This is a genomic window from Mycobacterium sp. NGS56 (assembly GCF_059812425.1).
The window spans coordinates 1-55,405 of the sequence record NZ_JCALCQ010000009.1; the positions used below are offsets into that span (position 1 = coordinate 1).

Consider the following 55,405-nt stretch of genomic DNA (forward strand, 5'->3'; position numbering starts at 1 on the left):
GGTGTCTGAGTTCACGACATAGGTGACAGATGAGTCGGGTCATGGGTGACATCTGTGTCGATGCCTGATGAGTCGCGTCATAGGTGACAGTCATGGATGTCCAAAGCTCGCGTGGTCGTCCTGGAAGTCACTAGTGGTCGTCTCACGGTCACGAAGGCGGGTCAGGTCTATGGGCTGTCTCGCCAACACATCTACCGGCTGCTTGCCCGCTACCGCCAAGGCGGTCTTGAAGCCGTTGATCCCCGCTCACGACGGCCTGCCAGCAACCCTCGCGCCGTCAGCGATGAGGTGATCGTCGCGGTCGTGCTGACGCGTAAACAACTCGTGGACGACGGTCTCGATGCCGGCCCGGTGACCTTGCAATGGCATTTGGCTCACCAGGGGCTGCCGGTGCCATCGACCTCGACGATCCGGCGCATCCTGGACCATCACGGCCTGGTCACCGCCCAACCACGCAAACGGCCCAAAAGCTCATTTATCCGTTTCGAGGCGTCCCAACCTAACGAATGCTGGCAATCAGACTTCACCCACTGGACTTTGGCCGATGGCAGCGATTTCGAGATCCTCAACTGGCTCGATGACCACTCCCGATACCTGCTTTACTGCACCGCCCTGCCCCGCGTGACCGGCCCCGACGTGGTAGCCAGCTTCACCGCCATCACCGCCGAATTCGGCCTGCCCGCCTCCACGCTGACCGACAACGGCGCCGTCTACACCTCACGATTCACCCACGGCCACAACGACTTCGAACGCCTCTTGGCCAGCCTGGGCATCACCCAAAAAAACGGCCACCCCGGCCACCCGCAAACCCAAGGAAAAATCGAACGCTTTCACCAAACCCTCAAACACTGGCTGACCCCACGCCCGCGACCCACCACCCTCACCGACGCCCAAACCCTGCTCGATAACTTCCGCGAGCTCTACAACACCGCCCGGCCCCACCGCGCCCTAACCCAACACCGCACACCCGCTCAGGCTTACACCGCACTACCCAAAGCCACACCCCACACCACAGCTCTCGAGCACTTCCGCATCCGCCACGACATCGTCGACCAATTCGGCAAACTCACCCTGCGCCACGGCAGCCGCCCACACCACCTCGGCATCGGAATCACCCACGCCCACACCCCCGTGCTGATCCTGGTAACCACCCACACGGTCACCGTGATCAGCAAAACCGGCTACCACGTCCTCAGCAGCCACATCATCGACGGGGAGAAAAACTACTGGCGCAACCAAAACAAAAACCCCGGCCGATGGCCGGGGAATCTGTAACCCATGACGCGACTCATCTGTCACCTATGACTCGACTCATCACAGTGGAGCCGCCTGGGGGAATCGAACCCCCGACCTATTCATTACGAGTGAATCGCTCTACCGACTGAGCTAAGGCGGCATACCCGCACGCCGGGCGGCACGAGTCTACGGCAGGCGGGCGGGCACCACGAAATTAGGATTGCCCGCTCTCCCCCTCGCCGCTTTGCGGCTGGGGAGACCCCACCTCACATGGCTACGCCCGTCTGCATCGCCGCCGGGCGATTAGTCGCGCAGTTCTTGGCCGATGGTGGCGACCATGGCATCGACGGCGAACTTGGGCTTGACATTGATCGCCAGTGCCTCGCGGCAGTCGAGCACCGCTTCGATGCAGCGCAGCAGCCGCGCGGGCGTGGCGTGGGCAGCCAGGGCCGCGACCCGCTCGGCCATGTCGGGGTGGTTGGCCCGCACCGCGGCGGCGTTGGCGGAGGTCATCAGCGCGTCCCGGAAATAGGTGGCCAGGTCGATCAGCGCGCGGTCCAGGGCATCGCGCGAGGCGCGGGTCTGACGCGACTTCTGCCGTCGCTCAAGGTCCTTCATCGCGCCGGCCGCGCCGCGCATCGCGCCCGCGGTGCCCTTGCCGGTGCCGCCGGCGCCCAAAGCCGTGCGCAGCTCCTCGGTCTCGGCCTCCGCGCGGTCCGCGGTCAGCACGATGGCCTCGGCTTCGGCGGCGGCCACCAGCTCTTCGGCGGCGGCATAGGCCCGCGACGGGGTGGCGGCGTCGCGCACCAGCGTCAGCGACCGCTCCCGGCGCGCCCGGGCCTCGGGGTCGGTGGCCAGCCGTCGCGCCCGGCCCACATGCCCACCGCTGACAGAGGCCGCCCAGCTCGCCGTGTCGGGCGTCAGGCCGTCGCTGTCGACCAGCACGTGCGCAATCGCCACGGTCGACGGCGTCACCAGCGCCACATGCCGGCACCGGGAACGCAACGTGATGGCGATGTCCTCGGGATCCACCGACGGCGCGCACAGCAGGAACACCGTCGACGGCGGCGGTTCCTCGACCACCTTCAGCAAGGCGTTGGCGGCGCCTTCGGTCAACCGATCGGCATCCTCGATCACCACGATCTGCCAGTGCCCGGTGGCCGGCCGCCGCGAAGCGATCTGCACGATCGAACGCATCTCGTCGACACCGATGGACAGGCCTTCTGGGACCACCCGCCGCACGTCGGCGTGGGTGCCGGCCATCGTCGTCGTGCACGCGTGGCAACGCCCGCAGCCCGGCTCGCCGTCCGACGTGCACTGCAGCGCCGCCGCGAAGCACAACGCCGCCACCGAGCGCCCGGAGCCCGGCGGCCCGGTGATCAGCCACGCATGTGTCATAGTCCCGACGGCCGCCCCGCTGTGGGCTGAGTCACCACGGGCGGAGTGAGCGGCGGCCAGCAACTGCGCCGTCACCGCATCCTGGCCTACCAGCCGCGTAAACACCCCGGACATCACAGGTAACACTAACGGCGCCGCCGACAGATACCGAACGGCCGCCGTACCGCGATCATTCCGTTATCTCCGGCATCGTCGTGACACCAGGGCGACCTGCCGACATCGGAATTAAGTTTCCGAAGGGTCGCCGGTGACCGATACGGTGGGTTCGTGACAACGGTGGCGGCACTACCGGGGCGGATCAGCGCATTCGTCCGCTGGGTGCTGCGCACGCCGTGGCCGCTGTTCTCACTGAGCATGCTGCAGGCCGACATCATCGGCGCCCTGTTCGTGCTCGGCTTCCTTCGCTACGCGCTACCGCCGGAAGATCGCATCCAGTTACAGGATCTGCCGGTCTTGAATGTCGCGATTTTCGCCACCGCACTGGTCGTCGTCTTCCTGACCGGTTTGGCCGTGACCTTGCGGTTGCTGATGCCGGTGTTCCGGTGGCAGCGCCGCGACAACATGCTGGCCGAGGCCGACCCGGCCGCCACCGAGCTGGCCCGCAGCCGGGCGCTGCGAATGCCGTTCTATCGCACCCTGATCAGCATCGTCGCGTGGGCCATCGGCAGCGTGGTGTTCATCATCGCCAGCTGGTCGGTGGCCCGATTTGCCGCGCCCGTGGTGGCGGTGGCCACCGGGCTCGGCGCCGCGGCCACCTCGATCATCGGCTACCTGCAGTCCGAACGGGTGCTGCGGCCGGTGGCGGTGGCCGCCCTGCGCAGCGGGGTGCCGGAGAACGTCAAGGCGCCCGGCGTCATCCTGCGGCAGATCCTGACCTGGATGCTGTCCACCGCCGTGCCGGTGCTGGCGATCGTGCTGGCGGTGGTGGCCGACAAGGTCTCGCTGCTGCATGCCACGCCGGAGAAGTTGTTCACGCCGATCTTGTTGCTGGCGCTGGCGGCGCTGGGCATCGGTTTGGTCAGCACGCTGCTGGTGGCCATGTCGATCGCCGACCCGCTGCGCCAGCTGCGCTGGGCGCTGTCGGAGGTGCAGCGCGGAAATTACAACGCGCACATGCAGATCTACGACGCCAGCGAGTTGGGCCTGCTGCAGGCGGGTTTCAACGACATGGTGCGCGACCTGTCCGAACGGCAACGACTGCGCGACCTCTTCGGCCGCTACGTCGGTGAAGACGTGGCCCGACGAGCGCTGGAGCGTGGCACCGAGCTCGGCGGCCAGGAGCGCGATGTCGCGGTGCTGTTCGTGGACCTGGTCGGTTCCACCCAGCTGGCCGCGACCCGCCCGCCCGCCGAGGTCGTCCACCTGCTCAACGAGTTTTTCCGGGTGGTCGTGGACACCGTTGGTAAGCACGGGGGTTTCGTCAACAAGTTCCAGGGTGACGCCGCGCTGGCCATCTTCGGCGCCCCGATCGAACACCCCGACTCACCAGGTGGAGCGCTCGCCGCGGCCCGGGAATTGCACGACGCGCTGCTGCCGGTGATCGGTTCGGCCGAGTTCGGTATCGGGGTGTCGTCCGGGCGGGCCATCGCCGGTCACATCGGCGCGCAGGCCCGCTTCGAGTACACCGTGATCGGCGACCCGGTCAACGAGGCCGCCCGGCTGACCGAGCTGGCCAAGTTGGAGCCCGGGCACGTTCTCGCATCGGCGATCGCGGTCAGCGGGGCGCTGGACGCAGAAGCCCTGTGCTGGGATGTCGGCGAAGTCGTCGAGCTGCGCGGCCGCCGGGCACCCACCCAGCTGGCGCGCCCCGTGCACTTGGCCGAAACGGACTCCGCGTCAACTCAGGCACGAGCCCAGGAGATGTCCGGCGAGACCATCGGCCCGGGCTACTGAGCCGGATTAACTGCGCTTGGCGGCCTTCTTGGCCGCGGCCTTCTTCGCCGGGGCCTTGCGGGTCGTCCGCTTGGCGGGACGCTTCGCCGGGCCACGCGCCCGGCGGTCGGCCAGCAGTTCGGCGGCGCGCTCGCCGGTGATCGAGGCGACGTCGTCGCCCTTGCGCAGGCTGGCGTTTGTCTCGCCATCGGTGACGTACGGTCCGAACCGGCCGTCCTTGATCACCATCGGCTTGCCCGTCGCCGGATCGGCGCCCAGCTCACGCAGCGGCGGCGCGGCGGCTCCTTGCCTACCACGACGTTTGGGCTCGGCATAGATCTTCAGCGCTTCCTCGAGGGTGATGTCGAACATCTGCTCCTCGGTCGCCAGCGAGCGAGAATCCGTGCCGCGCTTAAGGTATGGACCGTAACGACCGTTCTGTGCGGTGATCTCCTCGCCGGAGGCGGGGTCGACGCCGACCACCCGTGGCAGCGAAAGAAGCCGCAACGCGTCCTCGAGCGTGACCGTCTGCAAGTCCATGGTGCGCAGCAGCGAACCGGTGCGAGGCTTGGGACCGGTGGGCTTCTTGCCCTTCTTCGCGGGCGCGGCGCTCCCGTCGTCGTCGGGCGGTGGCTCGGGCAGGACCTCGGCAACGTATGGCCCGTATCGCCCGTCCTTGGCGACGATCTCGTGGCCGGTCGCCGGGTCGATCCCGAGCACGCGACCCTCTTGCGGCATGGCGAAAAGCTGCTCGGCCACTTCCAGCGTCAGCTCATCGGGGGTCAGCGAGTCGTTGAGGTTGGCCCGTTGCGGCTTGGGCTCGCCGTCCTCACCGGTCACCATGCGTTCCAGATACGGCCCGTTCTTGCCGACGCGCACATACACCGGTCGGCCCTGCTCGTCGTCAAAGAGCTTGATGGAGTTGACTTCTCGAGCGTCGATGCCTTCCAGGTTCACGCCGACAAGCTTCTTCAGGCCACCGGAGCGGGCCACCGAATCGGCCACCCCGTGCTCGCCGCCGAAGTAGAAGTTGTTGAGCCAGTCGGTGCGTCTTTCCTGTCCCGAAGCGATTGCGTCGAGCTCGTCTTCCATCGCGGCGGTGAAGTCGTAGTCGACCAGGCGGCCGAAATGCTGTTCCAGCAAACCGGTTACAGCGAACGCCACCCATGAGGGGACCAGCGCGCTGCCCTTCTTGTGCACGTAGCCGCGGTCCTGGATGGTCTTGATGATCGACGAGTACGTCGACGGACGGCCGATGCCCAGCTCTTCAAGGGCCTTGACCAACGACGCCTCGGTATAGCGCGCCGGAGGGTTGGTGGCGTGGCCATCGGGGGTGAGCTCGATGGCATCCAGCCGCTGGCCCTGGGTCAACTGCGGCAACCGGCTCTCGGCGTCGTCGGCCTCGCCGCCGGCCAATTCGTCCACCGTCTCCACGTAGGCCTTCAAAAAGCCTGCGAAGGTGATGGTGCGACCGCTGGCCGAGAACACCACTTGCCGTTCTCCGGCGGGACCACTCGCCGTGCCGTTGATCCGCAGGCTCAGCGTGGTGCCGCGCGCGTCGGCCATCTGCGAAGCCACCGTACGCTGCCAGATCAGCTCGTAAAGGCGGAATTCGTCGCCGTCGAGTTCGCGGCGCACCGCGTCGGGAGTCGCGAACGTCTCGCCCGCGGGCCGGATCGCCTCGTGTGCCTCCTGGGCGTTCTTGACCTTGCGCGTGTACTGGCGCGGCGACGGGGCCACGTATTCGGCGCCGTAGAGCTGGCGGGCCTGGGTGCGCGCGGCGTTGATCGCCGACTCCGACAGCGTCGTGGAGTCGGTACGCATGTAGGTGATGTAGCCGTTCTCGTAGAGCCGCTGGGCGATGCTCATCGTGCGCTCGGAGGAGAACCGCAGCTTGCGGCCGGCCTCCTGCTGCAGCGTCGAGGTCATGAAGGGCGCGTAGGGGCGCCTTGTGTACGGCTTCTCCTCCACCGACGCGACGTTGAGCTGGGTGCCGCGCAGACCCGCGGCCAGCTGCGTCGCGCTCGCCTCGTCGAGAATCGTCACTTCGTCGGCCCTGCGCAGCTGACCCAGCGAGTCGAAGTCCCGTCCGGCGGCCACGCGCAGGCCGTCGACGCTGGTCAAGCGGGCGGTGAAGGTGGGCGGCGACGCCAGCGGGTCGGACACGCTCGCATCGAGCTGGGCCACGATGTCCCAGTAGGACGCGCTGCGAAACGCCATGCGGTCGCGTTCGCGCTGCACGATGATCCGGGTGGCCACCGATTGGACCCGGCCCGCCGACAGCTTGGGCGCGACCTTCTTCCACAGCACGGGGCTGACCTCGTAGCCGTACAGGCGGTCCAGGATGCGCCGGGTTTCCTGCGCGTCGACCAGATCGATGTCCAGGTCTCGGGGATTTTCGGCGGCCTCCAAGATCGCCGGCTCGGTGATCTCGTGGAACACCATCCGCTTGACCGGAACGTTCGGCTTGAGGGTTTCCAGCAGATGCCAGGCGATGGCTTCGCCCTCGCGGTCACCATCCGTGGCCAGATAGAGCTCGTCGACATCCTTGAGCAGGCCCTTCAGCTCGGTGACCGTGCTCTTCTTCTCGGGACTGATGATGTAGAGCGGTTCGAAGTCCGCGTCGACGTTGACCCCGAGGCGGGCCCACGGCTCCGACTTGAATTTCGCCGGGACGTCGGCGGCGGCCCGGGGGAGGTCGCGGATGTGGCCGCGCGACGATTCGACGATGTACCTGGAGCCCAGGTAGCTGGCAAGTTTGCGCGCCTTAGTGGGCGACTCGACGATCACGAGCCGCCGACGGCCGCCATTCTGGCCGCTGCCGGTGTTCTTCAGTTTCGGGTCAGCCAACTGCCCTTACGCTCCATCCCTGATTGGTCCCCCCGCGAGACCGCCTGCAGGAAGAATGACAGGTCGGCATCGAAAATTCCGGTGAAATTCAGGTACGCGACCGTTCCTCCGCCCTGCGGCACCTGACAATTTCGCACCCTTGGGCGCGCCCGCGCAAACTGACATTCGCGACAACAACGCAAAGCCGACGCGATTTTGGCCGTTGTCTCCTGGCTAAACGCGCGGCCAGCGCGATACGGCCTCGGCGCCGGCTGGCGGCTCCCCCACGTTCTCTACCAGGCGCGACAGCCTGCGGCGCCCGCTGATCCGCAGCGCCGGGCGACCGCCGCGGGTGCCGATCAGGGTGGGCGCGATCCCGACGCGCATCAAAGCCGACGCCAGCGGCGAGTGCGTGTCCGGCGCGTGGGGATCCAATGCCAGCAGGTAATGCTCGCCCTCCGGGTTGCCGGCGGCCAGCGTCCACGCCCGCAGTTCGCGCGGCCCCGGCAGCCAGCGCGGCGGCACGGTCTTGACCGCACCGCGCGTCCATTCGGTCGCCAGCGTGCTCAGTGAGGGGTCCACCGCCGTCCGCACCAGCGGGCTGTCCTCGTCGGTCCGGCTGATTTCGGCAACCAGGCCCGCCTCCCGGATCATCTCGGCCAGCGCCGACGCCCGCCAGGGCTGATCCACGACCACCGACAGCCGCGCACCCGAGACGGGATTCTCACCGGTGGCACCCACGGTGACGATCTGCCCGGACGCCGCCAGCACCCCGGAAAGATCGGCGACCGCGGGCGGCACCGACTCCGCAGTAAAGAAGGAAAGCTGGCTCACGCCACCGACAGTAGGCCAGCGCGCCCGTTCGCGTCTCGAGGCAACCGGCGCGGCGCCCGGTGTCAACGGTGATGCGCCCCTGGTCCGCTGCAGTAAAGCCGTAGTAAAGAGGAAAACCCCCCGGCTGGACCCGCGGGGCGGGTCTGCACGGGGGGCATCCGTTCAGGTCTGCTCTGTCTTTAGACGGAGCGGACTCCGGTGGCCTGGGGGCCCTTAGGGCTATGGCCGATCTCGAACTCGACCTTCTGGTTTTCTTCGAGGGTGCGGAAGCCCGAACCCTGGATCTCCGTGTAGTGGACAAACACATCGGCGGAACCGTCTTCTGGGGCAATGAACCCGAAGCCCTTCTCCGCGTTGAACCACTTCACAGTTCCCTGTGGCATCTCTCGATCTTTCCTTTTCTTCTGGGTGCGGGGCATCGCCTTTCGATGCCCCGGGCCTGGTACGACCGCCATACCTCGCTGAGTCGCCGGAACTTCACCCGACCGATTAACCTCGCAGGAACCGCGGCCGCAACGTCGATCCTGCGAAAGTTTGACACGAACACAGAAGCTGCGACCGCAAATAGTCAACCATGTTCATCGCGTCGGCGACAGACTTGTGTCTCCCGCCGATTCGAAGGCCGGCTGCAGGGCCGAATTCACAGCGAGCCACAGAAGGAGTGAGATGGCGAGTTTCGGCAGTGAGCTGCTTGCCGCCGCACTCGCCGCAACCTCGTCAGACGAGCATCCGCTGCGCCATGTCGCCGAACTGCCACCCCGCAGCGGCCGGCCGCGTGACTGGCCGACCTGGGCCGAGTCCGACGTGGTCGGCGCGTTCACCGAGCTGGGGATCAAATCACCCTGGTCGCATCAGTTCGCGGCCGCGGACCTGGCGTACGCGGGCCGCCACGTGGTGCTCAGCACCGGTACCGCATCGGGTAAGTCCCTCGCTTATCAGCTTCCGGTGCTCAACGCGTTAGCGACCGATCCGCGGGCCCGGGTGCTCTACCTGTCGCCGACCAAGGCGTTGGGCCATGACCAGTTGCGGGCCGCGCACGCGCTCACCGCGGCCGTTCCGCGGCTGCGTGACGTCGCGCCCACCGCCTATGACGGCGACAGCCCCACCGACGTCCGACGCTTCGCCCGGGAACGCTCGCGCTGGTTGTTCTCCAACCCCGACATGATCCATTTATCGATCTTGCGCAATCACGCCCGCTGGGCCGTCCTGCTGCGTGGTCTGCGATTCGTGGTCGTCGACGAATGTCATTATTACCGTGGAGTTTTCGGATCCAACGTGGCGATGGTGCTGCGCCGTCTGTTGCGGTTGTGCGCCCGCTATTCGTCCTCGCCGACCGTGATCTTCGCCAGTGCGACAACGGATTCGCCGGGCGCGACCGCCGCCGAGCTGATCGGGCTGCCGGTCGAGGAGGTCACCGAGGACGGTTCACCCCAGGGGGCCCGAACGGTGGCGTTGTGGGAGCCCGCGCTGCGCGGCGACCTCACCGGCGAGAACGGCGCGCCGGTGCGCCGCTCGGCAGGTGCCGAGGCGGGGCGAGTGATGGCCGACCTGATCGCCGAGGGCGCCCAGACACTCACATTCGTGCGGTCGCGCCGCGCAGCGGAATTGACCGCGCTGGGTGCCCAGGCGAGGCTGGACGACATCGCTCCGGAGCTGTCCCGAACGGTGGCGTCGTACCGGGCCGGCTACCTCGCCGAGGACCGCACCGCGCTGGAGCGCGCGCTGGCTGAGGGTCGGTTGCGGGGCCTGGCCACCACCAACGCGCTGGAGTTGGGCGTTGACATCGCCGGGCTCGACGCGGTGGTGCTCGCCGGATTCCCTGGCACGGTCGCCTCGTTCTGGCAGCAGGCCGGCCGGTCCGGGCGGCGCGGGCAAGGCGCGTTGGTGGTGCTGATCGCCCGGGACGATCCGCTGGATACCTATCTGGTGCACAATCCGGCCGCGCTGCTCGACAAGCCGGTCGAGCGGGTCGTGATCGACCCAGCGAACCCCTACATCCTGGGTCCGCAGCTGCTGTGCGCGGCAACCGAACTGCCGCTGGACGAGGCGGAGGTCCGCACTTTCGGCGCCACCGAGGTGGCCGACGGCCTGGTCGACGACGGGCTGCTACGGCGGCGCAGCGGCAAGTACTTTCCGGTACCCGGCCTGGAACCGCATGCCGCCGTGGACATCCGAGGCTCGGCGGGCGGTCAGGTCGTCATCGTCGAGGCCGATACCGGACGGCTGCTGGGCAGCGCCGGCGCCGGACAGGCGCCCGCCACCGTCCACCCCGGCGCGGTGTATCTGCATCAAGGTGACAGCTACGTGGTCGACTCACTAGACACCGAGGAAGGCATGGCCTTCGTGCACGCCGAGGACCCCGGCTACGCGACGTTCGCGCGCGAGATCACCGATATCGCCGTCACCGGCACGGGCGAGCGGTTGACGTTCGGGCCGGTCACCCTGGGTCTGGTGCCGGTCAGGGTCACCCATCAAGTGGTGGGTTATCTGCGTCGCAGGCTCTCCGGGGAGGTGATCGACTTCATCGAACTGGACATGCCGGAACACACCCTGGTCACCACGGCGGTGATGTACACCATCCCCGCAGATGCGCTGCAGCGCAAAGGGATTGACGACACACGGATCCCCGGAGCGTTGCACGCCGCCGAGCATGCGGCGATCGGCCTGCTGCCGTTGGTGGCCAGTTGCGATCGCGGGGACATTGGTGGTCTGTCGACCGCCGTCGGGCCCGATCCCCTTGGTCTGCCCAGCGTCTTCGTCTACGACGGCTATCCGGGCGGCGCAGGGTTCGCCGAACGGGGCTTTCGCCAGGCGCGCACCTGGTTGGGTGCGACAGCAGCCGCCATCGAAGCATGCGAGTGCTCCCGGGGGTGCCCGTCGTGCGTGCAATCCCCCAAGTGCGGCAACGGCAACGACCCGCTTGACAAGACGGGCGCGGTGCTGGTGCTGAAGCTGGTCCTCGCAGAATTAGCGCGGGGCCCACGGGAGAGTAAACCCGCGGATGACGACCGACCCCTCGACGGTCGACCCACTGGGTTTGCCTTGTGACGCCCACGCCTGGAACGCATTTCCTGCTGCTCAAGAAATGGCGGCGTGCTGTCGCACTGATCGGATTCGATTCGGTGTGCGCCGCACAATCCCGACGATGCGGGCGCAGCAGGAAAAGCTACCAAGGCCGCGACGGCATCGCAAGCACCGCTGATACCGGCCGACGTCGGTCGGTGTCTGGGCCTTCGGCGCCGGCGCACCCCCAGCGCCCCCTAGACCGGTCCGCCCACCGCTAAAATCGGCCGCATGGCCCACGACTGGTTGCTCGTGGAGACACTCGGGGGTGATCCCACCGTCGTGGCGCAGGGTCGCCAACTGAAAAATCTCGTCCCCATCACCACTTTCCTGCGCCGCAGCCCCTACCTTGCCGCGGTTCGCACGGCGATCGCCGAATCGGTGCAGACCGGCCAGGCCCTGACCAGCATCACGCCCAAGCGGGACCGCATCATTCGCACGGAGCCGGTCGTGATGTCCGACGGCTTCATCCACGGCGTGCATGTCTGGACCGGCCCCGCCGACGTCGAGCCGCCCGACCGGCCGATCCCGGGGCCGCTCAAGTGGGACCTCACCCTCGGCGTGGCCACCGACACCCGCGAATCGCTGCTCAACAGCGGCAAGAATCCCGAGGTCGAAGTCACGTTCGGCAGGGCATTCGCCGAGGACCTTCCGACGCGGGAACTCAACCCTAACGAAACCAAGGTGCTGGCCATGGCGGTCAAGGCCAAGCCCGACCAAACGCTGTGCAGCACTTGGGATCTGACGGACTGGCGAGGCGAGCCGATCCGGATAGGTTTCGTGGCCCGCACGATCCTGGAGCCGGGACCCGACGGTAGGGAGCACTTGGTGGCGCGGGCGATGAACTGGCGATCCGAACTGAAGGGCCCGGAGGTTTCGACCGACGTTCTCGCGCAACGAATCCTGAGTAGCCTGGCCCAGGCCGGGGTGCATCGCGCACTGATCGATCTCAACACCTGGGTCCTGCTGAAATGGCTCGACGAGCCCTGCCCCTTCTACGACTGGCACAGCAGTGAGACGGGCAAGCCCAGGGTCCACCCCGACGACCATGCCCTGATGACCAGCATGACAAGGGAATTCAGCGGGGGCGCCACGAGCGGGGTGTTACGGATGCCCGGGTATGACGGCGATTGGGTCCCGGTGCACGTCACCGTCAACCGGGTCGAATTGGAACCGGATGCATATGCCGGACTGGTGTCCCTGCGGCTGCCCACCGACGACGAGCTTGCCACCGCGGGATTGTTGCCCTCCCCCGACGCCGCGCCCTAGTCGGCTCCCCCGGTCGCAGGCCCGGCCCGCGCGGCGGCCGTCGCCACGCCGCCGAAAGCGACGGCCACCCGCGCCGTGACAACGACGTCGAGACCGTCCACCGCACAGCGGATGCCGTCGGTGCGCATCTGGCGAGCCACGCCCGCAGCGCGGGCGCAGGCCGCATCGGCTCCAGAACTCAACCGCGCAGCGGCCGCCAAGGCGGCCAGATCGGCCACCGCCTGGGCGCGATGCCGTGCCACGACCGCCGAGCCCAGATACGCGCCGGCGCCGGTCACCGTCAGCAGCACGACGATCATCCACACCGCGACCAAGGTGGCCGAGCCCCGCTCACCGCGACGGCTCGGCGGCCGAGACCGCCCTGGCGGCGATGTCGATGGTGGGCAACAACTTTGAATGGGCGACGACACTGGCCACCAGGAAGTCACCGTCGCGCCGCAGGTCGACTCGGGCACCACCCGGCGCGAGCCGGCGCGCGGCGGCCACGGCTGAGCGTTGGTCGCCGCGAGCCGCCAACCGGGCGGCTTCGCGGGCGGCGTCGATGCAACGCACCTGCATCGAAACCGCGGTGACACCGGCCAAACACAGCACCAGCACGACCACGAGCGCGGCGATGCCCAGTGCCGCCTCCACGGTGCTGGCACCCGTACTGCCGGCTACACCTTGGTGTTGAGCGCACGACCGATGATGTTGGTCAGCGCCGAGACGATCGAGTCCCCGGTGACGACGGTGTAGAGCACCGCGCCGAAGGCGGCCGCGGCGATGGTGCCGATGGCGTACTCGACCGTCGACATGCCCGACTCGTCGGCCATCAGCACCGCAGCACCTGCGAAGAATTCGCGAATCTTGTTGACCATCAACGTCTTCCTTTCGTTTCACAGCAGGCCCGACTGCAGGACATCACCGGCCAAGCCGGCCACCACCGGGACGATCCCCAAGCAGACGAACGCCGGCAGGAAGCACAGGCCCAAAGGTCCGGCGATCAGTACGCCGGCCCGCTCGGCGGCGGCGCTCGCCGCGTGTGCGGCGTCGTGGCGGGACTCCTCGGCCAACTCGCTGACGCCACCGGCCAGCGCCGCCCCCGAGGACGCCGAGCGCCTGGCCAACCGCAGCAGGGCAGCGATCGGGGGTTCGACCGAGTTGTGCGGGCCGGACGGAATGGACCATGCGACAGCGGGATCGGCTCCGAGCGCAAGCAGGTCGGCGGCCCGGCGCAGCACCCTGGCCAAGTTGGGCGGTGCGGATGGGACTGCGGCGGCCGCGGCCGTCGACACGGCCATGCCCGCCGCCAGGCACACGGCCAGCACGTCCAGGCAGGAGGCGACCGCCAGCGGATCCGGGCCGCGCGCCGGTGCCGGGCCCCGCAACGGTCGAGCGCCACGCATCGGCATCCCGGCGCGGCTGCGGACCAGCGAGGGACTCGGATCGATCCACAGTGCCGCGGCCAGCAGCACACCCGCGAGATTCATGGCGCCACTCCTCCTCATCGCTGCGCTCTGCATCGTCGCCGGCGAGATTCATGGCGCCACTCCTCCTCATCGCTGCGCTCTGCATCGTCGCCGGCGCGATTCATGACGCGACCCGATCGGCGATGCGATCCGCCCACAGCAGGCCGACGCAGGCCAGCGCCGAGCCGACGAGCAACAGCCATCCGCCCGCATGCCCGCCCAACAAGAAACGCAGTGGCCGAGCGCCGATCAGTTGGCCCAGCATCACGCCGAGCACCGGCAGCGCGGCGAGTATCGCCGCGGTTGCTCGTGCGCCGGCCATGCTCGAGGACACGCGGGCCGAAAACCGTTGACGCTCGGCGATATCGCGCTGCGCGGCGCGCATCAGGGTGGCTATCCCCAGCCCGTTGTCGCTGGCCAGGCGCCAACACAACGCGAGCCGTTCCCAATGCGTGGGCAGCGCCGAGTGTCGGGCCGCCGCGGCCAACCCGGACGCGACGTCGGCGCCCAACCTGGCACGGGCCGCCACCGAACGCAGCGATATCGCAACCGCACCGGTGGTGTCGTCGGCCGCGACACAGAACGCGCGCACGGGATGCGAGCCGGCCCGCAACTCGCCGACCAATACCTCGAGCACGGATTGCAGCGCATGACCCTCAGCGGTGGCACGCCGGATGCGCCATCGTCGCCGATACCGCAGTCCCGCGGTCGCGCCTACGACCGCGATGGACAGGACGGTCGTCAGCGGCAGCGCGATAACGGCGGTGCAGCCGATCCCAGCGGCGACGCAGGTGATCCCGCGAAGCCCGGCCGTCGGGAGCCGCCGGTGCCGCGAGGCCGACAGTCGTCGTCGCACGGAGGGCCGAACGACGATCAGCGCGATCGACAACAGCAACGCCCCGGCCAGCGGGCCGTTCACGCCGGCAACCGGCTGCGCAGCAGGCGCTGCAGCTGTGGCGCAGCATCCGCCATGCCCCGATCCGCATGCCACACGGTGGCCGCGCGTACCTGCCCTTGATCATGTTGCAGCGCAGCGATTTCGCTAAGCCGCCGCCGCCCGGCACGATCGCGCTCGACATGCAGCAAAACCTGCACGGCGGCGGCGAGTTGGCTGTGCAGTGCGGCGCGGTCGAGGCCGCCTAGCGCACCCAATGCCTCGAGGCGCGCGGGAACCTCCGCGGGGCTGTTGGCGTGCACGGTACCCGCGCCGCCGTCGTGGCCGGTGTTCAGCGCGGCCAGCAGATCCACCACCTCGGCGCCCCTGACCTCGCCGACGACGAGGCGGTCAGGACGCATCCGCAGCGCCTGCCGAACCAGCTGGCGCACCGGAACCTCGCCAACGCCTTCGATGTTGGCGCACCGGGCAACGAGCTTCACCAAATGTGGGTGGCGGGGCGCCAGCTCCGCGGCATCCTCGACACAGACGATCCGCTCCGTGGGCGGCACTGCGCCCAGCATCGCGGCGAGCAGCGTCGTCTTCCCGGCCCCGGTGCCGCCACTGATCAAGAACGCAAGCCTTGCGTCGATGATGTCGGTGACCAGCGCGGCGGCCGCGGGCGCGATCGCACCGGCGGCGATCAGGGCCGCCAACTCCTGACTGGCGGGCCGCAGGATGCGCAGTGAGATGCAGGTGCCCGCGGCGGCCACCGGCGGCAACACCGCGTGCAGACGCACCGCGAACCCGCCGGCACCGATGCCGGTCAGCTCGCCGTCCACCCAGGGTTGCGCGTCGTCCAATCGGCGGCCGGCGGACAGCGCCAGGCGCTGCGCCAGCCGTCGCACCGCCGCTTCGTCCGTGAAACGGATGTCGGTGCGCCGCAGGCCGATGCCGTCGTCTACCCACACGGCATCCGGCGCGGTGACCAGGACATCCGTCGTCCCATCCGCGCTCAGCAGCGGATCGAGGATGCCGGCACCGGTGAGCTCGGTCTGCAGCACCCGAAGGTTGGCCAGCACCTCGGTGTCACCGAGCATCCCACCGGACTCGGCCCGGATCGCGGCGGCCACCACCGCCGGCCCGAGCGGACCTGCCTCACCGGCCAGTCGCTCGCGGACGCGTTCGATCAGCGAACCGCTCACGCCGCCTTGCCATTCTGGCCCGTCCGCCGCCGCGCACCAACAGGCGGGAGGACGCCGAGGACTTGGCGCGCCGCCACCGCGAGCGCAGAGCGTCGCCCCAGCCGCAGGCCGCCGCGGTCGACCTGCTCGCCCAGTCGCGGCTGCGCTTTGATCGCCGCCAGCAACGGCAGACCGACGATGTCGGCGATTTCCGCCGACCGCAATCCCGCCGGCGACGGACCCCGCACTACCAGACCGACGTTGGGATTGATGGACGCCAAAACCGGAACCAGCGCACCCGTAGCCGCGCATGCCCGCACGTCGCAGCGGCTGACGACGACCACGAGGTCGGCGGCGTTCAGCGCGGCTTGGGTCGCGTCGGTGAGACGACGGGGCAGATCGCAGATCACGGTCACCGCGCCGCGCCGGCCCGCGTCGACGACGGCGTGCACCGGCCCGCCGTCCAACTCGTAACCGCGCCGCGTGCCGGACAGCACGCTGACTCCGCGGTGAAGCGGCAGCGCATCGCGGACCGCCGACCAGTTGAGCCGACCACCCTGCAACGCCAAATCCGGCCAGCGCAGCCCCGGCATCGTTTCGCCGCCCAGCAACAAGTCCAGGCCGCCACCCCACGGGTCGAGGTCCACCAACAAGGCGTCCGGGGCGGCGTGCGCCAAGGCGACCGCAAGCAGGGATGCGCCCGCTCCGCCGCAGCCCCCCATGACGGCGACCGCGTGTCCGCGCGACCCGTCGTCGCGAGACGACTCGGCGGCGTCGGCGAGGGCGCCGACCAGGTCGGCTTCTTGCCCGGGCAGTCGCAACACGCGCTCGGCGCCAACCCCGACGGCGGCCGCCCAGGTCGTCGTCTCCGGTTCGGCCGCCGTCAGCACGGTGACGTGATCGCGCCGTGGCAACGCCGATCGCCCGCAACTCGCCGCCGCCCGCGCGTCCAGCACAACGGCCGCAGCCGCCGACCAACTCTTGCGGCTGACCGGAGACACGTCGCTGGCATACACCACCCGGACGCCGGCGGCCGCCGCCACCCGGTCCAACTCGGCGCGCATGTCGGGATCCGCTAGGACCGCCAACACACCCACGGAACCCGTCGCATCGACTCCGGAACTGCCTGCCACCCGACCACTGTGCGGGATCGTGACCTTGGCACAACAGTCCCAAATGCGGATTTGTGGATAGAGACGCGAGTGTGCACAAACATGTCGCGAGGCAGGCCGCCAGCGACGACGGTCCCACCTTCCCGCAACGCATCGAGAGCCGAGCCTGGCGGCGTGCACCGACAATGCTGACCGTAGAAATGGGACGACCCCCGCCAGGGGGGGAGGAGGCGAGGGTCGTCGTGCATCAGCCCCGGGGGGTCGGGCTGATACACCCTCGGCTCAAGCCGAGTACTGCTTACTATACACATGACAAGCCGTAATAACGCAAGAGTTCATTTGCTGAAAAGAACGGCTTGAGCCGCGTAAACACCGCTACGCCGGCACCTCCAATCGCTGAGCGGCCTTTTCCCGGTGCGGGGTCGCCCCCTGGCGGGACCACCGACCTATGCTGGGTCGGTGACCGTCTTCGACCCCACCGCGGAGCAGTCGGCCTCGGAGCAATCAACGCCAACCCTCGCCCCCCACGCCCGGACGGCGGCCTTCTTCGACCTGGACAAGACCATCATCGCCAAGTCCAGCACCCTGGCGTTCAGCAAACCATTTTTCAATCAGGGCCTGCTCAATCGCCGCGCCGTACTCAAGTCCAGCTACGCCCAGTTCATCTATCTGCTCTCCGGTGCCGATCATGACCAGATGGATCGGATGCGCGCTCACATGACCAATATGTGCACCGGCTGGGACGTCGAACAGGTCAAGTCGATCGTCAACGAGACCCTGCACGACATCGTGACTCCGCTGGTGTTCGCCGAGGCCGCCGACCTGATCGCGGCACACAAGTTGTGCGGCCGCGACGTCGTGGTGGTGTCGGCCTCCGGCGAAGAAATCGTCGCCCCGATCGCCCGGGCCCTGGGGGCAACCCATGCGATGGCAACCCGGATGGTCGTCGAAGACGGTCGGTACACCGGGGAGATCGCCTTCTACTGCTACGGCGAGGGCAAGGTGCAAGCGATCCGCGAACTGGCCGCGCGCGAGGGCTATCCGCTGGAATACTGCTACGCCTACTCGGACTCGATCACCGATCTTCCGATGCTCGAGGCCGTCGGCCACCCCAGCGTCGTCAATCCCGACCGCGGCCTGCGCAGGGAAGCCCTGGAACGAGGGTGGCCGGTGATGTCGTTCTCCAAGCCGGTGTCGTTGCGCGACCGCATCCCGGCGCCATCCGGCGCCGCGATCGCGACGACCGCCGCGGTGAGCATCAGTGCGCTGGCCGCCGGGGCGGTCACGTATTCGTTGTTGCGCCGTTACGCTTTCTGAGCCCGGCGGTACGCGACGGCAAACTCGTTAAGCGCGCAATCCGAAACGGATTCGGCGCTATTCGCAATTGGGCCTTGCTGTGCTAGTGGTCTAGTAGTACAAAGGAACCACGGAAGCCCGGTGAGGCCTAGATCGAGCCGGAAGAGAAGGTTCGTTCTCCCGACCCGGGCGCCCAGCACGGTGCTCGGCACCCACGCGGAGTCATAGCCGCGAAAATGGCAGAAGTGTTGCGGGCCTGCGAAATTGCGAAATGTGGAAGGTGTCGACGGCCCTTTGGGTGGGGTCGCAACCGGAAGCGTCGTGAGATCGCCGAGGCCAACCCACGCAACCCCGAGATGCACGCTTGGTAACCGAGTCCCGTGCTAGCGGGCGGCGGACCGAACATTCGGAACGTCGCCCGCTCTGCACGTTTGTGGCCTTTTTCCGGTGACGTCTTCCCGGGTATCGCCACCGCTTCAGCTATCGGTTCGACATCGAGTCGGCGATCGATACGGCCTCTTGCGCACCGGCTTTCATGGCACGGCAACACAGCACCAGCCAGGCACCAACACCCTCCGGCGTGCCTTCGCCGAATTTCTGCGCGGCGTCACGATACGCGGCCGGTTGGCGCATCCAACTGACCTCCGGCACACCCAGCCCGTGTGGGTCCAGGCCGGTGGCGATGGTCACCAGTCTCGCCACCGCGCGAGCCACCACCCCGTCAGAGCTGCCGAATGGCTTCAGCGTCAGTAACTCGCCGTGCGCGACGGCGGCAAGCACCGGCGCCGGCACCTGGGTGCGGCCACCCACGATGTCCGCCAGCAATGCCAGACGCGCCTGCACCTCGGCGTCGGCGCGTGGTCGGCCCAGTCGATCTTCGTCGGCCAAGTCCGCAGCCGCCAGCATGTGCAAGCGCGCCAGTGCTTGCAGGGGTGCCCGCTCCCAGGTCCGCACCAACGGGCCCTCGCCGCCCTCCAGCTCCTGAGCCACCCGAAGCGCTCCCCCGAACACCGGATCGTTGATCTGTCCGGCATCGGCGAGGTCCTCCAGCCGGACGGGGCCACCATCGAGAACCGACGACGCCCGCGCCGCCCGCAGCGCCGCCTCGGCCGCGGTCACCGGCCATCCTCGCAGGTTGGCACGGTGTCGGTGGGCACGCCCCAGCGCTTCGCGGGCGCGGTCGCTGGCCTCGGCGACGCCGGGCAATTCCATCAGGGGGGCCAGCGGGTCAGCTGTCACAACCTCACAACCTATCCCCGTCGGATTGCGGCGCGCGCGGGATGGCGTCCAGCAACTGCCGGCTGTATTCGTGCCCGGGATCGCGGAACAGGCGCTCGGCGGGGGCGTGCTCCACCACGCGGCCCGCCCGCATCACTAGGACGTCATCGGCGATCTGCCGGATCACCGCCAGGTCGTGGCTGATGAACAAATAGGCCAGGCCGAGTTCGGCCTGCAGGTCGGCCAGCAGGTCGAGTATTTGCGCCTGCACCAAGACGTCGAGCGCGGACACCGCCTCGTCGCAGACCAGCACCTCGGGCCGCAATGCCAACGCCCGCGCGATCGCCACTCGCTGGCGTTGCCCGCCCGACAGCTCGCGTGGCAAGCTGCTCAGCACCGACGACGGCAGCGCCACCTGATCGACGAGTACGCGCACGGCTTTCTCCCGATCCCTGCGATCTCCGACGCGGTGGATCCGCAGCGGTTCCTCGATGGCTCGAAACACCGAGTACATGGGGTCCAGGCTGCTGTAGGGGTTTTGAAACACCGGCTGTACGCGACGGCGAAAGGCCATCATCGTGTCCCGGCCCGCGGTGGCGGAGATCCTCGCGCCGTCGAAAACGACTTCGCCCGAGGTGGGTTGAAGCAGACCCAGCGCCATGCGGGCCACCGTCGACTTTCCCGAGCCCGATTCGCCGACGATCGCCAGAGTGCGGGCCCGTTGCAGCCGGAAGGACACCCCGTCGACGGCGCGAAACTCGCCACGCCGCCACGGTGCGCCGTGCGAATCCCGGTAGACCTTGGTGAGATCCGAGGCGACGAGGATGTCATCGGTCCGGGTGACCGTCGGGCGGTTCCTGCGCGACAGTGCTGGCGCCGCAGCCACCAATCGCTGGGTGTACTCGTGCTGTGGTTCGCGCAGAATAGCCTGTGCGGCACCGGTTTCCACCACGACGCCGCGGTGGACGACGACTACGTGCTCCGCCCGTTCGGCGGCCAGCGCCAAATCGTGCGTGATCAGCAATAGCGCGGTGCCCAGTTCGTCGGTGAGGTGCGCGAGGTGGTCGAGCACCTGTCGCTGCACCGTGACGTCCAGGGCCGACGTCGGTTCGTCGGCGATCAGCAACTGTGGGCGGCCCGCCAGCCCGATGGCGATGAGCGCTCGCTGGCACATGCCGCCAGATAGTTGGTGCGGATACTTGGCCGCCTGCTTCGCGGGATCTGGCATGCCCGCCTGGGCGAGCAGCTCCACCGCGCGCCGCCTGTCCTGACGGCCATCGGTGTTGGCCCGCAACGCTTCCCGGATTTGGAAACCGACTTTCCAGACCGGGTTGAGGTTGGTCATCGGGTCTTGAGGCACGTAGCCGATGCGACGGCCTCGGATAGAGCGCAGCAGCTTTCGATCCGCGCGGGTGATGTCGAGCCCGTCAAACGTGATGCGGCCGGCGGTGATTCGCCCACCGGGCGGCAGCAGCCCCAGAATCGCGGCGGCCGTGGTGGACTTCCCGGATCCCGACTCGCCGACCACGGCAACGGTCTGGCCGCGCTGGACGCTCAAATCTACCCTGGCGACCGCGGGGGGACGCTCGTCGAATCTGACCTCCAGGCCTTCGACGGTCAGCAGCGGCGACTGCGCGGTGCCCGGACGGCTCATGCCCGTCTCGCTCGCGACGCGGGATCCAGGGCGTCGCGCAGGGCGTCGCCCATCATCATGAACGCCAGCACCGTCGTCGCCAGTGCGCCCGCGGGATAGAACAGGATCGGCGAGCCGGCCCGCAGCCGCGTCTGGGCGAGGTTGATGTCACCACCCCACGACACCACCGAGGTGGGCAACCCGACCCCGAGGTAGGACAGCGTGGCCTCCGTGACGATGAAGGCTCCCAACGCAATCGTGGACATCGCGATCACCGGTCCCACCGCGTTGGGCAATGCGTGACGGAGCAACGTTTGAAACCGGCTCAGTCCCAACGCTTTGGCTGCGAGTACATAATCACTGCCGCGCACCTCTAGCACCGCACCACGAGCGATCCTGGCGATTTGCGGCCAACCGAACAAGGCCAGGATGGCGATCACCGTCCACACCGTGCGATGGTGCATAACCTGCATGAGGACGATCGCGGCCAGCAACAGCGGCAGGCCGAAGAAGATGTCGGTGACGCGGGAGACGACGGCGTCGAGCCAGCCTCCGTAGAAGCCGGCCAACGCGCCCAGGGCCCCGCCGATGAAAAAGACCAGCAGGGTCGCGCCCAAGCCGACCGTCACCGACGCTCGTGCGCCATAGATGGTGCGCGTGTAGATGTCGTGGCCCTGCAGGTCGGTGCCGAACCAGTGCGCCGCCGAAGGGCTGCGCAGGCTCTGGCTCGGATCGGCATAGCTGGGATCGGCATGGGTGAACAAGGAGGGATACAGCGCGACAAGGAGAATGAGGAGGATCAGCACGGCGGCGGCGGCGAACTTCGGGCGGCGGTGCAGCTTGCGCCACGTCTCGCCCCAAAAGCCAGAATGCTCAGCCATAGCGGATCCTCGGGTCCAGGGCCGCATAGAGCAGGTCTACCAACAGATTGGTGAACAGATAGATCAGGACCAGCACCGTCACGATCGACACCACGGTCGGCGCTTCCTGCCGGGTGACCGCCTGGTAGAGAACCCCGCCGACACCATGAATGTTGAAGATGCCCTCGGTCACAATGGCACCGCCCATCAGCGCCCCCAGGTCGGCGCCCAAAAACGTCACGACCGGGATCAGCGAGTTGCGCAGGATGTGCACCGTCACCACCCGTGGCCGTGACAACCCCTTGGCGGTCGCCGTGCGGACATAGTCGGTATGCGCGTTGGCGGCCACGGCGGATCGGGTCAACCGCACGACGTAGGCGAATGATACTGAGCCCAAGATGATTCCGGGAAGCAGCAAGCGTGCGAATGTCGCCCGCTCGCCAACGGTGACCGGTGCGATGCCCAGCTTGACCCCGAACAGGAACTGCGCCAAAAAGCCAAGCACGAAGATCGGGATCGCGATGATGATCAGCCCGGCGATCAGCACCGTGGCGTCGAAGAGTCCCCCTTGGCGCAGCCCGGATACGACTCCGAACCCGATGCCCAGCACCGCTTCCACGACCAGGGCGATCAGTGTGAGCCGGATCGTTACCGGAAACGCATGTGCCAGAACGGCGCTGACTGGCAGCCCGGAATAGGCGTGACCCAGGTCGCCGCGCAGAACGCCGCCCAGGTAGCGCAGATACTGCAGGATGAACGGATCGTCAAGGTGGTAGCGTGCCCGAAGCGCAGCGGCCACGGCCGGGGTCAGCGGCCGGTCTCCGGCGATGGCGGCCAGGGGATCGCCGGGCAGCAGGAAGACCATTCCGTAGATCAGTAGGGTGGCGCCCAGAAAGACGGGCACCATGACGGCGATCCTGCGTGCGACATACCAGCCCATGTCTTAAACCTTGACGAGATTCTCGTAGTCGGGCAGCCCGTTCCAGGTGACGTTGACGGCACTGACCTGCGGCGACCACCCGATGACGGCGATGTAGTACCACAGCGGCACGGCGGGCATGTCGTGCAACAGGATTCGTTGAGCCGCGTTGACGAGCACGTCGGCCTGCCGTAGGTCGGGAGCCGCCTCGGCGGCGGCCAGGCCGGCGTCGAAGTCGCGGCTGGAATATCCGACGTCATTGGATCCCGCGCCGGTCGCGTACAACGGCGCGAGGAACTCGATCATCGACGGGTAGTCGCCGATCCAGCCGGCCCGAAACGCGGTGTCGATCGTGCGGTTGGTGATCTGGGTGCGAAACCCTGCGAAGGTGGGCTGCGGCGCACCCACGGCGTCGATGCCCAGCACATTCTTGATGCTGTTGGCCACCGCGTCCACCCACTCCTGATGGCCGCTATCGGCGTTGTAGGCGATGGCGTACCGCCCGCTCCACGGCGAGATCGCGTTGGCTTGGGCCCAGAGTTGGCGCGCCCGAACGGGATTGAAGTCCAATGCGTCACTACCCGGGATGTTCGGGTCGTATCCCGGCAACGAACTGGCGGTGAAGTCACGGGCCGGGCTTCGAGTGTTGTTGAAGATCTGCCGGCATATCTGGGGGCGGTTGATGGACGCCGACAACGCAAGCCGGCGCAGTCGGCCTTCCTCGCCGCCGAAATGAGGCAGCCGCAGCGGCGTGTCGAGCGACTGGCTGACGGCGACGGGTCCGCTGGCGGCGTTGCCGCCCAGGTCGCGCTGGTAGATCGTCAACGCGCTGGACGGAATCGTATCCAGGACATCGAGATTGCCCGAGAGTAGGTCGGCGTACGCGGTGTCCAGGTTGGAGTAGAACTCGAACCTCAACCCGTTGTTGCGGGGCTTGCGGTTGCCGTGGTAATCGTGGTTGGGCCGCAGATCAATTCGGACGTTGTGCTCCCACGCGGGCCCGTCGGGGCCGTCAACGAGTTGGTAGGGGCCATTACCGATCGGGTGCTGCCCGAAAGCGCTCATGTCCCGAAAGGCCGCCTGCGGCAGGGGATAGAACGCGCTGTGCCCGAGTCGCAATTTGAAGTCGATGGTGGGTGCCTTCAGCCGGACGGTGAACTCCTGGTCGTTGATCACCTGCAGGCCGGACATGGTGGTGGCGTTCGCCTTGCCGCCGTCGGCCGTCACCCCGGCGACGGCGTCGAAACCGACGATGGGGCTGAAAAAGCTTTGCTGCAGTTGGGCATTGGCGCCCAACGCCCCGTAGTTCCAGGCGTCGACGAAGGAATGGGCCGTCACCGGCGACCCGTCAGTGAACTTCCAGCCGGGTTTGAGGACGATCCGGTAGTTGACGTTGTCGGTGGTATCGACCGACTGGGCGACCTCCGGCGACGGATTGCCCGCGGCGTCGTAGGACATCAGGCCGGCGAATAACCGATCGAGGATCCGGCCGCCCAGGCTGTCGTTCGTGCCGGTCGGAATCAGCGGGTTGGGCGGTTCCCCGCCGTTGACCACCACCAGATCCGGGCTCAGGGCGCCGCCGCCGCATCCGGCCAGCGGGGCGACCGCCAGCATGACGACGGCGGCGACAGCCGGCCAGCCCCGCATCCACCGCATGACACCCGACCCTAGGGCCTGAAGTCGCACCGGCTGGGAACCTACCCGGTCAAAGCGATTGACGCCGCTCAGACGGCGGTGATCGGGTGCACCTGCAATGCACAGGCGTCGATGGTGGCCGACACGATCACCACGTTGGTGGTGCCGGGCGGATTGATCGCCAGGTCCGTATAGGTGGGGCACGGGTTGCCCGCGCTGTCGACGGCGATGCCCTCAACGATGGCCTGCCCCTGAGTCGATATCGACAGGATGACGGTGGGTGGCACATCGACGTCAGCCGGCAGGCCGCCCATGTATCCCCGCAGCGTGGGCTTGGCGTGAATCAATGGTCCGCCCGCACCCGAGTCGACCCCGGCGAATCCGGTGAGCGTGCACGGCTCGGCGCCGCCGGCGAGGCTGAACATCAGGATCAGCCCGCGGTGGCCCGCGGCGCCCTCGGTGGGCGATGCGGTTACCGCTATCTGATCCGACCAGCATGGCGTCGGCGCGTCCACGTCGTCAGTGGGCATCGAACTTGCCGGGGACCCCAGCATGGTGGCCGCTGCGTAAGTCGTTGCGACCGCGGCAAAGCTGGGGACCAGCCGACCGAGGCACCGCCCATGACCCCGCACAGGGGTGATTATCCGGCATCAGGCACGCTTTGACCCTGGATTGGCGCCCGCGGCTACCACTCGCACCGCTACGCCTCACCCGGCTAGGCTCGCAGTCGGCCGAAGCGCGAGGCCACTCCAACGGCGCAGTCTCGACACAGGAGAGAACCCAGTGACCGCCAGCAATACCGCGGGCCCGTCGTCATATCCGCCGTCGGCCGAATTCGCCGAGCAGGCCAATGCGGGCGAGGAGCTGTACCGCGAGGCCGAGGCGGACCGGCCGGCGTTTTGGGCCAAGCAGGCCAACCGGCTTTCCTGGGCGAAGCCGTTCACTGAAGTGCTCGACTGGTCCGAAGCGCCGTTCGCCAAGTGGTTCGCGGACGGCAAACTCAACGTGGCCTACAACTGCGTCGACCGCCACGTGAAGGCCGGGCACGGGGATCGGGTTGCCATCCACTGGGAGGGTGAACCGGTCGGCGATCAACGCAGCCTGACCTACTCCGATCTGCAAGCGCAGGTATGCAAGGCCGCCAACGCGTTGACAGATCTCGGTCTGGTAGCCGGCGATCGGGTCGCGATCTACCTGCCACTGATCCCCGAAGCGGTGGTCGCGATGCTGGCCTGTGCGCGCCTGGGCCTCATGCACACTGTGGTGTTCGCCGGCTTCACCGCCAAGGCTCTGCGGGCCCGCATCGCCGACGCCGAGGCCAAGCTGTTGATCACCAGCGACGGCCAGATCCGCCGCGGCAAGCCGGCACCGTTGAAGGACGCGGCCGACGAGGCCGTCGAGGACGGCGACAGCTTTGTGCAGCACGTACTTGTGGTGCGGCGCACCGGAATCGACGTGTCCTGGAACGACGATCGTGACCTGTGGTGGCACGACGTGGTCGACGCCGCATCGGCCGAACACACCCCGGAACCGTTCGACGCCGAGCAGCCGCTGTTCCTGCTTTACACCTCGGGGACCACCGGCAAGCCCAAGGGCATCGTGCACACCAGCGGCGGCTATCTGACCCACGCCGCCTACACGCACTACTACGTCTTCGACATCAAGGCCGAAACCGACGTCTTCTGGTGCACCGCCGACATCGGCTGGGTCACCGGACACACCTACGGCGTGTACGGTCCCCTGGCCAACGGCGTCACCGAGGTGCTGTACGAGGGCACACCGGACTCACCCAGCCAGCACCGCCATTTCGAGATCATCGAAAAGTACGGTGTGACAATCTATTACACCGCCCCAACGCTGATTCGCACGTTCATGAAGTGGGGGCGCGAAATTCCCGACGCGCATGACCTGTCCAGCCTGAGACTGTTGGGTTCGGTCGGAGAGCCGATCAATCCCGAAGCGTGGCGCTGGTACCGCAGGGTGATCGGCGCTGACAGCCTGCCGATCGTGGACACCTGGTGGCAGACCGAAACGGGCGCCACCATGATCTCCCCGCTGCCCGGAGTCGCTGCGGCCAAACCGGGTTCTGCGATGAGGCCGCTGCCGGGCATCTCCGCGAAGATCGTCGACGACCACGGCGATCAACTCGTGCCGGGCATCCACAAGGGCGAGCACGTCACCGGCTACCTGGTGTTGGATCAGCCGTGGCCGTCCATGCTGCGCGGCATCTGGGGCGATCCGGAGCGATACGTCGAGACCTACTGGTCCAGGTTCGCCGAGCAGGGCTGGTACTTCGCCGGCGACAGCGCCTATTACGACCGCGACGGCGCCATCTGGGTCGTGGGCCGCATCGACGACGTCATGAACGTATCTGGGCACCGGCTGTCCACCGCCGAGGTGGAATCGGCGCTGGTCGGCCACGCCTCGGTGGCCGAGGCGGCTGTGGTCGGGGCGACCGATGCGACCACCGGCCAGGCCATCTGCGCGTTCGTCGTCCTGTGCGCCGAGCACCAAGTGCACGACGGGATCGTCGACGAATTGCGCGTCGAGGTGGCCCGCGAGATCTCACCCATCGCCCGCCCGCGCGAGGTTCACGTGGTGCCCGAACTACCCAAGACCCGCAGCGGCAAGATCATGCGCAGGCTCTTGCGGGACATCGCCGAAAACCGCGAATTGGGCGACACCTCTACGCTGCTGGATCCCGGTGTGTTCGACGCGATCCGGGCGGCGAAGTAGACGCCGTCTGCTCAGCCCGGGAGCGGGCTGAACCCCGCACCAGGCCGATGTTTGGCATTGATGTCGCCCAGGACCGCGTTGAATGACACCACCACCGCCGGCGTGTGCAGCGGGATGTACTTGATGATGCAGGTCGGCAAGTTGTCGCTGAACGCCCCATGGATCATCCCGACCAACTGATTGTTGACGGTGACCGGCGCGCCGGAGTCGCCCGGTTGACCACAGACCTGCATGACGATGGTGCCCGGTGATTGACCCATGCCCCAGGTGACGCCGCACGAATTGCCGGTCGTGCGGCCCTGTTTGCAAGCGATCTCGCCGAATGCGGGGTCCGGACCGACGCCACTGATCAAAAAGCCGTTGAAGTTGGCCACCGGCGCCACCTTGGCCGGGTCGAACTTGATCACCGCGTAGTCGAGGTTGTCGTTGCCCGCCACCATGGTGCCCAATACGCCGGCGTTCTCCGCGCCCTCGGCGGAGACCTGAGCCCCCGGGCCGCCGCAGTGCGCGGACGTGAAGCCGATCAGCTCACCGGCGGCATCGCCGCCGATGGTGGTCAGGGTGCACATGGTGTCGCCGTTGACGACGATGCCCGCACCACCGCCCAGCGGGATGCGGACGTCGGCGGCGGCGCGGGCAAAAGAACCGCCGGCGGCCACGAGCAAGGCAGTCATCGCCACTAAGAAGCATCGGTGCGCGCTCCGCACAGCCCCACTCCCATCGGTAGGCCAGACAACACGACCGGCTTGGCCGAGTGTAATCGGCCGGGTTGTGCGTTCGCTTTGCATAAGGCGCGTTGCCCCGCGACGTCGCCGACCGGCTTCAGGGCGAAGCAAACTGGCCGCCGGGCGCTCAAACCTGCGACGTAGTGCGAGGCTGACCTCGTCTGGCTTCTCCTGCCCAGGCGCCACATGGCAACATAAACCGCGATGACTGCGAGCCGGGCGACGACGAAAGAGGACGGTCTGTGAGCAAAGCCGATGGCAAGAATGGTGTGCCGAGCACCCTGACCACTATTCCGTTGACCGACCCGCATGCCAAACCCGCCGAGCCGTCCATCGGTGATCTGATCAAGGACGCCACCACCCAGGTCTCCACGCTGGTGCGCGCCGAGGTCGAACTGGCGCGCGCCGAGATCACCCGGGACGTCAAAAAGGGACTGACGGGAAGCGTCTTCTTCATCGCGGCGCTGGTAGTGCTGTTCTACTCCACGTTCTTCTTCTTCTTTTTCCTCGCCGAGCTGCTCGACAACTGGCTGTGGCGCTGGGTGTCGTATCTGATCGTGTTCGGGATCATGGTGGTGGTCGGCGCCGTGCTGGCCCTGCTGGGATTCTTGAAGGTGCGCCGTATCCGCGGACCGCGTCAGACCATCGAGTCGGTCAAGGAGACGCGGACCGCGCTCACGCCGGGCCACGACAAAGCCCCCGGCGGCGCCAAGGAGCTCCCCGAGTCCCACGGCAGGCACGCGAAGTCCGGAAACGGTGCTGGCGGCGATCCGTCGGGTTGGTAAATGGCGCCGCCGGATCCGTCGGTAGCGCGCATCGAGGGGCCGTGGCGCCATCTTGACGTGCACGCCAACGGCATCCGCTTCCACGTCGTCGAGGCTGAAAGCGACGCCGACGGCCCGCCCGCAACGGCACGCCCGCTGGTAATCCTGCTGCACGGTTTCGGATCGTTCTGGTGGTCCTGGCGTCATCAGCTGCGCGGACTGCGTGGCGCGCGAGTGGTCGCCGTCGACCTGCGCGGCTATGGCGGCAGCGACAAGCCTCCCCGCGGCTACGACGGCTGGACCATGGCCGGCGACACCGCCGGACTCATTCGGGCGCTGGGGCACTCCTCGGCGACCCTGGTGGGCCACGCCGACGGCGGGCTGGGCTGCTGGGCCACCGCTTTGTTGCATCCGCGGCTGGTGTCGGCGATCGCACTGATCAGTTCTCCGCATCCGGCGGCGTTGCGGCGATCCACGCTGACCCGCCGCGACCAGGGTTATGCGCTTTTGCCGACATTGCTCCAATACCAGATACCGTTGTGGCCCGAGCGGCTGTTGACCCGCGACAACGGCGCCGAGATCGAGCGACTGGTCCGCAGTCGCAGCTGCGGCAAATGGCTTGCTTCCGAAGACTTCTCCGAGACGATCGGTCATTTGCGGACGGCCATCCAAATCCCGGCTGCCGCGCATAGTGCCCTGGAATACCAGCGCTGGGCGGCGCGCAGCCAGCTGCGCGATGAAGGTCGGCGTTTCATGAAGTCGATGAGCCAGCGGCTCAGCGTGCCGCTGTTACATCTACGCGGCGAGGCGGACCCCTACGTGCTCGCCGACCCGGTCGACCGCACGCAGCGCTACGCGCCGCAGGGGCGCTACGTATCCATCGCGGGCGCAGGGCATTTCAGCCATGAGGAGGCGCCCGAGGAAATCAACAGGCACCTCACGAAATTCTTGGAGCAGGTACACGTGACCCGGGCGCGGTAGGCGCGGCGGCTCAGCCGACGCAGGAACCCGTGCCCACCAGCTGGGTGTCACCGATCCTGGAGAGCTGGCTGGCCACCTCGTCGGCGGTCAACACGAAGCCGGTGTCGGGGTCGTCGACCGCCGCACCGAACACCACACCGAGCACGTGGCCGTCGAGATCGATCAACGGTCCACCCGAATTGCCCTGCTCCACACTGGCTCTGATCGTGTAAACGTCACGGGTGACCGGTGCCGGATCCCGGTAGATGTCGGGTCCGCTCAACTTGATCAGCTCGCGGATCCTGGCTGGGGTCGCGGTGAAGTTCCCACCGCCGGGATAACCCAGGACCACAACGCTGGCACCGGTTTTCGCGTCGCCCTGGGCGAAGGCCAGCGGGGGCGGTGGCAAATTGGGGACGGCCAGGATCGCGATGTCGACCCCCGGATCATAGGACACCACGGTGGCGTCGAATGGATTGCCACCGGCGTAAATCTGTACGCTGTTCGAGCCGGCCACCACGTGCGCGTTGGTCATCACCCGGTCGGGTGCGATCACGAATCCGCTGCCCTCCAACACTTTCTGGCAGCTGGGGGCCAGGCTGCGAATCTTGACCACACTGGGCGCCGTGGCCTGCACCACCGGGTTGCCGGCCAGCTCGGGATCGGGGGATGCGACGGGAATGACAGGGGTGCGGCTGAACGGCTCCAGCACGGCGGGCAGGCCGGAGGTATTCAGCAGCGCGGACAGCCGTTTGGGTACCGTCTTGAGCCAGGGCGGCGCTATGTCGTTGACGTGAGCCAACACTCGCGAACCGCGGACCGCGGCGGCCAGTTCCGGCTGGTCCTTGGACTGGGTCAGCGGCGTCGCCAGCAACCACGCCGCGGTCAGGACCACGACCAGCTGGACCGCCACTCCGATGACCGAGTCGACCGTTCGGATGGAACGGCTGCGGATTGCGCCGCGGACAGCGCGTCCGAGCACCACACCGGCGACCTCGCCGATGACAACAAGCGCGAGGATCAGGAACAGTGCGGCAAACAATTTCGCGCGGGGCGCGGCGATGTGGCTGACCAGGTGGGGTGCCAACAGCACGCCGGCGATCGCGCCGAGCAGGACGCCGACGAACGACAGCAACGAACCCAGCGCGCCCGACCGCCAGCCGGAGATCGCCGCGATGAAAGCGACCGCGAGGACGGCGACATCCAACCACTGCGACGGGGTCATCGAATTCATCGAGACTTACCCCCGTCGCCAACCAGCGCCATCGCCGCGTCCAGCTCCCGCTCGTCGGTGGTGTCCCACGGTTGCGCCCATCCGGCGACGTCGAGCAGCGCGGAAATCACCTGGCCGGTGAACCCCCAGACCAGCATCTCGTTGAGCAGGAACGCCGGGCCGGCCCACCGGCGGCCGAGATCGCCGCGGTACACCATGAGCCGGTTGTCCGGATTGACGAAGGCGCGCAGCGGAACTCGCGCCACGATCGCCGTTTCGGCCTCGTTGACGACGGCGACGCGGCCCGGATCCGGCGAGTACGCCAGCACCGGAACGACGTGAAACTGCGACGGTGCGATGAACATCTTTTCCATCGTCGCCAGCGGATACAGCCTGCTCACGTCGATGCCGGTTTCCTCGCGGGCCTCGCGTAGGGCGGTATCCACGGGACCGTTGTCGGTCGGATCGGCGGCACCACCGGGGAAAGCCGCCTGCCCGGCGTGGTGGCGCAGGGTCGAGGCCCGCACGGTGACCAGCAGGTCGGCGTCTTCGGGATAACGGCCATCGGGCGGACCGGATTCCGAACCGGAGAACAACACCAGGACGGCGGCTTCACGGCTGGCGCCCCGCAGGGTCGTCACCGCCGACGCGGCCTTGCTGATGATCATCGCCAGCACGTCGGCCGGCAGGCGGTGGCGGGCCGCATCGGGAACGTCATCGACGTTGTCGACCAGCGGACGCAGCCAAGACGGACAGGCGTCAGGCCTCAGCGGAACGGTCCCGCGCGCGGGAGCGGGGTCCCCATTCCGCAGGGGCGAACCCCCAGCACTCACGGCCCCTCCAGTCGGTTCAATTTTCCGCTTATCCGCGGTCGTTGCCGATCGCAGCGGCGATTTCATCGGCAGTGGTGAAAGCGCGTGGCAGCGTTTGGGCAACGCTACCGTCCGCCCGGAGGACCACCGTCGCGGGCATCACATTTACCACCCGCAGCGCCGCCGCCACCCGACGACGACCGTCCTGCAGCGTCGGCAGATGGACACCGAGCTCGGCCAGCCGTAGCAGCGCCGCCGTCTCGTTCTCGTCTTGATGCACCGTCACCACCATCACGTCCGGACCAGCCCGACGTTGATACTCGGCCATCGCGGGCAGTTCGGCGGCGCACGGCGCGCACCAATATGCCCACAGGTTGAGGACCACCCGGCGCCCGGCCAGCGCGCGGGCGACGTCGACCACTGATCCGTCGCCAGCGCAATCGACCGTCACACCGCGCAGCGCCTCGGGACCGTCGCCGGTTCCAGCGCCGGGGCACGGCAACAGGTTGGCGCGCTGCCGCGGGCCCGACAACGCCGCGGGGGTATCGGCGTCGCGATGTTCCCGGTCGGGCATCGTCTCATTATTCGCGGGCATCGACGTCGAGGCGGAATCATCGCGCAGCTGAGCGAACAGAGCCGCGATCAGCGCCGCAACCACCGCCAGAATCGCAATGTGCCAGCGAACCTTCCGGGTCAGCCTGAGCATCGCGGTTCTTGCACGCGTCGTTCCCGGCCCGGCTTACAGGCCGACCAGGGCGAGCAGGTGCTCGGTTTCCGGCCCCTTCACCAACGGCGCGGCCAATGCCGCCTCGGTCGGGCCCAGACCGAAAGAGGGGCAGTCTTTGGCGATCAGGCAGACGCCGCACGCGGGTTTGCGTGCGTGGCACACCCGGCGGCCGTGGAAGATCACCCGGTGGCTCAACACGGTCCACTCACTGCGTTCGATGAGGTCACCGACGGAATGCTCGATTTTGACCGGGTCCTTCTCGTCGGTCCAGCGCCACCGGTGCACCAGCCGCGCGAAATGCGTGTCGACCGTGATGCCCGGGATTCCGAAGGCATTTCCCAGGATGACGTTGGCCGTCTTGCGGCCGACCCCGGGCAGGGTGACCAGGTCGGTCATGGTCGACGGCACCTCGCCGTCGAACCGTTCGACCAGGGCCTGCCCCAGACCAATCAACGAAGACGCCTTGTTGCGGAAGAAACCCGTCGGGCGGATCAGGTTTTCCAGCTCGGCGCGGTCTGCTTGCGCGTAGTCCAGCGCCGACCGATAACGCTTGAACAACGCCGGCGTCGTCAAATTGACGCGTTTGTCGGTGCTCTGCGCCGAAAGGATCGTAGCGACCGTCAATTCCAGCGGCGTAGTGAAATCCAACTCGCAGTGAGCGTCCGGAAACGCTTGTGCCAGCGCGCGATTCATGCGCCTCGCCCGTCGCACCAAGCCGGCTCGGGTTTCCTCAGACCAGCGCCGGGCCTCGACGCCACCCGGCGGAGCCGGAGTCGATTTCGAACGCCCGGACGACTTTGCCACTGTCACCTACGACAGCGTACTGATTTCGTGATCTGGCCGAGACCTCGTGTTGATTCATGGCGATGTTTACTTCTCGATGTGTCGTGGTTGCTGGTGGCCGGCGTTCCGGCGCTGCTGATGCTGGCGGCGCTGGGTCTCGGACGACTCGAGTCCGAGCTCGCCCCCGGCGCCCGCGCGGTCGAAGATGCCGACGAGTTCCCCGAGTGTGCCGACGGTGTGGACATGCACACGATGGCCTCCGAAGGCCTGCCGGAGGCACTGGAATACCTGCATCGGCGCGAGCTTGCGCAGCTACCTGAGCTCTCGACGAGCGGGCGCAGCGGCGGACCGCGCCACGCCGCACCGTCGTTTGCCGTCAGCTTCGTCGACCGCGACGAAATGACGCTGCCGACACGAATACACGGCCATTCGCACGTCAATCCGCAGTTTAGGGCACCTAAACACGCCAATCCTGTGTAGCGTTGGCACGTTGGACACAATGGCGTTCCTCTAGACTCGTCACGCGAGCAAGGGGTTAGCCTGCCCGTAGACATTAATTTCCTGAAAAAGTTGAAGAGGCAACGTGGACGAGATCCTGGCAAGGGCAGGAATCTTCCAAGGGGTTGAACCCGGCGCAGTCACAGCGCTGACCAAGCAGCTGCAGCCCGTCGACTTCCCCCGTGGACACACGGTCTTCGCCGAGGGGGAACCCGGCGACCGGCTGTACATCATCGTCTCGGGGAAGGTGAAGATCGGTCGACGTTCGCCCGATGGACGAGAGAACCTGCTGACCATCATGGGCCCGTCGGACATGTTCGGCGAATTGTCGATCTTCGACCCGGGTCCGCGGACGTCCAGTGCCACCACCATCACCGAGGTACGGGCGGTGTCGATGGATCGCGACGCGTTGCGGGCGTGGATCGCCGATCGTCCCGAGATCGCCGAGCAGTTGTTGCGGGTGTTGGCCCGCCGCCTGCGCCGCACCAACAACAACTTGGCCGACCTCATCTTCACCGACGTGCCCGGCCGGGTGGCCAAGCAACTGTTGCAGCTCGCGCAGCGGTTCGGTACCCAAGAGGGCGGCGCCATGCGGGTGACCCACGACCTGACCCAGGAAGAGATCGCGCAGCTGGTCGGGGCGTCGCGGGAGACGGTGAACAAGGCGCTGGCCGACTTCGCCCACCGCGGCTGGATCCGGCTGGAGGGTAAGAGCGTGCTGATCTCGGACTCCGAGCGACTGGCCCGCCGAGCGAGGTAATCGCGCGCGAAGCGCGGGCGCAACCGAGCGAGAAATCAACCACGAGCGAGGTAAGCGCGCGCGAAGCGCGGGCGGGGTCGCCATCCTCCGCCACACCAGTCACATGGGTACCGCGGTGGCACCCATAAGGTGACCTCCAAACGTGCTAGCGCCGGCGCTATCGCTTTGCGAAAAGACCGCGTGCTTCCGGAGCCGGGGCCCCCAGGTAGACGCGCGACCTCGGTTACGCCGACGGCCCCGAGCGCAGGTGATTCAGCTGCACCTGCACCGACCACTCGGCGGCATCCCACAGTTTCTCGTCGACATCGACATAGACGTGTTCGACGATCCGGCGGGTGCTGGCGTCCTCCCCCAGCTCGCGCAACGCCGTACGCACCTGATCCAGCCGCTCCCGCCGGTGCGCCAGATAGCCCTGGGCGACGCTTTCCAGGTCGGTCAGCTCCGGTCCGTGGCCCGGCAGCACGGCCCGCCGACCCAGGCCGCGCAATCGCTGCAGCGACTCCAGGTAGTCCGTCAGGCTGCCGTCCTCCGTGTCCAGGACTGCCGTGCCGCGGCCCAGGACGGTGTCGGCGGTCAACACGGCATCGTCGAGTAGGAAGGACAGCGAGTCGGCGGTGTGGCCAGGGGTCGCCATCACCTTGATTTTGAGGCCGGCGGCATCGATCACCTCGCCGTCGGTCAGCTCCCCGCCGAGCCCGCGCAGAAAACCACTGCCTGCCGAGCGCACGGTCGCGCCGGTCAGCTCGACCAGCTTGTCGATCCCGTCGGTGTGATCGCCGTGCCGGTGGCTGATCAGAACCAGGGCTATACGGCCCAAAGCGGCAACCCGTGCGATGTGGTCGTCATCGTCGGGTCCGGGATCCACAATGACCAGCTCGTCGCTGCGAGGGCCGCGCAGCACCCAGGTGTTGGTGCCCTCGAGCGTCAGCAGCCCGGGGTTATCGGCCAACAGGACCGACGCGGTCTTTGTGACCGCACGCAACTGGGCGTACGCGGGATGCGCCAGAGGCTGGGTCATGGACGTCAGCCGACCTCGACGATCAGCTCCACTTCCACCGGCGCATCCAGCGGCAGCTCAAAGACACCGACCGCCGAACGCGCATGCGCGCCCCGTTCGCCGAACACCTCGCCGAGGAACTCGGACGCCCCGTTGATGACGCTCGGCTGGCCGTTGAATCCCGGCGTCGAGGCGACGAAGCCGACAACCTTCACCACCCGGGTCACCTCGTCGATACCCACCAGCGAGTTGACGGCCGCCAGCGCGTTGAGCGCACAGACCCGGGCCATCGCCCTGCCTTCCTCGGGGCTGACATCGGCGCCCACCTTGCCGGTGGCCAACAGCTTTCCCTCCTGCATGGGAAGTTGGCCTGCGGTGTATATCAGGTTGCCGGTACGCACCGCCGGCACATAGGAGGCCAGCGGCGCAACCACTTCAGGGAGCTCGATGCCGAGCTGCCCGAGCCGGGCCGAAGCACTCATGACACCCGACCGAGTTACTTGGGGCGCTTCAGGTAAGCGACGTGCTGCTCGCCGGTCGGCCCTTGCAGCACCGACACCAGCTCCCAGCCGTCGGCGCCCCACTGATCGAGGATCTGTTTGGTGGCATGCGTCAGCAACGGAACCGTGACGTACTCCCACGCTGTCGGTTGGCTCATGCCGCGAGCTTATCGGGTCGGGCTAGCATGCGAAGGTGGCAACCACATCGAGCGGCGGAGCTGCCGTCGGCTGGCCCTCGCGCTTGACGAAGGCCCGTTTACATTTCGTGACCGGTAAAGGCGGAACGGGTAAGTCGACCATCGCGGCCGCGCTGGCACTGACCCTGGCCGCCGGAGGCCGCAAGGTCCTGCTCGTGGAAGTCGAGGGCCGGCAAGGCATTGCACAACTCTTCGATGTGCCGCCCCTGCCCTACCAGGAGGTGAAGATCGCGACCGCCGAACGCGGCGGTCAGGTCAATGCCCTGGCGATCGACATCGAGGCCGCCTTTTTGGAATACCTCGAGATGTTCTACAACCTGGGCATTGCGGGCCGCGCGATGCGCCGCATCGGTGCGATCGAGTTCGCGACGACGATCGCGCCGGGTCTGCGTGACGTGCTGCTGACCGGCAAGATCAAGGAGACGGTGATACGCGTCGACAAGAATCGGCTGCCGGTTTATGACGCGATCGTCGTCGACGCCCCGCCGACCGGACGCATCGCGCGGTTCCTGGATGTCACCAAGGCCGTGTCTGATTTGGCGAAGGGTGGCCCGGTGCATTCGCAGGCCGACGGCGTTGTAAAGCTACTGCACTCCGAGCAGACGGCCATTCACTTAGTCACCCTGCTGGAGGCGCTGCCGGTGCAAGAGACGCTGGAAGCCATCGAGGAGCTCGCCGAGATGCAGCTGCCGATCGGCAGCGTGATCGTTAACCGCACTATCCCCGCTTACCTGCAGGCGACCGATCTGGCGAAGGCCGCCGAGGGAGATGTCGACGCGGACTCCGTGCGGGCGGGATTGGAAAAGTGCGGAATCACCATGACCGACAAGGATTTTGCCGGCCTGCTGACAGAGACCATCGAGCACGCGACGGTCGTCGCCACGCGCGCCGAGATCGCACAACAGCTCGATGCTTTGAAGGTGGCGCGGCTGGAACTGCCGGCCATTTCCGACGGGGTCGACCTCGGTAGCCTCTATGAGCTGTCGGAATCACTTGCACAGCAGGGGGTTCGATGAGCACCACGCCTACCCAGCTTGATATGGCCGCCATCCTGGCAGACACGACCAACCGCGTGGTGGTGTGCTGCGGCGCGGGTGGGGTGGGCAAGACCACCACCGCCGCCGCCATCGCGCTGCGCGCCGCCGAATACGGCCGCAATGTCTGCGTTTTGACGATCGATCCGGCCAAGCGGTTGGCGCAGGCGCTCGGCGTCAGCGACCTCGGTAACACACCGCAACGAGTCCCGCTGGCAACGGAGGTGCCCGGCGAGCTGCACGCGATGATGCTCGACATGCGTCGCACTTTCGACGAGATGGTGATCCAATACTCGGGACCCGGTCGCGCCCAAGCGATTCTGGATAACCAGTTCTATCAGACGGTCGCCAGTTCGCTCGCCGGCACGCAGGAGTACATGGCGATGGAGAAGCTGGGTCAGCTGCTGGCCGAGGATCGCTGGGACCTGGTAGTCGTCGATACACCGCCATCTCGCAACGCGCTGGACTTCCTGGACGCGCCGAAACGGCTGGGCAGCTTCATGGACAGCCGGCTGTGGCGGCTGCTGCTCGCGCCGGGCCGGGGCATCGGGCGTTTGGTAACCGGCGCAATGGGTTTGGCGATGAAGGCGATGTCGACAATCCTGGGTTCGCAGATGCTCGGCGACGCCGCGGCGTTCGTGCAATCGCTGGACGCCACCTTCGGCGGGTTTCGCGAGAAAGCCGATCGCACCTACGCGCTGCTGAAAAGGCGTGGGACGCAGTTCGTTGTGGTGTCGGCGGCCGAGCCGGACGCTCTGCGGGAGGCGGCCTTCTTCGTCGACCGGCTGTCGCAGGAAGGTATGCCGCTCGCGGGGCTGGTCTTGAACCGCACCCATCCGCCGTTGTGCTCCCTGCCGGCGGAGCGGGCGATCGACGGTAGCGAAATGCTGGAACACGATGGCGACTCCGAAGCCACGTCGCTGGCCTCGGCCGTGTTGAAGATTCACGCCGAACGTGCGCAGACCGCCAAACGGGAGATCAGATTGCTTTCCCGGTTCACCGGAGCCAATCCGCACGTGCCGGTCATCGGTGTTCCGTCGCTGCCCTTTGACGTTTCGGATCTGGAGGCGCTGCGCGCGCTCGCCGATCAGATCACCTCGGTGGGTGATGGTGCGGGCCGGGCAACGGCCCGCTGAAAACCTGCCGCCAGCGGCCGCACGAAAGGCTCAGCTGACGCTGCGGGCCCGCCTCTTGTCGAAGAAGTCCGCCCAGGAAACCACCTCGGGGTGCTGCTTGAGCAGGGCCCGACGTTGCCGCTCGGTCATGCCGCCCCACACCCCGAACTCCACCTTGTTGTCCAGGGCGTCCGCCCCGCATTCCTGCATCACCGGGCAGTGTCGGCAGATCACTGCCGCCTTACGCTGGGCCGCTCCGCGGACAAACAGTTCGTCGGGATCTGTGGTCCGGCAAAGCGCCTTCGAGACCCACGCGATCCGTTCCTCGGCATCGACACTGCGAAGTACCCCTTGTGCGGCTGCAATGTTTGTCCTACGCGCCGCCGGCCGTATTGGTGACACGAACTGTTCCCTTCCCTACCGGCCGCCCGTCAACGGCCGCCCTCCTCGGGTGCAGATCCCGACGTTGCGATCTACGCCACACCATGTACTTCGGTGTTACCTGAATCTCACCGTGTGTCTAAGTTAGGTGGTCAGGTGCCAATTGCGCAACAGTCCGATAACGCTTTTTTTGGGACGGGCGTGCCGTCTCGCACCAGAAGATGGACACGGAAGTGATCTTGGACGCGCGGTGCGCGTCGCGTGACGGAACTGCAAATTTCGCGCCAGCCGCCGCCACGGCGCTGAAATAGGCCCCTTTTATGGGTGAACGCGCAGCGTGGCGGGGTGACTGGCGGCCGCTAATGTAGTAGCCATGTCAGACCGCCCCCCGGCCGCGCTCACGATCCTCAAGCTCGCGGGGCTTTGCTTGTTGGCCAGTGTCGTCGCCACGGCGCTGCTGTTCCCCTTCGCCGGCGGCATAGGGCTTGTGTCCAATCGGGCCTCGGAAGTGGTTGCCAACGGGTCGGCTCAGCTTCTGGAGGGCGAGGTGCCGGCCGTGTCGACGATGGTCGACGCCAAGGGCAACACCATCGCCTGGCTGTACTCGCAGCGCCGGTTCGAGGTGCCCACCGACAAAATCGCCAACACGATGAAGCTGGCGATCGTGTCCATCGAGGACAAGCGTTTCGCCGAGCACAACGGGGTGGACTGGAAGGGCACCCTGACGGGGCTGGCGGGCTATGCGCGCGGCGACGTCGACACGCGCGGCGGTTCGACCATCGAGCAGCAGTACATCAAGAATTACCAGCTGCTGGTCACGGCGAAGACCGATGCCGAGAAGCGTGCGGCCATCGAAACCACCCCGGCGCGCAAGCTGCGCGAGATCCGCATGGCGTTGACGCTGGACAAGACTTTCACCAAGCCGGAGATCCTGACCCGTTATCTGAACCTGGTGTCGTTCGGCAACGGCTCGTTCGGCGTGCAGGACGCCGCCCAGACCTACTTCGGCATCAACGCCTCCGACCTGAACTGGCAGCAGGCGGCGCTGCTGGCGGGCATGGTGCAGTCGACCAGCGCACTGAACCCGTACATCAACCCCGACGGGGCGCTGGCGCGGCGAAACCTGGTGCTGGACACCATGATCGAGAACATTCCGCAGGAGGAGGAGGCCCTGCGTGCCGCCAAGGCCGCCCCGCTGGGGATCCTCCCGCAGCCCAACGAGTTACCCCGCGGCTGCATCGCGGCGGGCGATCGCGCGTTCTTCTGCGACTACGTCCAGGAGTACCTCTCCCGGGCCGGGATCAGTAAGGAACAGGTGGCGCGAGGCGGCTACACCATCAAAACCACGCTGGACCCGGACGTGCAGATTCCGGTCAAGGCGGCCATCGACAAGTTCGCCAGCCCGACGCTCCCGGGGATCTCGAGTGTGATGAGCGTGCTGCAGCCGGGAAAGACGTCGCACAAGGTGATGGCGATGGCCAGCAACCGCACCTACGGGCTCGACGTCGATGCCGGTCAAACCATGCGCCCGCAGCCCTTCTCGCTGGTTGGTGACGGCGCGGGATCCGTTTTCAAGATCTTCACCACCGCGGCGGCGCTGGACATGGGGATGGGCACCAACGCCACGCTCGAGGTGCCGGGCCGGTTCCAGGCGAAGGGCATGGGCAGCGGCGGAGCCAAGGGCTGCCCGAAGGACAACTGGTGCGTGGTCAACGCCGGTAACTACCGCGGGTCGATGAATGTCACGGACGCGTTGGCCACCTCGCCCAACACCGCGTTCGCCAAGCTGATCCAACAGGTCGGGGTGACGCGCACGGTGGACATGGCGATCAAGCTCGGGCTGCGGTCCTACGCCGACCCGGGCACGGCCCGCGACTACAACCCTGACAGCAACGAGAGCCTGGCCGACTTCGTCAAACGGCAGAACATCGGCTCGTTCACGCTGGGCCCGATTGAGGTGAACGCGCTGGAGCTTTCCAACGTCGCGGCCACCCTCGCCTCGGGCGGCACCTGGTGCCCGCCCAATCCGATCGACAAGCTGGTCGACCGCAAGGGCAACGAGGTCGCCGTGACCACCGAGACGTGCGATCAGGTGGTGCCCGAGGGCCTGGCGAACACGTTGGCCAACGCGATGAGCAAAGACGCCCTGGGTGGCGGCACGGCGGCCGGTTCGGCCAGTGCGGCGGGCTGGGACCTGCCGATGTCCGGCAAGACGGGGACCACCGAGGCGCACCGCTCGTCGGGCTTCGTGGGGTTTACCAACCACTATGCGGCGGCCAACTACATCTACGACGATTCCCCCAACCCCACCGATCTGTGCTCGGCCCCGCTGCGGCACTGCGGGGAGGGCGACCTGTACGGCGGTAATGAACCGGCGCGCACGTGGTTTACCGCGATGAAGCCGATCGCCACCAACTTCGGGCCTGTGCAGTTGCCGCCCACCGACCCTCGCTATGTCGACGGCGCGCCCGGTTCGCGGGTGCCCAGCGTCGCCGGCCTGGATATCGATGCCGCACGCCAGCGCATCAAGGAGGCCGGCTTCCAGGTCGCCGACCAAAACAATTTCGTCAACAGCAGCGCAAAGCAGGGCGAGGTGGTGGGAACCACACCGAGCGGGGCAACGATTCCGGGCTCGATCATCACCATCCAAGTGAGCAACGGCATACCGCCGGCCCCACCGCCGCCGCCGGAAGGGGCCCCGCCACCTGTCGGCTCGCAGGTGGTCGAAATTCCGGGTCTGCCGCCGATCACCATTCCTTTGCTGGCGCCACCGCCGCCGCCGGCGCCCGGTCAGCCGCCCGGTCAGCCGCCCCCATAGGCGTCGCGTAATCCAGAGATACGGTGCGAGCCCGCGACCGGCAGTAGGCTGCCAGCATGGCTGATGTTTTGCCCGTCCTGATACGTGCCGGCGCCGCCGTGCTCGGTTCGAGCGTCGCCGGCCTTGGTTATGCCGCAGTGATCGAGCGCAACGCGTTCGTACTGCGCGAGATCACCATGCCCGTGCTGACGCCGGGTTCGACTCCGCTGCGGGTGCTACATATCAGCGACCTGCACATGACGCCCGGCCAGCGCCGCAAGCAGGCGTGGCTGCGGGAGCTGGCGGGCTGGGAGCCGGACCTGGTGGTCAACACCGGCGACAACCTGGCCCACCCCAAGGCGGTGCCGTCGGTCATCCAGGCCCTCGGCGATCTGCTGTCGCGACCGGGCGTCTTCGTATTCGGCAGCAACGACTACTTCGGCCCGCGGCTGAAGAACCCGTTGAACTACGTGACCAACCCGTCACACCGGGTTCGTGGTGAACCCCTTCCTTGGCAGGACCTGCGGGCGGCGTTTACCGAGCGTGGCTGGATCGACCTCACCCATACCCGGCGCGAGTTCGAGGTGGCGGGGTTGCACATCGCCGCCGCGGGCGTTGACGACCCGCACATCGACCGCGATCGCTACGAAACCATCGCCGGCCCGGCCAGCCCGGCCGCGAATCTGCGCCTGGGTCTGACGCATTCGCCCGAGCCGCGGGTGCTGGACCGCTTCGTCGCTGACGGCTATCAGCTGGTGATGGCCGGACACACGCACGGCGGTCAGGTCTGCCTGCCGTTCTACGGCGCACTGGTGACCAACTGCGGTCTGGACCGCTCACGGGTAAAGGGGCCGAGCCGCTGGGGCGCGAACACGCAGTTGCATGTCTCCGCCGGTATTGGCACCTCGCCATTCGCGCCGGTGCGGTTCTGCTGTCGGCCGGAGGCCACCCTGCTGACGTTGATCGCCACCCCGATGGGCGACCACGATGCGGCCAGCGATCTGAGCCGTTCGCAGCCAACAGCATCGGTGCGTTGACGGACCGGACCCGGATCGCGGACCGCAGCCGCTCACGTTGCTGGACGGACGGCGCGATCCGTTTCCCGCCTACGCCGAAGACCGCTGCGACGTCGTGATGCCCAAATCGTCTCGCATCGAGGGCATCGGCCGACCGCGGGTGGAGCCATCGTTTCTGCCCAGCGTGGTCGACCGCATGGTGGCCGTCCCGGACGCGGCGTCGATCGCGGCCGCGCGGCACGCGAGCGCGGTCTCGGGGCGCCGGGTGGGACCGTCGACGGGCACCGACATGTGGGGGCGTTCGGCCTGGTCGCCGAGATGGTCGCCGATGGCCGCAGCGGTTCGGTGGTGACGCTCCTCGCCGACAGCGGCGACCGCAACCGCGACACCTATTTCCGCGACGAATGGGTCGCGGCGCAGGGACTGCATCCGACGACCGCAGCCGAATCGCTGGTCGCGTTCGAACGATCTTGCTTATGGGAGTGACGTGGCGCACCGCGGTTTGGCCAGCCGACGGCCAGGTGCGATAGGCTGTCGAAGCTTCAAGCGGGGTGTGGCGCAGCTTGGTAGCGCGCTTCGTTCGGGACGAAGAGGCCGTGGGTTCAAATCCCGCCACCCCGACTCAAGGTAACGCGACGCCGTATCTATACGGCGTGATCGGCACTGGGTCCGTCAGTGCGTCTAGCCCCCCGACTTCTTGCCGCCTTTGCGTCCTGCGGCCTTCTTCTGGGACTGGTTGCCGCCGCTGCCGCTGCTGGGGCTACTTTGGCTGCTGCCGGTGCTCTTGCCGCCCCTGCTCGAGGCGCCAGGCGAGTTCGATATCGCCGCCGCTCTCGAGTTGCTCATGCCCTTCTTGCGCAAGCCCTCGTACTGTTTGTCGTTCTTGACGCTGGACCATGATCTTTCGCCACTTTGTACTCCTTTACATCTTGCCGCCCGGATACCCGTTGCCAACGCAACAGATTTCCGGGCGTTCCCAAAGTGTCGAGAAGGAAATGATTCCCGCGGTCGATGCAGGGTGCGTTCGCCGGACTCTTCCGGTCCATCTTCAGCCATGTAAGCGGCGCACCATTCGGTGTAGCGTCATTGCTGTTCGACAAGACGTTGGGGTCCGGAGCCTGGCGATCTCGGCGATTCGGTTCCCGAAAGCGGGGTGCCCATCACGAAGGAGGGCTTCCTCCATGGCCGCCAATGATGCGTCGCGGCCGGTGAGTCCGGCACCGCATGACGATCTGCGCGTCACCCTGGCCGTAAGGCGTGACAAGCTCGTTCGCCAGCGCGTGGACGTACTTGCGGAGATTCGCACGCTTTCCAACCAATTAGAGGCCATCGACCGCCAGCTTGAACACATCGCGCACATCGAGGCCGCGCACGTGCCGCACTGATCAAATTTCGCACAGCGTGAACAACCCGCTGCGCGATATCCGCGCCGGGTGATCGAGGCCGCAAGAAGAGCGGTGGCGTCGGAGGGCGAACGTCTGGCCGAACCGAATGCGCTGTGGCTCGGAGCATCTCGCTAGCTTTCCTACTCCGGTTCCAGCCGTCGTTGTCCGGCGTGAGGTGCGAAACTGTGTGTGCGCCGCGGGCCCCGCGCTACGACCGGCTGAATTCGCGTCCAGCTCTGTAGCTGGGAGCGGCCCACGAGGCGGCAATGGTGGGTGCCGGCTAATCGGCGGGCCGCCTTGGTGAAGGTCTGGTTGGTAACGACGACCGTCCGGTTACAGCCATGGTGTAAAGCCCCGGCCACGACCTGCTGAACCGCGGCCACACCGACGGCCTTCGCGAGCCTCTTGCACTGGACGGCCACGCGGGCGCCGTCTTTCTTGGCGATCAGATCCACGCCGTAGTCGCCGGTGCTGGCGGTGGGGGTGACGCTGTAGCCCGCGACGCGAAGCTGCGCTGCGACGAATTCCTCGAACTCGGTGCCGGACATCCGGTCGATCGCCCGCAACCCTCGTTTCGTCAACTTGACGTCGCGTCGTCGGTGCGCGTCGCGCTGGTAGCGGTCTCGTTGCAGCGAGAGCCACCACAGTATGGCCAACGCGAAGGCGAGCCCGCCCAGACCGGCCAAGCATCCCAGCGGCAGACTCCCGGTGGCCTTCTGCGTGAAATACCAAGGGAGCGCTAATCCCAGTACCAGGAGCGACCCGAGTACCTTCTCCATTTGTCGCTGAACCTAGCGGATGCCACCGACAATTCGGTGCAACCCGGCGCGGATTCACGGTGCGCCTTGGTGGTCGGGACGCACCCGTCTGAGGGCTTTCCTTTGTCAGGCGCAGTCGGCGCACACCGGGAGGCCCGAGCCAGAAGCGCGCATCCGGCTACGGTGCTGCACCAAAAAGCAACTCGAGCAAGTGAACTCGTCGGCGCGCTGGGGAATCACGGTCACCGACAGCTCCTCGCCTGACAGATCGGCCCCGGGTAGTTCGAAGAAGTGCACGTCGTTGGGGTCCTCGTCGACCACGGTGGTGACAGGCCTCGGCAGGGTCGGCGCCAGTTCGCGAATCGAGGAGTTGTCCTGGGTGTCGGCGTCGGATACACGGCGTGCGTCGTAGTCAGTGGTGGTCGCCATTGGGGTTCCTTCCTGCTAGTGGAACGGGTTGACGCACTTTCCTGTACTCACCCGTGGCGCAGGCTGTACCCGGTTCGGAGGCTAGCTACACCAAGCGACCCTGAAAAGTTGCGCCGACCGAGAAATGGGCGGCGGCGATGTCTCGCCCCTGGCCTTACTCGGGCACGGCTCATTTACGCCGCCGTCGACTATGGCGTTTGCTGGCAGGGTTAGCCCCAAGCGGTCCAACTGGACCGGATTCGCCCGTTGGCGTGGGAAGCAGACATCAGACCCCAATCTGCGTGGCGCTGATGATCGTTAGCTCAGCTGCTGGGCGGGGGCACGGGGCGGTCGGAATGCGCGGCGTGCCAGCGCAGTTCGGCATCGCGGACCTTGCGGTGGGCACGCAGCAGCCACGCCGCGCTCAGCGTGCCGAGTATGACGGCCACGACGAGGGCGATGGCGCCACCCACCAGATGTCCGGCCGCAACGGTGAACAATCCCACGGTCAGCGCAATCACGGCGAACGCCGAAGCGGCGAGGCCGGGGGCGTTGGCGCCGTTCTTGAGGGATTCGCCGGCGTGCTGACGAGTGGTACGGGCATGGTCGACTGCGGCGTTCTTGCGGTGATCCAACGTCATTCCTCGTCGAGAGTTATTGTGTGTCAGCATTATTCGTGCGGAACTCGATCGCGGTTCCCCCGGCGAACAGGCACGGCGAAGCCGCCCCGAAGTCGCGGACCACCCACGCAGCTGTACCCGTCGCCCCGGTGGCCAAACTAACCCGCGACGGTGTCGGCAACGCTCGGCGTGGGTATGCCGGGAAACATGACATCACCAGCGCACGCGGGCACGGGTCCCCAAACCGACGCGGGGAGCCCGCACTGATGGCGCGCGGCGCGGCACCCGCCGTACTGTTCGACGTCGACGGCACCCTGGTGGATTCGAACTATCTGCATGTCCATGCCTGGCAGCGGGCGTTCGACGCCGAGGGCATGGCGGTGGCGTCGTGGCAAATTCATCGCTGCATAGGCATGGACGGGTCCCGGCTGGTCCGGACGCTCTCCGATGACGCCCCCGACGACGTGCAGGAGCGGCTCAGCGACAAGCACAGCAAGTACTACCGGGAGATCACCCCGTTGCTGCAACCTCTGCCCGGTGCCCGTAGCCTGCTGCACCGGGTCGCCGACCTAGGTTTACAGGTCGTCCTGGCCAGCTCGGCGCCCGAAGACGAACTGGAGATCTTGCGCAAGGTTCTCGATTGCGACGATGTCATCTCCGAGACGACGTCGTCCCGCGACGTCGATACCGCCAAGCCCGAACCCGGCATTGTGCAGGTAGCGCTGGATCGCGCCGGCGTCGATGCCGACCATGCCGTGTTCGTCGGAGACGCGGTGTGGGACGCACACGCCGCGGCCGGCGCGCGATTGCCGTGCATCGGGTTGCTGAGCGGCGGCATCTCGGGCGCGGAACTGCTGGAGGCGGGCGCCGAGCCCGTCTTCGAGGATCCACGCGACCTGCTCGAGCACCTGGAGTCGACCCGAATCGCGGCACTTGCGCCAGACCGCTGACCGACGAACCCGCTCAGTCGCCGTGCGTGCGCAGTGACAGCGGCAGCACCCACCAGAAGAAGATGAACAACGGCAGCGCACACGCTCCGGCTATGAGGCCCACTGTTAGCCCGGCCACCGCGGCGAAAATGATGGTGGTCAGACCGATCACCGCCAGACCGAGTAACCCCAGCCCGGCGAAGGCACACCGGTGTGCGGCCGAAACGAGGACCTGAAGGCGGTGCCGCCGAAAAAGGATCCGGTGCATGGCGACCGGGGCGATCAGCAGAAGGGTCGCGCACACCGCACAGACCACGGTCGTCAGATAGACGATGCGCATCGGCGGCCCCAACACGTCGAAGCGTTGCTGGAACGGCAGTGTCAATAGGAATCCGGTCAGCAGCTGTACCCCAGTCTGGAAGACCCGCAACTCCTGCAACAGGCTATTCCAATTGCGGTCCAGCCGTTGAACTTCGGTTTCGCCTCGCTCACGGCGATCCCACCGTTGGTCTTCTTGCGGGTCGTCGACGTCCATACCCTGATGATCGCACTTGAGCCGAGTGTGGACACCGCAACGGATAGGCCGACCATGACGCGTCATTCGCGACAAAAATGTTTGAGCGAATTACGGAGGCCCCGATGAGGGATAGACGCAATTAGCACTGGATTTGATGCAGAGCGGAATAAAACTCGCCGTACGTGCGCCAAAGACGTTGTCAGGCAAGCGATGGGCACCGCGGATTCACAGCGCGAAGCGGCCCGCGCTCGCGGAACAAATCGCTAGCCGTTGAGGTTGCCGTCCCGGATCCCGGTCAACGCGTCGTCGAGCGTCGGGTACAGCGGGAAGGTCTTGTCCAGACCGGTCAGGTGAATCGGCCTGCGAGTGGCCGGGCCCCGCGCGACCACACCGAACCCGGTCTGCTTGCCCAGCTTCTCATAGGTCGCCGCCAGGATCTTCAGCCCGACCGAACCGAGAAACTCGACCGCGGAGAGATCAATGATCAGCGCTGTCGGGCTATCCGCGACGACCGCGCTAATGGCTTGTTCCAGGGCAGGAGCCGTGACCAAATCGATTTCGCCGCTGACACTGACCACGGAGACCCCGTCGTGGTCCTCAACCAACGTGGTAATCGAATCAGGAGCTGACAATGGCAATCCTTTGTCCTGGGCGGTGGCGTGGTTCAACCCTAGCCTGCGTTATGAACTGCGAGAAGAATATGCCCTCTACATGTGCCCCGCGGCAACCCAGGCTAGTCTCGCAAAGGAACTGCAGACCGCAGGGGCGCGACGTGGCACTCGGGAGGCCAGATGTCAGATTCGCCGTCGGATCTCAACAGTACCGGCACTGCGGCGCAGACCGTGGGCGTTTCCAGCGAGGGGCTACTACCGCAGCTTGTCCAGCACTTGCGGCAGAATCGAACGATCCTGCGCGAGGAGTGGGCCCGCCGGATCACCGCGGCCGAACTGCTCACCGCGATGTCGCCCGAGGAGATCTTCTCCGAGGCGACCACGGTGTATGACAGCTATGTCGAGGTACTCGAGACCGGTAGCGTCGAGGCGCTGCAGGACTACGCACGCGACCTGTCCGAGCGCATCATCCCGCGTGGCGTTGAGACGAACGAGGTCGTCGGCATCGTGCTCCTGCTGCGCGACGTGCTGGCCCGCTCGCTGTTCGAGAAGTACCAGACGGACTTCGACCTACTCAATCGGGTGCTCGACGCCTACGAACCCGCGGCCAACCGCATCGCCAACACCGTCGCTGTCGGCTTCGTGCAGGAACGCGAGCGCATCATCCGCCAGCAGCAGGAGGCCATCCGCGAACTGTCGACGCCGGTGCTGCAGGTGCGTGAGCAGCTGCTGATCCTGCCCATCATCGGTGTGCTGGACAGCCAGCGTGCCCGCCAGGTCACCGAACAGCTCCTGCGGGCAATCCGCGCCAACCGCGCCAAAGTGGTGGTCATCGACATCACCGGTGTTCCCACCATCGATTCGACGGTGGCCAATCACCTGGTGCAAACGGTCGACGCCTCGGGATTGATGGGTGCCAGTGTGATCATCACCGGCCTGTCCTCCGAGATCGCACTGACGCTGGTGACCATCGGGCTGGACCTGTCGAAGATGAACGCCGTCGGCGACCTACAGGGCGGTATCGAGGAAGCCGAACGCCTGCTGGGCTACGAGGTCACCCGCACGGGCGAGCAAACCGGATAAGCACCACTAGGCGAGCACCCCCATGCCGGTACCGATCCTGAAGCAGGGCGCGATCCTGATCGCCTCGGTGCAGTCGGCGCTCACCGACTCCGACGCCGAACGCCTGCGCTATGACCTGATGGAGCGGGTCAGTAGGTTCCGCGCTCAGGGCATCATCGTCGACGTCACCGCAATCGATGTGATGGATTCCTTCGCCGCCCGGTCGCTGCGGACGATTGCGCACATGACCCGACTGCGCGGCGCCGAGACGGTGATCGTCGGGTTGCAGCCGGAGGTGGCATTCGCGATGGTCCAGCTTGGTCTGGCGTTCGACGACATGAACACCGCGCTGGATCTTGAAGAAGGACTTGCCCTGTTGAATCGCGAACGGGGACAGGGTAAATCGATGATCGGGCGCGACGGTGGTGGGTGACATCGTCGTCGACATCCATAACTCCGACGACATCGTCGCCGCACGCAAGGCCGGACACGAGCTCGCACTCGATCTCGGATTCTCGTTGACCGACGTCACCATGATCGCCACGGCGATCTCCGAAGTAGCGCGAAATATCACGAGCTACGCGGGTCGCGGAATCATCCGGGTGACCGTGGACGACCGGGACGGCCGTCAGGCTCTGGTGGTGCGCGCCGAAGACGAGGGCCCCGGCATCGCCGACATCGAACGGGCGATGGAAGACGGTTACACCACCGGGCGCGGGCTGGGACTGGGCCTGCCCGGCGCGCGCCGCCTGATGGACCGACTGGTGGTCGAGTCCACTCTCGGTCGGGGAACCGTCATTGAAATGTGGAAATGGGTTCCTCCTCGTGCATGAACACGGACGCTTCGGACCTATCGAGTGGGCAAGGGCGGGAAGGCCTCTGCCCAGCGAGTACACGTCCGGTGACCGGAGTATCGCAATCGAAATCGACGGTGGTGCAGCGCTGTTCGGAGTTGTTGATGGGCTCGGCCACGGGCCGGCCGCCGCAGAAGCCGCGCTGCGCGCGGTCGATGTGCTCACGCGCGCCAGTTCCGAGCATGTCGAGGTATTGCTCCAGCTCTGCCACCGGGTGCTGGCCGGCACCCGTGGGGTGGCAATGACATTGGCGCGAATGGACTTTGCCGCAAACACCCTCACCTGGTCCGGCGTAGGCAATGTCACCGCCGACCTGGTTGCCAAGGCGCCGACCGGTCTAGAGCTTCGGTCCAGTGCACGGCTTACCGGAGGTATCGTGGGCGACCGTATGCCGGAAATACCTCCGGCGCAAGTGGTTTCCATCCGCCCTGGCGATTTACTCCTGATGAGCACCGACGGCATCGCCCAGGATTACCTGGACCACATCGACTTCTCAGCCACCGCTGTCGCCATCGCTGAGGGGCTCCTGGGCAAGGATGCGAAGGAGACCGACGATGCGATGGTGCTGGCGGCACGTCACAGGGGAGTAACGAGTTGAGCGGCGACAACGACTTTCACGATCAGTACGAGGCCGCGCTACGCGCCTACCTGGTCTCACACGACGAGGCCACCCTGTCGGTCGCCAATGAGCTCGGCCGCAGGGCCCTACAAGAACAGATAAGCCTGCTCGACCTGGTCGAACAACATGTCCGGCTGGTCTTCGAGATCTCGCAGGACGTGCGCATAGATGCGCCGATCGCGCTGGAGTTCCTCCTGCAGCTGCTGGTGCCACTCGACGTCGCTACGCGCGGCTTCATCGACGGCAACAGACGCTATGCCGAACAACGTGCCCGCGCCGAGGGGCTGGCCGACCGCGACAAATTCCGCACCGCGCTGGTCAATTCGCTGCAGGAAGGCTTCTTCGTCGCCGATCACGAGGGCTCCGTGGTCGAGATGAACAGTGCCTTCATCGAGATCCTTGGCTATCCCAACGAGGGCTTGCCGTACAAGTGGCCCCACCCCTGGCTGGTAGACACGACGACTGCGGCCGAACAGGTAACGCTGGTCCTGGCCCAGGGTAGGGCCGACTACGAGACACCCATTCGCCATGCCGACGGCCACCTGGCTTGGGTCAAGGTGAGCATCAACGCGGTCAAGGAAACGGGCAGCGATCGAGTCTATGTCGGAACGATCCGCGACGTCACCGCCGAGCGTGCCTTCGCGGCCCGCGAGACCGCCGTGCTGCGATTGGCCACCGCCGTGGCGGTGGCCAAGACTGTGGACGAACTGCTGACGATCACCCTCAAGGAGTGCAGCGCGGCAATCGACGTGCAACGGGTGATCGCGGTCTCGTGGCCCAACGGTGACGGGGACCCGACGGTCCAGGTGGCCGGCGAGCCCGCGGCCTCGTCGTGGCGCAAGCTGGATCCGTGGTTGCGTCATACCTTCCAGGATGCGCGTCATCAACTGCCGCTGACCGCGAAAACGGTTGAGGCGCCGAGCAATCCCGGCAAGGTCCAGGGATTGGTGGCGGTGCTCTCCGGTACCGGCGACCTGGCGTTGTGGCTGGAGCTGCGGACGCCCCGCTGGGTCAGCGGGGAGGATCGGCTGCTGGTCACCGTGCTGATCGGGCACCTGAGTCTGGCCATGCAGCACGTGCGTCAGTTCGAGAGCGCGCGTGAGACTTCGCTGACGTTGCAGCGGGCCATGCTGCCACCGGTCCAGCCCCCGCCGGGGTTCGCAGTTCGGTACGAACCCGCGGTGCCGCCGTTGGAGATTGGCGGTGACTGGTATGACGTGCTAGCGCTGGACGAGCACCACATCGGCATCGTCGTCGGAGACTGCGTCGGTCGCGGCCTACCGGCGGCCGCGATCATGGGGCAGCTCCGAAGTTCCGCGCGGGCACTGCTGATCAACGGTGCCGAGCCCGCGGTGCTGCTCGAACAGCTCGACTCGGCGGCATCGCTCATCCCCAACGCGTACTGCACAACGGTCTTCCTGGCGATTCTGGACACCGAAACCGGGCTGCTGCAGTACAGCAACGCCGGCCACATGCCGGCCGTGCTGGCCGGGCCGGAGCCCGGCATGACGGCGGTGCTGACCGACGCCGCGTCGCTGCCGCTGGCGGTCCGCCGAAACCAACCTCGCCCGCAGGCCACCCAGGTGCTGCCGCCCGGCTCGACACTGATGCTGTTCACCGACGGGCTCGTCGAACGCAAGCATGAGTCAATCGACGAAGGAATCGCCCGTGCCGCAGACGTTCTGGCGCAGACCATGACATCGCCGCTGGATACGGTGGCCGATGTGGTGCTTCGCGAACTAGCACCGGCCGCGGGGTACGACGATGACGTCGCGATGGTGATCTACCGACACCAGCAGACACCGCTGCGCATCGAAAGTGTTGCCGCCGCAGACCAATTGGCTATCATCCGGCATCGGTTGGCGGACTGGCTGCGCGCCCGCGGCGTAACGGAAGACCAGGCAGCCGACATCGTGCTGGTCGTCAACGAGGCGTGTACCAACTGTGTAGAACACGCTTACCGTGGATTCGCCGCCGGAGCCATGTTGCTCGAGGCCAGTCTTACCGACGGCGAAGTACGCACCCGGATCACCGATTACGGATCGTGGAAGACGCCGCCGGCCACCCGGAGCAACGGCGGACGCGGCTTGCCGCTGATGCGGGCCCTCAGTGACTCAATGGAGCTCGATACCACCGCCACCGGCACCACCGCGGACATCACCTTCCGACTGCGGGGAGGGGCCGTCTGAGGCGGATGAAAGACCCAGTAGCTGGCGTCGAGCCGTTTGCCGGGCCCGTACAGCGGGTAGACACCGGCGTGACTTACGCATCGACCATGACCGAACCCGCCCTGCCTGCCGCGCACGGGCCGCTGTCAACGGCCGTGCGCAGCGCGCTGGCGGGTCCACCATCGGTTGACCACCTGGCGCGCATCGGCCCCTCCGTGCAAGATTCCGATCCTTGGGGACTGGATCTGCAACTGGCGCTGTCCATGTGCTACGAGCTGCACTACCGGGGGCTTGCCGGCGTCGACGCCGCATGGGAGTGGAACCCCGCGCTGCTGGGTCTGCGCTTTGAACTGGAGCGGGTTTTTCTGGCGGGCGTGCGCCGCGACGTCGGTCAAATCGATCCAGACCAGACCGCGGCGGCCGAAATGGAAGCGCTCACGATCGAGCCAGTCGACGGCACCGGCCCGTCGTACTACCTGCGTGACACCGGAACGTGGCAGCAGATGTGCGAGTACTTCGTGCACCGCTCCCTGTACCACCTCAAAGAGGGTGATCCGCACGCCTTTGCCATTCCGCGCCTGACGGGTGTGGCCAAAGCGGCGTTTGTGGCAATCGAATTCGATGAGTACGGTGCCGGACGGGGCTCGCGGGTACACCAGCGGCTGTTCGCCGATCTGCTCGCCGCGGCCGGTCTGGATGCGACGTATTGGGGCTACGTCGACGCGGTGCCGGCCGAGGCTTTGGCGGTGGTCAACCTCATGTCGCTGTTCGGCCTGCACCGCTCGTTGCGCGGCGCTGCGATCGGGCACTTCGCCGCCACGGAGATCACCTCGCCACCGGGATCGCAACGCATGGTGAAGGCCTTGCGCCGCTTGCAGGCACCGGCGGCGTGCATCGAGTTCTACAGCGAGCACGTCGAGGCCGATGCGGTACACGAACACGTCGTGCGCAACGATGTGGTGGGTAATCTCGTCGCCCAGGACCCGCGACTCGAACACGATGTCATCTTCGGCATCCGGGCCCACGCGGCGGTCGAAGACCGCCTGGCCGAACGGATTATGGCGTCGTGGGGCCAGGATCAGACTTCGTTGCGGAGGCCGCTGGAGCGGATGAGCGTGCCGAGGTCTTGAGGCGCCGGCACCGGCGGTGACTGGTGTCGCAAAGCGGGTAGCGGTCGCTTCGGCGGCAAGTGCAGATCGCCACCATGAATCGATCGGATTCCACGACCTCACCGTCGGGCATCTCAATGCGCACCGGACCCGACACCAGCACGGGCCCGTTGGGCACCACCTGCACCCGGGTTGTAGTCATCGCTTTTCGGCTCGGATCACGATAAGCTCCTCTTCCCGGCGTCCGCGCGGTATCAGGCCTACCTCCTCCAGCCACGCCGCCCGAGACGACATCACCGGCCCGAACGGTATCCACTTGGAGGCAATCACTTTCGCGTCCATGCCGGCCCACTTGAGCGAATCCAGCGACTGCTGGACACCGGCAAGCGCCGAATGCACCAGCAACAGGGATCCACCGTCGCGCAAGAGCTTTGGAGCCGACTCGCACAACGGGTCCAGGATCATCCGTCCGTCCACGCCGGCGTTCCACGCCCACGACGGTCCGGCCACCGGGCAGATCTCGCCCATTTCGGCGCCGGGCGGGGTCGGAACATACGGTGGGTTCGAGACAACGACGTCGAACGGCGCGCAATCCACAGCGGCGACCCACGATCCTTCGCGGACGTCCACCTCAACACCGGCTGCCGCCGCGTTTTTCCGAGCGCAGCGCACGGCCTGCGGGCAGATGTCGAAGGCCGTTGCGCCGGCGCACCCCATGGCGGCAGCCGCGATCGCGACGAAACCGCTGCCCGTGCACAGATCGAGCACCCGCCGCCCCGGGATCAGACCGGTGTCATGCATCACGTCCACCAGCAATCGAGAGTCCTCTTGTGGCTGATACACGTTAGGAACGGACGAGACGGCGGGCTCGGGATACGTGGTTGTCACTGTTGGCCTTTCGAGAACCCAATAAATCTGCCGCTGATCACGGCTTGGCGGGATAATGCCCGCAAACCGCTTCATTCAAACGAACGAGCCGGAAAGTCCTGCTGCTAACCTGCCGTCACACCGGCTAACTGCTTGAGAACGGCCGCACAGAATGCCGGGAGGTCCGACGGTGAGCGACTGGTGATCAGATTGCCGTCCACGACGACCTCCTCGTCAATGACGTGGGCGCCCGCATTGCGCAGATCGGTGCGAATACTCGGATACGACGTCAGCGTCCGGCCCACTGCCACACCGGCTTCGGCCAGCGTCCAGGGACCATGACAGATGGCGGCCACCGGCTTGCCCGACCCGACGAAATCTCGGACGAAGGACACGGCGGAGCTGTCCATGCGCAGCTTGTCCGGGTTCACGGTGCCACCCGGCAGCACCAGGCCGTCGTAATCGTCCACCGAGGCCTCGGATACCTTTCGGTCGACGGCGAAGGTTCCGGCCGGTTCGAGATCGTGGTTACGCGCCTGGATTTCGCCGTCCTTCAGCGACAGCACCTGCACTTGCGCACCGGCTTCCTGCAGCGCCGCACGTGGCTGTTCGAGCTCCACTTTCTCCACACCGTCAGCCGCGAGAATCGCTATTCTCTTGCCCTGCAAATCATTTGACATCGTCGCTTCCCCTTCCTGCGATCGTCGATTTCCTTCTGATCAAAGAGCTCGTAACTGCGCAGCGCCTCGTCGCGCACCATTGCCGGTCGTTCGCAACGCCGTGTAAAGGTCGAGTCCGGCGAT

58 protein-coding genes, 2 tRNA genes and 2 pseudogenes (1 of these 62 cut by a window edge) are annotated in these 55,405 nt (G+C 66.8%); 24 read left to right on the top strand and 38 right to left on the bottom strand.

Going from position 1 to position 55,405, the window contains the following annotated elements; genetic code table 11:
* The first annotated feature begins 96 nt into the window (after window positions 1-96).
* Window positions 97-1,275 (top strand): IS481 family transposase, encoded by a 1,179-nt coding sequence (locus tag AC5Y4F_RS19250; RefSeq protein ID WP_499997888.1) that lies wholly within the window; start codon window positions 97-99, stop codon window positions 1,273-1,275.
* 45 nt (window positions 1,276-1,320) lie between these two features.
* On the opposite strand, the gene AC5Y4F_RS19255 is transcribed toward AC5Y4F_RS19250, so the two are convergent.
* Window positions 1,321-1,396, bottom strand: a tRNA-Thr gene (locus AC5Y4F_RS19255).
* Window positions 1,397-1,539: 143 nt separating this feature from the next.
* Window positions 1,540-2,748, bottom strand: a complete 1,209-nt coding sequence (locus AC5Y4F_RS19260) for a DNA polymerase III subunit delta' (RefSeq protein ID WP_067940516.1) — start codon at window positions 2,746-2,748, stop codon at window positions 1,540-1,542.
* A 96-nt stretch (window positions 2,749-2,844) separates the two neighbouring features.
* On the opposite strand from AC5Y4F_RS19260, the gene AC5Y4F_RS19265 reads away from it, so the two are divergent.
* Window positions 2,845-4,527 (top strand): adenylate/guanylate cyclase domain-containing protein, encoded by a 1,683-nt coding sequence (locus AC5Y4F_RS19265; RefSeq protein WP_156750248.1) that lies wholly within the window; start codon window positions 2,845-2,847, stop codon window positions 4,525-4,527.
* Between the two features lie 6 nt (window positions 4,528-4,533).
* Here the strand turns inward: AC5Y4F_RS19265 and topA are convergent, their stop codons facing one another.
* From topA to cspA, 3 genes are all read right to left on the bottom strand, one after another.
* Complete coding sequence (topA, locus tag AC5Y4F_RS19270) at window positions 4,534-7,356, bottom strand: type I DNA topoisomerase (RefSeq protein ID WP_499997891.1); 2,823 nt, start codon at window positions 7,354-7,356, stop codon at window positions 4,534-4,536.
* 213 nt (window positions 7,357-7,569) lie between these two features.
* Window positions 7,570-8,169 (bottom strand): hypothetical protein, encoded by a 600-nt coding sequence (locus AC5Y4F_RS19275; protein ID WP_067940523.1) that lies wholly within the window; start codon window positions 8,167-8,169, stop codon window positions 7,570-7,572.
* 179 nt (window positions 8,170-8,348) lie between these two features.
* Window positions 8,349-8,552 (bottom strand): cold shock protein CspA, encoded by a 204-nt coding sequence (gene cspA, locus AC5Y4F_RS19280; RefSeq protein ID WP_007166602.1) that lies wholly within the window; start codon window positions 8,550-8,552, stop codon window positions 8,349-8,351.
* A gap of 283 nt (window positions 8,553-8,835) precedes the next feature.
* Here cspA and AC5Y4F_RS19285 point away from each other — a divergent pair, with 283 nt between their 5' ends.
* Window positions 8,836-11,217 carry a DEAD/DEAH box helicase gene (locus tag AC5Y4F_RS19285; RefSeq protein ID WP_499997895.1) on the top strand — a complete coding sequence of 794 codons (2,382 nt, stop codon included), beginning with the start codon at window positions 8,836-8,838 and terminating at the stop codon, window positions 11,215-11,217.
* Window positions 11,218-11,463: 246 nt separating this feature from the next.
* On the top strand, window positions 11,464-12,501 hold the full coding sequence (locus AC5Y4F_RS19290; RefSeq protein WP_499997896.1) for a PAS domain-containing protein: 1,038 nt from the start codon (window positions 11,464-11,466) through the stop codon (window positions 12,499-12,501).
* Here the strand turns inward: AC5Y4F_RS19290 and AC5Y4F_RS19295 are convergent.
* The 8 genes and pseudogenes from AC5Y4F_RS19295 to ssd form a co-directional block, all read right to left on the bottom strand.
* The gene (locus AC5Y4F_RS19295) at window positions 12,498-12,800 is read right to left on the bottom strand and encodes an Rv3654c family TadE-like protein (protein ID WP_499998065.1); all 303 of its coding nucleotides are present in this window, start codon (window positions 12,798-12,800) and stop codon (window positions 12,498-12,500) included. The two genes, AC5Y4F_RS19290 and AC5Y4F_RS19295, sit on opposite strands and share 4 nt — an antisense overlap.
* Before the next feature lie 31 nt (window positions 12,801-12,831).
* On the bottom strand, window positions 12,832-13,134 hold the full coding sequence (locus AC5Y4F_RS19300; protein WP_082947834.1) for a TadE family type IV pilus minor pilin: 303 nt from the start codon (window positions 13,132-13,134) through the stop codon (window positions 12,832-12,834).
* 23 nt (window positions 13,135-13,157) lie between these two features.
* The gene (locus tag AC5Y4F_RS19305; protein WP_067940533.1) at window positions 13,158-13,358 is read right to left on the bottom strand and encodes a DUF4244 domain-containing protein; all 201 of its coding nucleotides are present in this window, start codon (window positions 13,356-13,358) and stop codon (window positions 13,158-13,160) included.
* An 18-nt stretch (window positions 13,359-13,376) separates the two neighbouring features.
* Window positions 13,377-13,970 (bottom strand): type II secretion system F family protein, encoded by a 594-nt coding sequence (locus AC5Y4F_RS19310; protein WP_197520708.1) that lies wholly within the window; start codon window positions 13,968-13,970, stop codon window positions 13,377-13,379.
* 12 nt (window positions 13,971-13,982) lie between these two features.
* Window positions 13,983-14,055: pseudogene (locus AC5Y4F_RS19315) on the bottom strand (hypothetical protein); the annotation flags it as partial.
* Between the two features lie 15 nt (window positions 14,056-14,070).
* Window positions 14,071-14,868 (bottom strand): type II secretion system F family protein, encoded by a 798-nt coding sequence (locus AC5Y4F_RS19320; protein WP_499997898.1) that lies wholly within the window; start codon window positions 14,866-14,868, stop codon window positions 14,071-14,073.
* On the bottom strand, window positions 14,865-16,028 hold the full coding sequence (locus AC5Y4F_RS19325) for a TadA family conjugal transfer-associated ATPase (RefSeq protein WP_499997900.1): 1,164 nt from the start codon (window positions 16,026-16,028) through the stop codon (window positions 14,865-14,867). Before AC5Y4F_RS19325 ends, AC5Y4F_RS19320 begins: the two co-directional genes overlap by 4 nt.
* The gene (gene ssd, locus AC5Y4F_RS19330; RefSeq protein WP_499998068.1) at window positions 16,025-17,098 is read right to left on the bottom strand and encodes a septum site-determining protein Ssd; all 1,074 of its coding nucleotides are present in this window, start codon (window positions 17,096-17,098) and stop codon (window positions 16,025-16,027) included. Before ssd ends, AC5Y4F_RS19325 begins: the two co-directional genes overlap by 4 nt.
* Before the next feature lie 480 nt (window positions 17,099-17,578).
* On the opposite strand from ssd, the gene AC5Y4F_RS19335 reads away from it, so the two are divergent.
* On the top strand, window positions 17,579-18,436 hold the full coding sequence (locus AC5Y4F_RS19335; RefSeq protein ID WP_067940542.1) for an HAD-IB family hydrolase: 858 nt from the start codon (window positions 17,579-17,581) through the stop codon (window positions 18,434-18,436).
* A 459-nt stretch (window positions 18,437-18,895) separates the two neighbouring features.
* Here AC5Y4F_RS19335 and AC5Y4F_RS19340 read toward each other — a convergent pair whose 3' ends face one another.
* The 6 genes from AC5Y4F_RS19340 to AC5Y4F_RS19365 form a co-directional block, all read right to left on the bottom strand.
* Window positions 18,896-19,654, bottom strand: a complete 759-nt coding sequence (locus AC5Y4F_RS19340) for a Fic family protein (RefSeq protein WP_499997902.1) — start codon at window positions 19,652-19,654, stop codon at window positions 18,896-18,898.
* Between the two features lie 4 nt (window positions 19,655-19,658).
* Window positions 19,659-21,287: a dipeptide ABC transporter ATP-binding protein gene (locus AC5Y4F_RS19345; RefSeq protein WP_499997904.1), complete on the bottom strand. Its 1,629-nt coding sequence runs from the start codon at window positions 21,285-21,287 to the stop codon at window positions 19,659-19,661.
* Window positions 21,284-22,147, bottom strand: a complete 864-nt coding sequence (locus tag AC5Y4F_RS19350) for an ABC transporter permease (protein WP_067938471.1) — start codon at window positions 22,145-22,147, stop codon at window positions 21,284-21,286. Before AC5Y4F_RS19350 ends, AC5Y4F_RS19345 begins: the two co-directional genes overlap by 4 nt.
* Window positions 22,140-23,066 carry an ABC transporter permease gene (locus AC5Y4F_RS19355; protein WP_499997906.1) on the bottom strand — a complete coding sequence of 309 codons (927 nt, stop codon included), beginning with the start codon at window positions 23,064-23,066 and terminating at the stop codon, window positions 22,140-22,142. Before AC5Y4F_RS19355 ends, AC5Y4F_RS19350 begins: the two co-directional genes overlap by 8 nt.
* A gap of 3 nt (window positions 23,067-23,069) precedes the next feature.
* Window positions 23,070-24,701, bottom strand: a complete 1,632-nt coding sequence (locus AC5Y4F_RS19360) for a peptide ABC transporter substrate-binding protein (RefSeq protein WP_499997908.1) — start codon at window positions 24,699-24,701, stop codon at window positions 23,070-23,072.
* Window positions 24,702-24,769: 68 nt separating this feature from the next.
* Window positions 24,770-25,312, bottom strand: coding sequence for a DUF4232 domain-containing protein (locus AC5Y4F_RS19365; RefSeq protein ID WP_499997910.1), 543 nt, complete (start codon window positions 25,310-25,312; stop codon window positions 24,770-24,772).
* 151 nt (window positions 25,313-25,463) lie between these two features.
* On the opposite strand from AC5Y4F_RS19365, the gene acs reads away from it, so the two are divergent.
* Window positions 25,464-27,416 (top strand): acetate--CoA ligase, encoded by a 1,953-nt coding sequence (acs, locus tag AC5Y4F_RS19370; protein WP_067938463.1) that lies wholly within the window; start codon window positions 25,464-25,466, stop codon window positions 27,414-27,416.
* An 11-nt stretch (window positions 27,417-27,427) separates the two neighbouring features.
* Here the strand turns inward: acs and AC5Y4F_RS19375 are convergent, their stop codons facing one another.
* Window positions 27,428-28,123, bottom strand: coding sequence for a chymotrypsin family serine protease (locus tag AC5Y4F_RS19375; RefSeq protein WP_156750174.1), 696 nt, complete (start codon window positions 28,121-28,123; stop codon window positions 27,428-27,430).
* Window positions 28,124-28,383: 260 nt separating this feature from the next.
* Here AC5Y4F_RS19375 and AC5Y4F_RS19380 point away from each other — a divergent pair, with 260 nt between their 5' ends.
* Together AC5Y4F_RS19380 and AC5Y4F_RS19385 are read left to right on the top strand one after the other, a co-directional pair.
* Window positions 28,384-28,926, top strand: coding sequence for a phage holin family protein (locus tag AC5Y4F_RS19380; protein WP_067938459.1), 543 nt, complete (start codon window positions 28,384-28,386; stop codon window positions 28,924-28,926).
* Window positions 28,927-29,886, top strand: a complete 960-nt coding sequence (locus AC5Y4F_RS19385) for an alpha/beta fold hydrolase (RefSeq protein WP_499997912.1) — start codon at window positions 28,927-28,929, stop codon at window positions 29,884-29,886.
* A 10-nt stretch (window positions 29,887-29,896) separates the two neighbouring features.
* Here AC5Y4F_RS19385 and marP read toward each other — a convergent pair whose 3' ends face one another.
* The 4 genes from marP to nth are packed head-to-tail and all read right to left on the bottom strand — an operon-like array spanning window position 29,897 to window position 33,310.
* The gene (marP, locus tag AC5Y4F_RS19390; RefSeq protein ID WP_156750176.1) at window positions 29,897-31,090 is read right to left on the bottom strand and encodes an acid resistance serine protease MarP; all 1,194 of its coding nucleotides are present in this window, start codon (window positions 31,088-31,090) and stop codon (window positions 29,897-29,899) included.
* 5 nt (window positions 31,091-31,095) lie between these two features.
* Entirely contained in the window at window positions 31,096-31,911 is an 816-nt protein-coding gene (locus tag AC5Y4F_RS19395) for an NUDIX hydrolase (RefSeq protein WP_067938452.1), read from the bottom strand.
* A gap of 28 nt (window positions 31,912-31,939) precedes the next feature.
* Window positions 31,940-32,596, bottom strand: coding sequence for a TlpA disulfide reductase family protein (locus AC5Y4F_RS19400; RefSeq protein WP_499997914.1), 657 nt, complete (start codon window positions 32,594-32,596; stop codon window positions 31,940-31,942).
* Window positions 32,597-32,629: 33 nt separating this feature from the next.
* A complete protein-coding gene (nth, locus tag AC5Y4F_RS19405; protein WP_499998072.1) occupies window positions 32,630-33,310 on the bottom strand; it encodes an endonuclease III in 681 nt (226 codons plus the stop codon).
* A gap of 189 nt (window positions 33,311-33,499) precedes the next feature.
* Between nth and AC5Y4F_RS19410 the strand changes: the two genes are divergently transcribed.
* Both AC5Y4F_RS19410 and crp read left to right on the top strand, forming a co-directional pair.
* A complete protein-coding gene (locus AC5Y4F_RS19410) occupies window positions 33,500-33,880 on the top strand; it encodes a hypothetical protein (RefSeq protein ID WP_499997916.1) in 381 nt (126 codons plus the stop codon).
* A gap of 103 nt (window positions 33,881-33,983) precedes the next feature.
* Complete coding sequence (gene crp, locus AC5Y4F_RS19415; protein WP_036465140.1) at window positions 33,984-34,658, top strand: cAMP-activated global transcriptional regulator CRP; 675 nt, start codon at window positions 33,984-33,986, stop codon at window positions 34,656-34,658.
* A gap of 223 nt (window positions 34,659-34,881) precedes the next feature.
* Here the strand turns inward: crp and AC5Y4F_RS19420 are convergent, their stop codons facing one another.
* The 3 genes from AC5Y4F_RS19420 to sp36 are packed head-to-tail and all read right to left on the bottom strand — an operon-like array spanning window position 34,882 to window position 36,313.
* The gene (locus AC5Y4F_RS19420) at window positions 34,882-35,676 is read right to left on the bottom strand and encodes an MBL fold metallo-hydrolase (protein ID WP_156750173.1); all 795 of its coding nucleotides are present in this window, start codon (window positions 35,674-35,676) and stop codon (window positions 34,882-34,884) included.
* Window positions 35,677-35,681: 5 nt separating this feature from the next.
* Window positions 35,682-36,137: a RidA family protein gene (locus AC5Y4F_RS19425; protein ID WP_067938441.1), complete on the bottom strand. Its 456-nt coding sequence runs from the start codon at window positions 36,135-36,137 to the stop codon at window positions 35,682-35,684.
* Between the two features lie 14 nt (window positions 36,138-36,151).
* Window positions 36,152-36,313 (bottom strand): Sp36 family protein, encoded by a 162-nt coding sequence (gene sp36 / locus AC5Y4F_RS19430; RefSeq protein WP_007772224.1) that lies wholly within the window; start codon window positions 36,311-36,313, stop codon window positions 36,152-36,154.
* Window positions 36,314-36,348: 35 nt separating this feature from the next.
* On the opposite strand from sp36, the gene bagA reads away from it, so the two are divergent.
* Both bagA and bagB read left to right on the top strand, forming a co-directional pair.
* Complete coding sequence (gene bagA / locus AC5Y4F_RS19435) at window positions 36,349-37,368, top strand: ATPase BagA (protein WP_499997918.1); 1,020 nt, start codon at window positions 36,349-36,351, stop codon at window positions 37,366-37,368.
* Window positions 37,365-38,522: an ATPase BagB gene (gene bagB, locus AC5Y4F_RS19440; protein WP_067933141.1), complete on the top strand. Its 1,158-nt coding sequence runs from the start codon at window positions 37,365-37,367 to the stop codon at window positions 38,520-38,522. Before bagA ends, bagB begins: the two co-directional genes overlap by 4 nt.
* 30 nt (window positions 38,523-38,552) lie before the next feature.
* Here bagB and AC5Y4F_RS19445 read toward each other — a convergent pair whose 3' ends face one another.
* Window positions 38,553-38,903, bottom strand: a complete 351-nt coding sequence (locus AC5Y4F_RS19445) for a WhiB family transcriptional regulator (RefSeq protein WP_067933138.1) — start codon at window positions 38,901-38,903, stop codon at window positions 38,553-38,555.
* Between the two features lie 352 nt (window positions 38,904-39,255).
* Between AC5Y4F_RS19445 and ponA2 the strand changes: the two genes are divergently transcribed.
* The 4 genes and pseudogenes from ponA2 (at window position 39,256) to AC5Y4F_RS19465 (ending at window position 43,316) form a co-directional block, all read left to right on the top strand.
* Window positions 39,256-41,700, top strand: a complete 2,445-nt coding sequence (gene ponA2, locus AC5Y4F_RS19450; RefSeq protein WP_067933136.1) for a transglycosylase/D,D-transpeptidase PonA2 — start codon at window positions 39,256-39,258, stop codon at window positions 41,698-41,700.
* A gap of 56 nt (window positions 41,701-41,756) precedes the next feature.
* Window positions 41,757-42,716: a metallophosphoesterase gene (locus AC5Y4F_RS19455; RefSeq protein WP_499997921.1), complete on the top strand. Its 960-nt coding sequence runs from the start codon at window positions 41,757-41,759 to the stop codon at window positions 42,714-42,716.
* Window positions 42,717-42,777: 61 nt separating this feature from the next.
* A pseudogene (locus AC5Y4F_RS19460) lies at window positions 42,778-43,181 on the top strand (PLP-dependent cysteine synthase family protein); the annotation flags it as partial.
* Between the two features lie 61 nt (window positions 43,182-43,242).
* Window positions 43,243-43,316, top strand: a tRNA-Pro gene (locus tag AC5Y4F_RS19465).
* A 60-nt stretch (window positions 43,317-43,376) separates the two neighbouring features.
* Here AC5Y4F_RS19465 and AC5Y4F_RS19470 read toward each other — a convergent pair.
* Window positions 43,377-43,541, bottom strand: coding sequence for a hypothetical protein (locus AC5Y4F_RS19470; protein ID WP_231986324.1), 165 nt, complete (start codon window positions 43,539-43,541; stop codon window positions 43,377-43,379).
* Between the two features lie 335 nt (window positions 43,542-43,876).
* Between AC5Y4F_RS19470 and AC5Y4F_RS19475 the strand changes: the two genes are divergently transcribed.
* Window positions 43,877-44,080, top strand: a complete 204-nt coding sequence (locus tag AC5Y4F_RS19475; RefSeq protein WP_067933132.1) for a hypothetical protein — start codon at window positions 43,877-43,879, stop codon at window positions 44,078-44,080.
* 140 nt (window positions 44,081-44,220) lie between these two features.
* Here the strand turns inward: AC5Y4F_RS19475 and AC5Y4F_RS19480 are convergent, their stop codons facing one another.
* From AC5Y4F_RS19480 to AC5Y4F_RS19490, 3 genes are all read right to left on the bottom strand, one after another.
* Window positions 44,221-44,859 carry a restriction endonuclease gene (locus AC5Y4F_RS19480; protein ID WP_499997924.1) on the bottom strand — a complete coding sequence of 213 codons (639 nt, stop codon included), beginning with the start codon at window positions 44,857-44,859 and terminating at the stop codon, window positions 44,221-44,223.
* Between the two features lie 105 nt (window positions 44,860-44,964).
* Entirely contained in the window at window positions 44,965-45,267 is a 303-nt protein-coding gene (locus AC5Y4F_RS19485) for a DUF4193 domain-containing protein (protein WP_499997926.1), read from the bottom strand.
* 302 nt (window positions 45,268-45,569) lie between these two features.
* A complete protein-coding gene (locus AC5Y4F_RS19490; protein ID WP_067933125.1) occupies window positions 45,570-45,887 on the bottom strand; it encodes an MnhB domain-containing protein in 318 nt (105 codons plus the stop codon).
* A 245-nt stretch (window positions 45,888-46,132) separates the two neighbouring features.
* On the opposite strand from AC5Y4F_RS19490, the gene AC5Y4F_RS19495 reads away from it, so the two are divergent.
* A complete protein-coding gene (locus AC5Y4F_RS19495; protein WP_067933161.1) occupies window positions 46,133-46,816 on the top strand; it encodes an HAD family hydrolase in 684 nt (227 codons plus the stop codon).
* A 13-nt stretch (window positions 46,817-46,829) separates the two neighbouring features.
* On the opposite strand, the gene AC5Y4F_RS19500 is transcribed toward AC5Y4F_RS19495, so the two are convergent.
* Together AC5Y4F_RS19500 and AC5Y4F_RS19505 are read right to left on the bottom strand one after the other, a co-directional pair.
* Window positions 46,830-47,330, bottom strand: coding sequence for a DUF6328 family protein (locus tag AC5Y4F_RS19500; RefSeq protein WP_499997928.1), 501 nt, complete (start codon window positions 47,328-47,330; stop codon window positions 46,830-46,832).
* Window positions 47,331-47,575: 245 nt separating this feature from the next.
* On the bottom strand, window positions 47,576-47,944 hold the full coding sequence (locus tag AC5Y4F_RS19505; RefSeq protein WP_231986323.1) for an STAS domain-containing protein: 369 nt from the start codon (window positions 47,942-47,944) through the stop codon (window positions 47,576-47,578).
* 159 nt (window positions 47,945-48,103) lie between these two features.
* Between AC5Y4F_RS19505 and AC5Y4F_RS19510 the strand changes: the two genes are divergently transcribed.
* The 6 genes from AC5Y4F_RS19510 to AC5Y4F_RS19535 all read left to right on the top strand — a co-directional run bounded on the left by AC5Y4F_RS19510 (window position 48,104) and on the right by AC5Y4F_RS19535 (window position 53,756).
* Window positions 48,104-49,006: an STAS domain-containing protein gene (locus tag AC5Y4F_RS19510; RefSeq protein WP_067933119.1), complete on the top strand. Its 903-nt coding sequence runs from the start codon at window positions 48,104-48,106 to the stop codon at window positions 49,004-49,006.
* 22 nt (window positions 49,007-49,028) lie between these two features.
* Complete coding sequence (locus AC5Y4F_RS19515; protein WP_067933117.1) at window positions 49,029-49,418, top strand: STAS domain-containing protein; 390 nt, start codon at window positions 49,029-49,031, stop codon at window positions 49,416-49,418.
* Window positions 49,408-49,818, top strand: coding sequence for an ATP-binding protein (locus AC5Y4F_RS19520; protein WP_067933115.1), 411 nt, complete (start codon window positions 49,408-49,410; stop codon window positions 49,816-49,818). The genes AC5Y4F_RS19515 and AC5Y4F_RS19520 overlap by 11 nt, the downstream gene beginning before the upstream one ends.
* Window positions 49,811-50,437, top strand: a complete 627-nt coding sequence (locus AC5Y4F_RS19525) for a SpoIIE family protein phosphatase (RefSeq protein WP_499997930.1) — start codon at window positions 49,811-49,813, stop codon at window positions 50,435-50,437. The genes AC5Y4F_RS19520 and AC5Y4F_RS19525 overlap by 8 nt, the downstream gene beginning before the upstream one ends.
* Window positions 50,434-52,647, top strand: coding sequence for a SpoIIE family protein phosphatase (locus tag AC5Y4F_RS19530; RefSeq protein WP_499997932.1), 2,214 nt, complete (start codon window positions 50,434-50,436; stop codon window positions 52,645-52,647). The genes AC5Y4F_RS19525 and AC5Y4F_RS19530 overlap by 4 nt, the downstream gene beginning before the upstream one ends.
* A gap of 86 nt (window positions 52,648-52,733) precedes the next feature.
* A complete protein-coding gene (locus AC5Y4F_RS19535) occupies window positions 52,734-53,756 on the top strand; it encodes an iron-containing redox enzyme family protein (RefSeq protein WP_499997934.1) in 1,023 nt (340 codons plus the stop codon).
* Here the strand turns inward: AC5Y4F_RS19535 and AC5Y4F_RS19540 are convergent.
* The 4 genes from AC5Y4F_RS19540 to AC5Y4F_RS19555 all read right to left on the bottom strand — a co-directional run.
* Window positions 53,683-53,937 (bottom strand): CDGSH iron-sulfur domain-containing protein, encoded by a 255-nt coding sequence (locus AC5Y4F_RS19540; protein ID WP_082947538.1) that lies wholly within the window; start codon window positions 53,935-53,937, stop codon window positions 53,683-53,685. The genes AC5Y4F_RS19535 and AC5Y4F_RS19540 overlap by 74 nt on opposite strands.
* Complete coding sequence (locus tag AC5Y4F_RS19545) at window positions 53,934-54,623, bottom strand: HemK2/MTQ2 family protein methyltransferase (RefSeq protein WP_067933158.1); 690 nt, start codon at window positions 54,621-54,623, stop codon at window positions 53,934-53,936. The genes AC5Y4F_RS19540 and AC5Y4F_RS19545 overlap by 4 nt, the downstream gene beginning before the upstream one ends.
* 104 nt (window positions 54,624-54,727) lie before the next feature.
* Complete coding sequence (locus tag AC5Y4F_RS19550; RefSeq protein ID WP_067933106.1) at window positions 54,728-55,282, bottom strand: type 1 glutamine amidotransferase domain-containing protein; 555 nt, start codon at window positions 55,280-55,282, stop codon at window positions 54,728-54,730.
* A 39-nt stretch (window positions 55,283-55,321) separates the two neighbouring features.
* Window positions 55,322-55,405, bottom strand: partial view of a malate dehydrogenase gene (locus tag AC5Y4F_RS19555; RefSeq protein ID WP_499997936.1) — the final stretch only. 330 nt of this gene lie beyond the right edge of the window; 84 of the gene's 414 nt are visible here — the last part of the coding sequence; its start codon lies beyond the right edge, outside the window — the gene reads right to left on this strand; the stop codon is at window positions 55,322-55,324.

Coding starts and splice junctions, on each gene's coding strand:
- AC5Y4F_RS19250 (WP_499997888.1), top strand. CDS start 97: ATGTCCAAAGCTCGCGTGGTCGTCCTGGAAGTCACTAGTGGTCGTCTC.
- AC5Y4F_RS19260 (WP_067940516.1), bottom strand. CDS start 2,748: ATGTCCGGGGTGTTTACGCGGCTGGTAGGCCAGGATGCGGTGACGGCG.
- cspA (WP_007166602.1), bottom strand. CDS start 8,552: ATGCCACAGGGAACTGTGAAGTGGTTCAACGCGGAGAAGGGCTTCGGG.
- AC5Y4F_RS19285 (WP_499997895.1), top strand. CDS start 8,836: ATGGCGAGTTTCGGCAGTGAGCTGCTTGCCGCCGCACTCGCCGCAACC.
- AC5Y4F_RS19290 (WP_499997896.1), top strand. CDS start 11,464: ATGGCCCACGACTGGTTGCTCGTGGAGACACTCGGGGGTGATCCCACC.
- AC5Y4F_RS19295 (WP_499998065.1), bottom strand. CDS start 12,800: ATGATCGTCGTGCTGCTGACGGTGACCGGCGCCGGCGCGTATCTGGGC.
- AC5Y4F_RS19305 (WP_067940533.1), bottom strand. CDS start 13,358: ATGGTCAACAAGATTCGCGAATTCTTCGCAGGTGCTGCGGTGCTGATG.
- AC5Y4F_RS19310 (WP_197520708.1), bottom strand. CDS start 13,970: ATGAATCTCGCGGGTGTGCTGCTGGCCGCGGCACTGTGGATCGATCCG.
- AC5Y4F_RS19345 (WP_499997904.1), bottom strand. CDS start 21,287: ATGAGCCGTCCGGGCACCGCGCAGTCGCCGCTGCTGACCGTCGAAGGC.
- AC5Y4F_RS19350 (WP_067938471.1), bottom strand. CDS start 22,147: ATGGCTGAGCATTCTGGCTTTTGGGGCGAGACGTGGCGCAAGCTGCAC.
- AC5Y4F_RS19355 (WP_499997906.1), bottom strand. CDS start 23,066: ATGGGCTGGTATGTCGCACGCAGGATCGCCGTCATGGTGCCCGTCTTT.
- AC5Y4F_RS19360 (WP_499997908.1), bottom strand. CDS start 24,701: ATGCGGTGGATGCGGGGCTGGCCGGCTGTCGCCGCCGTCGTCATGCTG.
- AC5Y4F_RS19385 (WP_499997912.1), top strand. CDS start 28,927: ATGGCGCCGCCGGATCCGTCGGTAGCGCGCATCGAGGGGCCGTGGCGC.
- marP (WP_156750176.1), bottom strand. CDS start 31,090: ATGACCCCGTCGCAGTGGTTGGATGTCGCCGTCCTCGCGGTCGCTTTC.
- AC5Y4F_RS19400 (WP_499997914.1), bottom strand. CDS start 32,596: ATGCTCAGGCTGACCCGGAAGGTTCGCTGGCACATTGCGATTCTGGCG.
- nth (WP_499998072.1), bottom strand. CDS start 33,310: ATGAATCGCGCGCTGGCACAAGCGTTTCCGGACGCTCACTGCGAGTTG.
- AC5Y4F_RS19420 (WP_156750173.1), bottom strand. CDS start 35,676: ATGACCCAGCCTCTGGCGCATCCCGCGTACGCCCAGTTGCGTGCGGTC.
- AC5Y4F_RS19425 (WP_067938441.1), bottom strand. CDS start 36,137: ATGAGTGCTTCGGCCCGGCTCGGGCAGCTCGGCATCGAGCTCCCTGAA.
- sp36 (WP_007772224.1), bottom strand. CDS start 36,313: ATGAGCCAACCGACAGCGTGGGAGTACGTCACGGTTCCGTTGCTGACG.
- bagB (WP_067933141.1), top strand. CDS start 37,365: ATGAGCACCACGCCTACCCAGCTTGATATGGCCGCCATCCTGGCAGAC.
- ponA2 (WP_067933136.1), top strand. CDS start 39,256: ATGTCAGACCGCCCCCCGGCCGCGCTCACGATCCTCAAGCTCGCGGGG.
- AC5Y4F_RS19455 (WP_499997921.1), top strand. CDS start 41,757: ATGGCTGATGTTTTGCCCGTCCTGATACGTGCCGGCGCCGCCGTGCTC.
- AC5Y4F_RS19470 (WP_231986324.1), bottom strand. CDS start 43,541: ATGAGCAACTCGAGAGCGGCGGCGATATCGAACTCGCCTGGCGCCTCG.
- AC5Y4F_RS19475 (WP_067933132.1), top strand. CDS start 43,877: ATGGCCGCCAATGATGCGTCGCGGCCGGTGAGTCCGGCACCGCATGAC.
- AC5Y4F_RS19480 (WP_499997924.1), bottom strand. CDS start 44,859: ATGGAGAAGGTACTCGGGTCGCTCCTGGTACTGGGATTAGCGCTCCCT.
- AC5Y4F_RS19485 (WP_499997926.1), bottom strand. CDS start 45,267: ATGGCGACCACCACTGACTACGACGCACGCCGTGTATCCGACGCCGAC.
- AC5Y4F_RS19490 (WP_067933125.1), bottom strand. CDS start 45,887: ATGACGTTGGATCACCGCAAGAACGCCGCAGTCGACCATGCCCGTACC.
- AC5Y4F_RS19495 (WP_067933161.1), top strand. CDS start 46,133: ATGGCGCGCGGCGCGGCACCCGCCGTACTGTTCGACGTCGACGGCACC.
- AC5Y4F_RS19500 (WP_499997928.1), bottom strand. CDS start 47,330: ATGGACGTCGACGACCCGCAAGAAGACCAACGGTGGGATCGCCGTGAG.
- AC5Y4F_RS19510 (WP_067933119.1), top strand. CDS start 48,104: ATGTCAGATTCGCCGTCGGATCTCAACAGTACCGGCACTGCGGCGCAG.
- AC5Y4F_RS19515 (WP_067933117.1), top strand. CDS start 49,029: ATGCCGGTACCGATCCTGAAGCAGGGCGCGATCCTGATCGCCTCGGTG.
- AC5Y4F_RS19535 (WP_499997934.1), top strand. CDS start 52,734: ATGACCGAACCCGCCCTGCCTGCCGCGCACGGGCCGCTGTCAACGGCC.
- AC5Y4F_RS19540 (WP_082947538.1), bottom strand. CDS start 53,937: ATGACTACAACCCGGGTGCAGGTGGTGCCCAACGGGCCCGTGCTGGTG.
- AC5Y4F_RS19550 (WP_067933106.1), bottom strand. CDS start 55,282: ATGTCAAATGATTTGCAGGGCAAGAGAATAGCGATTCTCGCGGCTGAC.